The 56,717-nt window shown below is 74.5% G+C and carries 49 protein-coding genes (1 of these 49 running past the window's edge); 23 read left to right on the forward strand and 26 right to left on the reverse strand.

The genetic code is table 11. From position 1 onward, the window contains the following. The 5 genes from ACN9MS_RS17830 to ACN9MS_RS17850 all read right to left on the reverse strand — a co-directional run. Positions 1–731 carry the 5' portion of a DnaJ C-terminal domain-containing protein gene (locus ACN9MS_RS17830; protein ID WP_426309734.1) on the reverse strand. It extends 259 nt beyond the left edge of the window, so 731 of the gene's 990 nt are visible here — the first part of the coding sequence; its start codon is at positions 729–731; its stop codon lies off the left edge, out of view. Positions 732–878: 147 nt separating this feature from the next. After that, a complete protein-coding gene (gene grpE, locus ACN9MS_RS17835) occupies positions 879–1,544 on the reverse strand; it encodes a nucleotide exchange factor GrpE (protein WP_426309735.1) in 666 nt (221 codons plus the stop codon). Further along, on the reverse strand, positions 1,541–3,424 hold the full coding sequence (gene dnaK / locus ACN9MS_RS17840; RefSeq protein ID WP_378229294.1) for a molecular chaperone DnaK: 1,884 nt from the start codon (positions 3,422–3,424) through the stop codon (positions 1,541–1,543). Before dnaK ends, grpE begins: the two co-directional genes overlap by 4 nt. 160 nt (positions 3,425–3,584) lie before the next feature. Beyond that, positions 3,585–4,982: an alanine--tRNA ligase-related protein gene (locus ACN9MS_RS17845; RefSeq protein WP_426309736.1), complete on the reverse strand. Its 1,398-nt coding sequence runs from the start codon at positions 4,980–4,982 to the stop codon at positions 3,585–3,587. Positions 4,983–5,052: 70 nt separating this feature from the next. Continuing rightward, entirely contained in the window at positions 5,053–6,009 is a 957-nt protein-coding gene (locus ACN9MS_RS17850; RefSeq protein WP_426309737.1) for a cold-shock protein, read from the reverse strand. Positions 6,010–6,171: 162 nt separating this feature from the next. Between ACN9MS_RS17850 and ACN9MS_RS17855 the strand changes: the two genes are divergently transcribed. Further along, a complete protein-coding gene (locus tag ACN9MS_RS17855) occupies positions 6,172–8,091 on the forward strand; it encodes a fibronectin type III domain-containing protein (RefSeq protein WP_426309738.1) in 1,920 nt (639 codons plus the stop codon). A 135-nt stretch (positions 8,092–8,226) separates the two neighbouring features. On the opposite strand, the gene ACN9MS_RS17860 is transcribed toward ACN9MS_RS17855, so the two are convergent. Beyond that, entirely contained in the window at positions 8,227–10,461 is a 2,235-nt protein-coding gene (locus ACN9MS_RS17860) for a hypothetical protein (RefSeq protein WP_426309739.1), read from the reverse strand. 257 nt (positions 10,462–10,718) lie between these two features. Here ACN9MS_RS17860 and ACN9MS_RS17865 point away from each other — a divergent pair, with 257 nt between their 5' ends. Beyond that, positions 10,719–11,897 carry an APC family permease gene (locus ACN9MS_RS17865; protein WP_426311930.1) on the forward strand — a complete coding sequence of 393 codons (1,179 nt, stop codon included), beginning with the start codon at positions 10,719–10,721 and terminating at the stop codon, positions 11,895–11,897. 91 nt (positions 11,898–11,988) lie between these two features. Here ACN9MS_RS17865 and ACN9MS_RS17870 read toward each other — a convergent pair whose 3' ends face one another. Continuing rightward, the gene (locus ACN9MS_RS17870; protein WP_426309741.1) at positions 11,989–12,897 is read right to left on the reverse strand and encodes an alpha/beta fold hydrolase; all 909 of its coding nucleotides are present in this window, start codon (positions 12,895–12,897) and stop codon (positions 11,989–11,991) included. 62 nt (positions 12,898–12,959) lie between these two features. On the opposite strand from ACN9MS_RS17870, the gene ACN9MS_RS17875 reads away from it, so the two are divergent. Beyond that, complete coding sequence (locus tag ACN9MS_RS17875; RefSeq protein ID WP_426309742.1) at positions 12,960–13,514, forward strand: TetR/AcrR family transcriptional regulator; 555 nt, start codon at positions 12,960–12,962, stop codon at positions 13,512–13,514. 94 nt (positions 13,515–13,608) lie between these two features. Here the strand turns inward: ACN9MS_RS17875 and aspA are convergent, their stop codons facing one another. The 6 genes from aspA to ACN9MS_RS17905 form a co-directional block, all read right to left on the reverse strand. Continuing rightward, the gene (aspA, locus tag ACN9MS_RS17880) at positions 13,609–15,132 is read right to left on the reverse strand and encodes an aspartate ammonia-lyase (protein ID WP_426309743.1); all 1,524 of its coding nucleotides are present in this window, start codon (positions 15,130–15,132) and stop codon (positions 13,609–13,611) included. Between the two features lie 48 nt (positions 15,133–15,180). Next, positions 15,181–16,773 carry a family 43 glycosylhydrolase gene (locus tag ACN9MS_RS17885; protein WP_426309744.1) on the reverse strand — a complete coding sequence of 531 codons (1,593 nt, stop codon included), beginning with the start codon at positions 16,771–16,773 and terminating at the stop codon, positions 15,181–15,183. Continuing rightward, positions 16,770–19,220, reverse strand: coding sequence for a beta-glucosidase (locus ACN9MS_RS17890; RefSeq protein WP_426311931.1), 2,451 nt, complete (start codon positions 19,218–19,220; stop codon positions 16,770–16,772). The genes ACN9MS_RS17885 and ACN9MS_RS17890 overlap by 4 nt, the downstream gene beginning before the upstream one ends. Positions 19,221–19,417: 197 nt before the next feature. Continuing rightward, entirely contained in the window at positions 19,418–20,311 is an 894-nt protein-coding gene (locus ACN9MS_RS17895; protein ID WP_154797765.1) for a carbohydrate ABC transporter permease, read from the reverse strand. Continuing rightward, positions 20,311–21,336 (reverse strand): carbohydrate ABC transporter permease, encoded by a 1,026-nt coding sequence (locus ACN9MS_RS17900; RefSeq protein WP_426309745.1) that lies wholly within the window; start codon positions 21,334–21,336, stop codon positions 20,311–20,313. Before ACN9MS_RS17900 ends, ACN9MS_RS17895 begins: the two co-directional genes overlap by 1 nt. Before the next feature lie 8 nt (positions 21,337–21,344). Continuing rightward, positions 21,345–22,631: an extracellular solute-binding protein gene (locus ACN9MS_RS17905; protein WP_426309746.1), complete on the reverse strand. Its 1,287-nt coding sequence runs from the start codon at positions 22,629–22,631 to the stop codon at positions 21,345–21,347. Positions 22,632–22,808: 177 nt separating this feature from the next. Between ACN9MS_RS17905 and ACN9MS_RS17910 the strand changes: the two genes are divergently transcribed. The 3 genes from ACN9MS_RS17910 to ACN9MS_RS17920 all read left to right on the forward strand — a co-directional run bounded on the left by ACN9MS_RS17910 (position 22,809) and on the right by ACN9MS_RS17920 (position 25,843). After that, a complete protein-coding gene (locus tag ACN9MS_RS17910) occupies positions 22,809–23,810 on the forward strand; it encodes a LacI family DNA-binding transcriptional regulator (protein ID WP_426309747.1) in 1,002 nt (333 codons plus the stop codon). Positions 23,811–23,915: 105 nt separating this feature from the next. Further along, on the forward strand, positions 23,916–24,335 hold the full coding sequence (locus ACN9MS_RS17915; protein WP_426309748.1) for a transferase: 420 nt from the start codon (positions 23,916–23,918) through the stop codon (positions 24,333–24,335). A gap of 209 nt (positions 24,336–24,544) precedes the next feature. Beyond that, positions 24,545–25,843 (forward strand): PrsW family intramembrane metalloprotease, encoded by a 1,299-nt coding sequence (locus ACN9MS_RS17920; RefSeq protein WP_426309749.1) that lies wholly within the window; start codon positions 24,545–24,547, stop codon positions 25,841–25,843. Here ACN9MS_RS17920 and ACN9MS_RS17925 read toward each other — a convergent pair. Further along, entirely contained in the window at positions 25,840–26,472 is a 633-nt protein-coding gene (locus tag ACN9MS_RS17925; protein WP_426309750.1) for a helix-turn-helix domain-containing protein, read from the reverse strand. The two genes, ACN9MS_RS17920 and ACN9MS_RS17925, sit on opposite strands and share 4 nt — an antisense overlap. Positions 26,473–26,562: 90 nt before the next feature. On the opposite strand from ACN9MS_RS17925, the gene ACN9MS_RS17930 reads away from it, so the two are divergent. Further along, a complete protein-coding gene (locus ACN9MS_RS17930; RefSeq protein ID WP_426309751.1) occupies positions 26,563–27,792 on the forward strand; it encodes a benzoate/H(+) symporter BenE family transporter in 1,230 nt (409 codons plus the stop codon). A 33-nt stretch (positions 27,793–27,825) separates the two neighbouring features. Here the strand turns inward: ACN9MS_RS17930 and ACN9MS_RS17935 are convergent, their stop codons facing one another. Continuing rightward, positions 27,826–30,156: an LLM class flavin-dependent oxidoreductase gene (locus ACN9MS_RS17935; RefSeq protein WP_426309752.1), complete on the reverse strand. Its 2,331-nt coding sequence runs from the start codon at positions 30,154–30,156 to the stop codon at positions 27,826–27,828. Then, positions 30,153–31,100 (reverse strand): LLM class flavin-dependent oxidoreductase, encoded by a 948-nt coding sequence (locus tag ACN9MS_RS17940; protein ID WP_426309753.1) that lies wholly within the window; start codon positions 31,098–31,100, stop codon positions 30,153–30,155. Before ACN9MS_RS17940 ends, ACN9MS_RS17935 begins: the two co-directional genes overlap by 4 nt. 91 nt (positions 31,101–31,191) lie before the next feature. Here ACN9MS_RS17940 and ACN9MS_RS17945 point away from each other — a divergent pair, with 91 nt between their 5' ends. Further along, the gene (locus ACN9MS_RS17945) at positions 31,192–31,791 is read left to right on the forward strand and encodes a MarR family winged helix-turn-helix transcriptional regulator (protein WP_426309754.1); all 600 of its coding nucleotides are present in this window, start codon (positions 31,192–31,194) and stop codon (positions 31,789–31,791) included. Here the strand turns inward: ACN9MS_RS17945 and ACN9MS_RS17950 are convergent. Genes ACN9MS_RS17950 through ACN9MS_RS17960 form a run of 3 tightly spaced genes read right to left on the reverse strand, consistent with a single transcriptional unit; the run spans position 31,759 to position 35,359 of the window. Next, a complete protein-coding gene (locus ACN9MS_RS17950) occupies positions 31,759–33,201 on the reverse strand; it encodes an MFS transporter (protein WP_426309755.1) in 1,443 nt (480 codons plus the stop codon). The two genes, ACN9MS_RS17945 and ACN9MS_RS17950, sit on opposite strands and share 33 nt — an antisense overlap. After that, positions 33,198–34,151: a polysaccharide deacetylase family protein gene (locus ACN9MS_RS17955; protein ID WP_426309756.1), complete on the reverse strand. Its 954-nt coding sequence runs from the start codon at positions 34,149–34,151 to the stop codon at positions 33,198–33,200. The genes ACN9MS_RS17950 and ACN9MS_RS17955 overlap by 4 nt, the downstream gene beginning before the upstream one ends. Next, positions 34,148–35,359, reverse strand: a complete 1,212-nt coding sequence (locus tag ACN9MS_RS17960; protein WP_426309757.1) for an ROK family transcriptional regulator — start codon at positions 35,357–35,359, stop codon at positions 34,148–34,150. Before ACN9MS_RS17960 ends, ACN9MS_RS17955 begins: the two co-directional genes overlap by 4 nt. Positions 35,360–35,512: 153 nt before the next feature. Between ACN9MS_RS17960 and ACN9MS_RS17965 the strand changes: the two genes are divergently transcribed. From ACN9MS_RS17965 to ACN9MS_RS17975, 3 genes are all read left to right on the forward strand, one after another. Then, a complete protein-coding gene (locus ACN9MS_RS17965; RefSeq protein WP_237840580.1) occupies positions 35,513–36,094 on the forward strand; it encodes a 1-acyl-sn-glycerol-3-phosphate acyltransferase in 582 nt (193 codons plus the stop codon). Between the two features lie 276 nt (positions 36,095–36,370). After that, positions 36,371–37,117, forward strand: a complete 747-nt coding sequence (locus ACN9MS_RS17970) for a lytic polysaccharide monooxygenase (protein WP_378229360.1) — start codon at positions 36,371–36,373, stop codon at positions 37,115–37,117. A 230-nt stretch (positions 37,118–37,347) separates the two neighbouring features. Continuing rightward, on the forward strand, positions 37,348–38,076 hold the full coding sequence (locus ACN9MS_RS17975; protein WP_426309759.1) for a lytic polysaccharide monooxygenase: 729 nt from the start codon (positions 37,348–37,350) through the stop codon (positions 38,074–38,076). Between the two features lie 76 nt (positions 38,077–38,152). On the opposite strand, the gene ACN9MS_RS17980 is transcribed toward ACN9MS_RS17975, so the two are convergent. Beyond that, positions 38,153–38,533: an RNA-binding S4 domain-containing protein gene (locus ACN9MS_RS17980; protein ID WP_375825409.1), complete on the reverse strand. Its 381-nt coding sequence runs from the start codon at positions 38,531–38,533 to the stop codon at positions 38,153–38,155. Positions 38,534–38,663: 130 nt separating this feature from the next. Between ACN9MS_RS17980 and ACN9MS_RS17985 the strand changes: the two genes are divergently transcribed. The 3 genes from ACN9MS_RS17985 (at position 38,664) to ACN9MS_RS17995 (ending at position 41,417) form a co-directional block, all read left to right on the forward strand. Next, positions 38,664–38,933 (forward strand): GlsB/YeaQ/YmgE family stress response membrane protein, encoded by a 270-nt coding sequence (locus ACN9MS_RS17985; RefSeq protein WP_141388991.1) that lies wholly within the window; start codon positions 38,664–38,666, stop codon positions 38,931–38,933. Between the two features lie 115 nt (positions 38,934–39,048). After that, positions 39,049–40,233, forward strand: a complete 1,185-nt coding sequence (locus ACN9MS_RS17990; protein WP_426309760.1) for a GNAT family N-acetyltransferase — start codon at positions 39,049–39,051, stop codon at positions 40,231–40,233. Beyond that, positions 40,230–41,417, forward strand: coding sequence for a GNAT family N-acetyltransferase (locus tag ACN9MS_RS17995; protein ID WP_426309762.1), 1,188 nt, complete (start codon positions 40,230–40,232; stop codon positions 41,415–41,417). The genes ACN9MS_RS17990 and ACN9MS_RS17995 overlap by 4 nt, the downstream gene beginning before the upstream one ends. A 28-nt stretch (positions 41,418–41,445) precedes the next feature. Here the strand turns inward: ACN9MS_RS17995 and ACN9MS_RS18000 are convergent, their stop codons facing one another. Further along, complete coding sequence (locus ACN9MS_RS18000; protein ID WP_426309763.1) at positions 41,446–42,024, reverse strand: dienelactone hydrolase family protein; 579 nt, start codon at positions 42,022–42,024, stop codon at positions 41,446–41,448. A 216-nt stretch (positions 42,025–42,240) separates the two neighbouring features. On the opposite strand from ACN9MS_RS18000, the gene pgi reads away from it, so the two are divergent. The 7 genes from pgi to ACN9MS_RS18035 all read left to right on the forward strand — a co-directional run bounded on the left by pgi (position 42,241) and on the right by ACN9MS_RS18035 (position 50,140). Then, positions 42,241–43,968 (forward strand): glucose-6-phosphate isomerase, encoded by a 1,728-nt coding sequence (gene pgi / locus ACN9MS_RS18005; protein WP_426309765.1) that lies wholly within the window; start codon positions 42,241–42,243, stop codon positions 43,966–43,968. Between the two features lie 144 nt (positions 43,969–44,112). Beyond that, positions 44,113–44,952 (forward strand): STAS domain-containing protein, encoded by an 840-nt coding sequence (locus ACN9MS_RS18010; protein ID WP_426309766.1) that lies wholly within the window; start codon positions 44,113–44,115, stop codon positions 44,950–44,952. After that, a complete protein-coding gene (locus tag ACN9MS_RS18015) occupies positions 44,949–45,353 on the forward strand; it encodes an STAS domain-containing protein (protein WP_047233648.1) in 405 nt (134 codons plus the stop codon). Before ACN9MS_RS18010 ends, ACN9MS_RS18015 begins: the two co-directional genes overlap by 4 nt. Further along, positions 45,350–45,772, forward strand: a complete 423-nt coding sequence (locus ACN9MS_RS18020; RefSeq protein ID WP_426309767.1) for an ATP-binding protein — start codon at positions 45,350–45,352, stop codon at positions 45,770–45,772. The genes ACN9MS_RS18015 and ACN9MS_RS18020 overlap by 4 nt, the downstream gene beginning before the upstream one ends. Beyond that, complete coding sequence (locus ACN9MS_RS18025; protein WP_426309768.1) at positions 45,769–46,809, forward strand: ATP-binding SpoIIE family protein phosphatase; 1,041 nt, start codon at positions 45,769–45,771, stop codon at positions 46,807–46,809. Before ACN9MS_RS18020 ends, ACN9MS_RS18025 begins: the two co-directional genes overlap by 4 nt. Then, on the forward strand, positions 46,806–48,533 hold the full coding sequence (locus ACN9MS_RS18030; protein ID WP_426309769.1) for an ATP-binding protein: 1,728 nt from the start codon (positions 46,806–46,808) through the stop codon (positions 48,531–48,533). Before ACN9MS_RS18025 ends, ACN9MS_RS18030 begins: the two co-directional genes overlap by 4 nt. Next, complete coding sequence (locus tag ACN9MS_RS18035) at positions 48,530–50,140, forward strand: SpoIIE family protein phosphatase (RefSeq protein WP_426309770.1); 1,611 nt, start codon at positions 48,530–48,532, stop codon at positions 50,138–50,140. The genes ACN9MS_RS18030 and ACN9MS_RS18035 overlap by 4 nt, the downstream gene beginning before the upstream one ends. Here ACN9MS_RS18035 and ACN9MS_RS18040 read toward each other — a convergent pair. Beyond that, entirely contained in the window at positions 50,098–50,718 is a 621-nt protein-coding gene (locus tag ACN9MS_RS18040) for a dihydrofolate reductase family protein (RefSeq protein WP_047233653.1), read from the reverse strand. The two genes, ACN9MS_RS18035 and ACN9MS_RS18040, sit on opposite strands and share 43 nt — an antisense overlap. Before the next feature lie 93 nt (positions 50,719–50,811). After that, positions 50,812–51,291, reverse strand: coding sequence for a DUF6069 family protein (locus ACN9MS_RS18045; protein WP_426309771.1), 480 nt, complete (start codon positions 51,289–51,291; stop codon positions 50,812–50,814). Between the two features lie 224 nt (positions 51,292–51,515). On the opposite strand from ACN9MS_RS18045, the gene ACN9MS_RS18050 reads away from it, so the two are divergent. Continuing rightward, a complete protein-coding gene (locus tag ACN9MS_RS18050; protein ID WP_426309772.1) occupies positions 51,516–52,751 on the forward strand; it encodes a sensor histidine kinase in 1,236 nt (411 codons plus the stop codon). 134 nt (positions 52,752–52,885) lie between these two features. Further along, a complete protein-coding gene (locus ACN9MS_RS18055; protein ID WP_426311932.1) occupies positions 52,886–53,473 on the forward strand; it encodes a response regulator in 588 nt (195 codons plus the stop codon). A gap of 3 nt (positions 53,474–53,476) precedes the next feature. On the opposite strand, the gene ACN9MS_RS18060 is transcribed toward ACN9MS_RS18055, so the two are convergent. The 3 genes from ACN9MS_RS18060 to ACN9MS_RS18070 form a co-directional block, all read right to left on the reverse strand. After that, complete coding sequence (locus ACN9MS_RS18060) at positions 53,477–53,800, reverse strand: DUF4235 domain-containing protein (RefSeq protein WP_426309773.1); 324 nt, start codon at positions 53,798–53,800, stop codon at positions 53,477–53,479. Positions 53,801–53,868: 68 nt separating this feature from the next. After that, positions 53,869–54,984, reverse strand: coding sequence for an ABC transporter ATP-binding protein (locus ACN9MS_RS18065; protein WP_426309774.1), 1,116 nt, complete (start codon positions 54,982–54,984; stop codon positions 53,869–53,871). Continuing rightward, on the reverse strand, positions 54,984–56,699 hold the full coding sequence (locus ACN9MS_RS18070; RefSeq protein WP_426309775.1) for an ABC transporter permease: 1,716 nt from the start codon (positions 56,697–56,699) through the stop codon (positions 54,984–54,986). Before ACN9MS_RS18070 ends, ACN9MS_RS18065 begins: the two co-directional genes overlap by 1 nt. Positions 56,700–56,717 lie beyond the last annotated feature (18 nt).

A 56,717-nucleotide genomic window follows, 5' to 3' on the forward strand; every position in this document is an offset into this window, starting at 1 on the left:
CCGAGCGCGGCCTCGGCGAACGTCACGGGGACGGTCGCGCGGAGGTTGGTGCCGTCCAGGGAGAACACGGGGTGCGGGGTGACGTGCACGGTGACGACGAGGTCGCCGTCAGGCCCGCCGGCCATGCCGGGGCGGCCCTTGCCGCGCAGCCGGATCTTCTGGCCGTCGCGCACGCCCGGCGGGATGCGCGTCGTCACGTTGCGGCCGTCGACGGTGAACGTCACGGTCGAGCCCTCGACCGCCTGGCGGAACGGGAGGGTCGTGGCCGCGGCGACGTCCGAACCGGCCCGCGGGCGGGGGCCGCCGCCGAACTGCTGCGCGCCCGCGCCGCCGAACATCGAGCCGAGGATGTCCTCGAAGCCGCCGCCCTGGCCGCCGGTCGAGTACCGGACCCGAGTGCCACCAGGGCCGCCGCCGCCGAACATGCCGCCGAACACGTCCTCGAAACCCGCGCCCCCGGCGCCGCCGGGGCCTGCGGAGAAGCGGGCACCGCCGCCGGCCATCGCCCGGATCGCGTCGTACTGCTCGCGCTCCTTGGCGTCGGAGAGCACGGCGTACGCCTCGCCGATCTCCTTGAACTTGGCCTCGGCACCCGCGTCACCCTGGTTCTGGTCGGGGTGGTACTTGCGCGCGAGCTTGCGGTAGGCCTTCTTGATCGTGGCGTCGTCGGCGTCCTTGGGGACGCCGAGCGCGGCGTAGAAGTCCTTCTCCATCCAGTCCTGTCCGGTCACGGCGCCTCCCTCCTGTCGGTGGTCGTGGTCCTGGTCCTTCGTGTCGTGCCTGCTGCGGTCTGCTGCTGGTGATCCTCGCGTGCCCGACGGCGGAGCGCACCTCCGCGCGGGAGGTGCGCCGCGCCGTCGGGCACGGGGAGGGGAACGCTACTCGGGGCCGACGACCGAGACGCGCGCGGCGCGCACGACGCGGTCCCCGATCCGGTAGCCCGGCTCGATGACGAGGTTCACCGTGGTCGCGGTGGCCTCCGGGTCGGCCTGGTGCATGAGCGCCTCGTGGACGGTCGGGTCGAACTCCTCCCCGACCTTGCCGTAGCGCTCGATGCCGAACTTCTCCAGGCTCGCGTCGAGCTTCTCCGCGATCGCGGCGAACGGGCCCGAGAGCTCACCGTGCTGACGCGCGCGGTCGATGTCGTCGAGGACCGGGAGGAGTGCGGTGAGCACGTCCTCGATCCCCTTCGTGCGCGCGGCCTCCTGGTCGCGCAGCGACCGGTTGCGGTAGTTCGTGAAGCTCGCCCGCTCGCGCTGGAGCGCGTCGAGGTGCTCGGCGGCCTCGGCCTTCGCGGCGAGGACCGCGGCGTCGACCCCGGCCTCGTCCGACGGCTCGAAGTCGAGTCCCGCGAGCGGGTCCCTCTCCGCGTCGTCACCGGCCGAGCCACCGGCGGAGGAGCCGGCGTCCGCGCCCTCGCGCGGACCGCCGGCCTCCGGGTCGACCTTGCGCTTGTCGGTGAAGTGGAACGGCTTGTCCTCGGGGCCCTGGCCGGGCTCGCGCCCGGCCTGCTCCTCGGGGCCCCGGTCCTCGGGGGACGTCACTTCTTGTCGTCCTCGTCGTCCACGATCTCGGCGTCGACGACGTCCTCGTCCGGAGCGGACGTCGCGCCCGCGGCAGCGGTGGCGTCGTCCTGCGCGGCGCCGGGGTTGCCGGCGGCCTGCTCCTGCTCGGCCGAGGCGTAGAGCGCCTGGCCGATCTTCTGCGCGGACGCGACGAGCTTCTCGTGCGCGGTCTTCACGGCGTCGGCGTCCTCGCCCTCGAGCGCGGACTTGACCGACGCGATGTCGGCCTCGACCTCGGTGACGACGTCGGCCGGGAGCTTCTCCTTGTTCTCGGAGACGAGCTTCTCGGTCGAGTACACGAACGCCTCGGCCTGGTTGCGGGTCTCCGCCTCCTCGCGACGCTTCTTGTCCTCGGCCGCGTGCTCCTCGGCCTCCTTGACCATGCGGTCGATGTCGTCCTTGGGCAGCGCCGAGCCGCCCGTGATCGTCATCTTCTGCTCCTTGCCGGTGCCGCGGTCCTTGGCGCCGACGTGGACGATGCCGTTCGCGTCGATGTCGAAGGTGACCTCGATCTGCGGCACGCCGCGCGGGGCCGGCGCGATGCCGGTGAGCTCGAACGTGCCGAGCGGCTTGTTGTCGCGCGCGAACTCGCGCTCGCCCTGGAACACCTGGATGAGCACCGACGGCTGGTTGTCCTCGGCCGTCGAGAAGATCTCGCTGCGCTTGGTCGGGATGGCCGTGTTGCGCTCGATGAGCTTGGTCATCACGCCGCCCTTGGTCTCGATGCCGAGGGACAGCGGGGTCACGTCGATGAGCAGGACGTCCTTGCGGTCACCCGAGATGACGCCGGCCTGGAGAGCCGCGCCGACGGCGACGACCTCGTCCGGGTTGACGCCCTTGTTGGGCTCCTTGCCGCCCGTGAGCTCCTTGACGACGTCGGTCACGGCCGGCATGCGGGTGGAGCCACCCACGAGCACGACGTGGTCGATGTCGGAGACGGAGACGCCCGCGTCGGAGATGACCTTGTGGAACGGGGCCTTCGTCCGGTCGAGCAGGTCCTGCGTCATCTGCTGGAACTGGGCGCGCGTGAGCTTCTCGTCCAGGTGGATGGGGCCGTTCTCGCTCATCGAGAGGTACTGCATCGAGATGGTGGTGCTCGTCGCGGACGAGAGCTCCTTCTTCGCCTGCTCGGCGGCCTCACGCAGACGCTGGAGCGCGATCTTGTCCTTGGACAGGTCGACGCCCGAGCTGTTCTTCACCTGCTTGATGAGGTGCTCGACGATGCGCTGGTCCCAGTCGTCGCCACCCAGGCGGTTGTCGCCCGAGGTCGCGCGGACCTGGATCGTGGAGAAGTCGTCCTCGTCCTTGCCGACCTCGAGGAGCGAGACGTCGAACGTGCCGCCACCCAGGTCGAAGACGAGGATGAGCTCGTCCTCCTTGCCCTTCTCCAGGCCGTACGCGAGCGCGGCCGCGGTGGGCTCGTTGACGATGCGCGTCACGTTGAGGCCCGCGATCTGCCCCGCGTCCTTGGTCGCCTGGCGCTCGGCGTCGTTGAAGTACGCCGGGACGGTGACGACCGCGTCGGTGACGGGCTCACCCAGGTACTCCTCGGCGTCGCGCTTGAGCTTGCCCAGGATCCGCGCGGAGATCTCCTGCGCGGTGTACTTCTTGTCGTCGATCTCCACCGACCAGTCGGTGCCCATGTGGCGCTTCACCGAGCTGATGGTGCGGTCGACGTTCGTGACCGCCTGACGCTTGGCGACCTCGCCGACGAGGACCTCGCCGGTCTTGGAGAAGGCGACCACCGACGGCGTCGTGCGCGACCCCTCGGCGTTCGCGATGACGGTGGGCTCTCCGCCCTCGAGGACGGCGACCACCGAGTTGGTGGTGCCGAGGTCGATCCCGACTGCTCGTGCCATGTGTGCTGCCTCCGTTGTGGATGGGGTGCCCGACGGCGCACGCGCGCCCGGGCACACCGGGTTGAGTCTGCTTCACTCAAGGTAGGCACGCGGTGCGCTTGCGCGCAAGCCCGCTCGCCAGAACTTGAGTCCACCAGGCTCAACCTTCACTCAGGGCGAACTATTCCCTGCTCGTGGCGGCCGCCCGTGACCGTGCCCGCTGGCGCTCGCGGTGGAGCGCGTACTCCTCCCGCCAGTCCGTGGCGAGAGCCATGTCGCGGCGACGGACCTCGTCGACCGACAGCTCGACGGGGAATCCCCAGGTGTCCGCGAGCACGAACAGGTCGCCCCCCGTGACCGTCGCGCCCTGGAGCTTCTCGAGCTCCCGGAGACCGCGGTGCACCGTGCGACGGAACCGCGACTCCTCGTCACGGAGGACCGTGCCCAGCTCCTCGCGTTGCGCGACCAGGCCCGGGTAGGTGTCGCCGTACGCCTCGGCCACGACGGAGACGAGCTCGTCGGCGAAGCGGTCGTCCAGGCCGAGGTGGAGAGCGTGCACCACGGCCCGCCGGACGAGTCGCCGCAGGACGTACCCGTGCGCCTTGTTGCCCGGGCGCACCCCGTCGGCAGCGAGGAACGTCGCGGCACGGACGTGGTCCGCGATCACGCGGAACGGGCGCGGGTCGTCCTCGTACGCGCGACCGCTGAGCGCCTCGAGCCGGTCGACCAGCGGGCGGAGGAGGCTCACGTCGAACACGTCGGGGGTCGCCAGGGCGGCCGCGGCGATGCGCTCGAGCCCGCCTCCGAAGTCGATGCTCGGCTCGTCGAGGAGGACGAAGCCCTCGCTCGTGCGGCGGTAGCGCATGAACACCTGGTTGCCGATCTCGACGAACCGTCCGCCCTCGCTCGCGGGATGGGGCGCACCGGTCGACGGGTCGTGGTGCTCGGGGCCGAGGTCGTAGAAGACCTCCGAGTCCGGCCCGCAGGGGTCGCCCACGGGCGTGCCCTCCAGCCCGCCTCCGCGGCTCCACCAGTTCTCCTCGGAGTCGTAGAGGAGGACGCGACCGCCGCGCATCCCGTCACGGTCGCCGTCGGCACGGGACCCCACGTCCACGAGCGATGCCGCGATCCCGTGCTCCGCGAGCACCGTGACCCAGGCGCGTGCGGCCTCGTCGTCACGAGGGATCCCGTGCTCGGGCGACCCGCGGAAGCACGTGACGTACAGGCGCTCGAGGTCGACGCCGACGTGCGCGAGGAACTCGACGAACCAGCGGACCTGCTGCTCCACGTCGGCGGACCCCAGGCTCCAGTTGCCCAGCATCTCGAAGAAGGTCGTGTGCCGCCGGTCCCCGACCTCGTCGATGTCCTGCGCGCGCACGCACGGCTGCGAGTCGACCAGGAGGGGTCCGGCGTCGTGCTCCCGGACACCCAGCAGGTAGGGCATCAGCGGCTGCATCCCGGCACCCGTGAACAGCGTCGTCGGATCCTCGCGCAGCACCAGGGGCGCTCGCTCGATCACGGCGTGCCCTCGGGAGGCGAAGAACTCGAGGTAGGCCGAGCGGATCTCCTGGGCGTTCATCCCATCGACCCTAGGGACCGCGTCCGTCGCCTTCCAGGGCAATACACCGCCGCGGAGGTCCTCCCCGGCCTTACAGCAGCTCGACGTCGTCGGCCTGCGGCCCGCGGTCGCTCTGGCGGATCCCGAACCGGACCCGGTCGCCCTCCTCCAGGAACGTCTCGTCCCGCAGGACGGAGACGTGCACGAACAGGTCCTCGCCCCCGGCGTCGGGCGTGATGAAGCCGAAGCCGCGGTCCGCGTCGTAGCGCGCGACGGTGCCTTCGCCCCCGCGCGCCGGCCTCCCGGATCCGCCCGGGCGACCCGGGCGGTCCGAGCGGCCCTGGCGGTCGGGGCGACCACGGTCCGCCGACGAGCGGCCGCCTCCCGAACCGCGCACGAGCTGCACGTTGCGTGCGTTCGGTCCCTTGTCGCCCGCGACGACGTCGTACGTCACGCGCGCGCCCTCGGCGAGCTCGGTCAGCCCCCGGCCCAGGGCGCTGACGTGCACGAAGACGTCGTCGCCGCCCCCGTCGGGGACGACGAAGCCGAAGCCCTTGACGTCGTCGTACCAGGAGACGGTGCCGTCAGCGCCGTCGGTCGCGGGCTGCGCGGCCTGCGCCCCGAGCGGGAGCAGGTGGTCCGCCTGCGGGCCCTTCTCGCCCTCGACGACGATGAACGCGACCCGCTGCCCCTCGGAGACCACGCCGCCCCCGACGATGGCAGAGCTGTGCAAGAAGATCTGGGTGCTGTCACCGTCCGGCGTGACGAAGCCGTAGCCCTTGGTCGGCTCGTACCAGGCGACGGTGCCGAGCACGCCCAGGACCGCGTCGGCGGCCCGGTCGCCCGTGACGCGGACGCGGCGCGCCTGCGGGCCACGGTCACCCTCGCCCACCTCGAACTCGACGACCTGCCCCTCGCGGAGCTGCTTCGGCCCGTCGTCGCCGACGATCTCGGACGCGTGGACGAACAGGTCCTCCGCCTCGTTCCCGAGGTCGATGAAGCCGAACCCTCGGTCGGCGTCGAACCATCGGACAGTTCCCTGGGGCACGGAGTACTCCTCGTCTTGGCAGGCAGATGCTGGCACCCATTGTCCCCCAGGTCTCGGTGCCCCACCGCGCGCCGCCCTTGACGAACCGCTGCCGGTGCGGGTTCATAAGGAGTGCATCGTTAAGTTCCCTGAGAGTTTGATTCGACCTGCAACGGAGCAGACATGAACAGACTTCGCACCGCCGCCGCGGCACTGGCCGTGGCCCTCGTCTCCAGCCTCGCCCTGACCGCCGCCCCCGCCTCCGCCGAGGAGGTGCTGGCCAACGGGGGCTTCGAGTCGGGCACGCTCAGCCCCTGGACCTGCTCGGGATCGTCCGGCGCCGTCGTCTCCACCCCCGTGCGGACGGGGACCAAGGCGCTGCGAGGGACCCCCGCGGGTCTCGACAACGCGCGTTGCACGCAGTCCGTCCCGACTGTCGCCGGCACGCAGTACACCCTCTCCGCCTGGGTGCGCGGCAGCTACGTCTACCTGGGGGTCGACGGCGGCACCTCGACCTGGACCCCGAGCGCGACGGACTGGACCCGCCTCACGGTGACGTTCACCGCCGCGAGCAGCACGACCCGGGTCTACCTCCACGGCTGGTACGGCACCGGCGCCTACCAGGCGGACGACGTCTCGCTCCAGGGCGCGGGCGGCCCGCCGCCCGTCGTCCCGGGCACGCCGGGCACACCCGTCGCCGGGACGGTGACCTCGACGTCGGCGGCCCTCTCGTGGGGCGCGTCGTCCGGCACGGTGACGGGCTACCGCGTCTACGAGGGCAGCACGGTCGTGGCGACGTCCACGGGCACGTCGACCACCGTCTCCGGGCTCGCCGCGTGCACCCCGCACACCTACTCCGTGGCGGCGTACAACACCGCGGGCGAGTCACCTCGCTCCGGGAGCGTCTCGCTCACGACGGCCGGGTGCGGGACGGGCGTCCCCGGCGCGCCGACCGCCCTGCGCGTCGCGACGACCGCCGACACCTCGCTCGGCCTCGCCTGGACGGCCTCGACCGGGACCGTCACGGGATACCGCGTCTACGAGGGCACGACCCTGCGGACGACCGTCACCGGGACGAGCGCGACGCTGACCGGGCTCGCGGCCTGCTCGAGCCACACCTACTCGGTGCGCGCCTACAACGCGACGGGCGAGTCGCCGGCCGCCACCGTGACGGGCTCGACGAGCGGCTGCCAGACCGGGGCCCTGCCGAAGCACCTGCTCACGGGGTACTGGCAGAACTTCGTCAACGGGGCCACGCCGCTGCGGCTGTCGGCCGTCCCGACGTCGTACGACCTCGTCGCGGTCGCGTTCGCGGACGCCGTCCCGAGCACCCCCGGCGCCGTCACGTTCGGCGTCGACCCCGGCCTGTCCGCCGCCCTGGGCGGCTACACGAACGACCAGCTCCGGGCCGACGTCGCGACGCTGCACTCGCGAGGCCAGCACGTGATCCTGTCCGTGGGCGGCGAGAAGGGCACGGTGTCGGTGGGCAGCCCCGCCGCGGCGTCGGCCTTCGCGACCAGCGTGATCGGGCTCATCGACACGTACGGGTTCGACGGCGTCGACATCGACCTCGAGAACGGGGTCAACCCGACGTACATGGCGCAGGCGCTGCGCCAGGTCCGGGCGGCCGTCGGGCCGGACCTCATCATCACGATGGCGCCGCAGACCATCGACATGCAGTCGACGGGCAGCTCCTACTTCCGGCTCGCGCTGGACATCAAGGACATCCTCACGATCGTCCACACGCAGTACTACAACTCCGGCACGATGCTCGGCTGCGACCAGATGCAGGCGTACGGGCAGGGCACGGTGAACTTCCTCACCGCGCTGTCGTGCATCCAGCTCCAGAGCGAGCTGCGGCCGGACCAGGTCGCGCTCGGCCTGCCGGCGACCACCCAGGCGGCGGGCGGCGGGTACGTGAACCCGTCGGTCGTGAACGACGCGCTGAGCTGCCTCGCCGCGGGCACCCGCTGCGGGAGCTTCGTGCCGCCCGCGCGCTGGCCCGACATCCGCGGGGCGATGACCTGGTCCATCAACTGGGACGCGAGCAACGGGTACGCGTTCGCGAGCTCGGTGGGCGCCCACCTCGCGAGCATGCCGTAGCCTCACCGCCCTCGGGCGAGACGGGAGAAGTGGCCCCTCGGAGCGTGTCCCGGGGGGCCACTTCTCACGTCTCGCCGCCCCGGGGTCGCGCGGCCCCGCTCGTGGTGGCCTGCCTGTCGCGGCCCCGCCGAGGGACTACGCCTTCACCGGCTCCGGCTCCTCGTCGACGGACGGCTCCTCGCCGGGGCTCGGCTCGTCCTCCGTGTCCGGCTCCTCGCCCGGCGTCGGCTCGTCGCTCGACGTCGGCTCGTCGCTCGACGTCGGCTCGTCGCCCGCGGGCGGCTCGTCGCCCGCGGGCGGCTCGTCGCCAGCGTGCGGCTCGCCCACAGTGGGCGTCGCGTCGGCGGCGGGCGTCGCGTCGGCGGCGGGCGTCGCGCCCTCCAGCCGGTCGCCGCCGGCGGCGGGCTCGCCCTCGGGCCGCGCGCGACGTCGTGCGCGGCGTCGGACGAGCAGGAGGACCACGCCGGCGAGCGCCACGACGACGAGGAGGACGCTGCCGACCCCGAGCCAGGGCGCGGCGGCCGCCCGGGCCGACGCGTCGCCGGCCGCGGCCGCGGCGTCGTCCAGCCGACCGTCGTCGAGCGCGGCGCGGGCGTCCGCCGCGGAGCCGTCGACGTCCAGGAGCAGCTGCCCGAGGTTCGCGAGCGGGCCACCGGCCGAGGCGGCGGCGACCGCGTCGCCGACGGACCCGACGACCTCGACCGCGCGCGGCAGCGCGGTCGCGAGCGCCGCGTACTCCTCGGCGCTCCGAGCGCCCTCGTACTGCTCGCGCACGGCGGCCGGGTCGGGCAGCCCCGCGGCGCGGGCGGCCTCCTGCACCTGCCCGGCGGCCGCGGCGGCGTCGGGACCGATCGCGGTGCGGGCCGTCTCGGCGTCCTCGAACGCCCAGTCCGTCATCGCGGCGCGCAGGCCGGCGGGCGGCGACCACGCGCCGTCCGCCGCGTCGAGCGCGACGTACGCCTCGCGGGCCGGGGCCCGCGCGTCGAGCAGGGCGGTCTCGTCCGCGTCGGCGACCCACGTCCGGTACGTCGCCTCGGCTCCGGCCACGCCGCCTCGCACCTCGACGAGGTCGAGGAGACGACGGCCGTCCGTCAGGCCCGGGTGGTCGAGGGTGCCGGGCACGTCGTAGGCGCTCTCGCCCGCGTACGCCGCCGCGACCAACGGTCCGAGGGCGTCGTCGTCCAGGCCACCGACGAGCTCCGACATCGCGGTCCACGCCGCGGCGTAGGCGTACTCCTCGGCGGCGCCGGCGCCGCCGTCGAGGTCGACCTCCTGCCAGGCTGCGAGGGGAACGGCGTCAGCCGCGTCGCGCACGGGCGCGGGCCACTGCTCCGCCGGGCCCCCGGTCTCGGCGGCCACGCGCTGCCCGACCACCTCGGCCAGCCCCTCGTACACCCACCGGTCCGCGAACCGGTCCCCGGCGAGCCACGCGTGCGAGAGCTCGTGGAACAGGAGCCCGGCGTCGAGGTCCTCGGGGATGACGATCTCCCAGGAGGCCGAGTCGAACCACGCGTACCCCAGCACCCCGGGCGACACGTCCTCGCGGATCCGCTCCAGGCTGCCCGGCCACGGCATCCCCACCGCGCGCTCCAGCACGGGCAGGCCGGCCACCACCTGCTCCTCGACGAAGCCGCTCCACTCGGCGTCGCCCGGGAAGCTCTCCAGCACGAGCTCGTTCCCGCCGACGTCGACGCTCGTCTCGTCGGCCTGCGCGGGGTCGCGCAGCGACACGAACGCCCAGGTCCCGTAGTCGTCCGTGCTCTCGGTCGCGCGGTGGGTGCGGGTCTCCCCGTCGAGGATCGGCTCGAAGCCGTCCCACGTGCTGTCGAAGTCCATCGACGTCGGGGTGGCGATCTCGACGGTGACCTGCCCCGGGTCGCCCGCCGCGTTCACGGCGAACGTCGCGTAGCCGGGACCGACGCGCGTGTACCCCTCGGAGCGGATCGGCTCGCCCGGGATCGTGTAGGACCACTCGACGGTCCGCTCGCGCCCGTAGTTGAGCGGGGAGAACGACACCCCGGCGATGCGGGTCGACGGGTCCTCGGTCGGCTCGAGCGTGACCGGGAGCGATGCCCCGCCGCTCGTCGCGGTGACGTCGGTCGCGCCCGCCGGCACCGGGATCCCGTACGCGTCCCAGTAGTAGACGTACTGGGCGCTGGCCGGCTGCTCGTTGCGGATCGTCGTCGTGACCGTCACGCGGACGGGCCCCGAGCCGTCGACCTCGTACCGCGTCCGCGAGGTCTCCGACAGCCCGTCGCTCGTGTCCGCGAACGCGGCCGTCGGTGCGCCGAGGAGGACGGCGCACACCAGCGCGGCCCCCGACCCGGCACGCAGCGTCCGTCCCGCGCGACGCACCCGTCCTGCGACCACCCCTGCACCGCCGTCCTCGCCGTAGCGGACAGCCCGTCTCCCCGTGCGACGGGGCCGGTCGACGACGACCGGGAACGGGACACCGGCGGGAACTGTACCCGCTCGCGGACGGCGCGCGGACCACTCCCCGGGACGGGCGTCGACACCTTCCGGACACCTCGCCCTGGCACGCTGTCCGGGTGACCACCGCCCCGGGCCAGCCCTCGCTCGTGCGACGCCTCGGCACGACGGACGCCGTCGTCGTCGGGCTCGCGTCGATGATCGGCGCGGGCGTGTTCTCCGCGTTCGCCCCGGCGGCCGCCGCTGCGGGCACGGGGCTGCTCGTCGGGCTGTGCCTGGCGGCGGTCGTCGCGTACGCGAACGCGACGTCGTCGGCCCAGCTCGCGGCGCAGCACCCCACGTCGGGCGGCACGTACGTGTACGGGCGCGAGCACCTCGGCCCCTGGTGGGGGTACGTCGCCGGGTGGGGGTTCGTCGCCGGCAAGACGGCGAGCTGCGCGGCCATGGCGCTCGTGCTCGCGGCCTACGCCGCCCCGCCCGGGTGGGAGCGCCCCGTCGCCGCCGCGGCGGTCGTGCTGCTCACGGCCGTGGGCTACCGGGGCCTGACGCGCACGGCGCGGCTCGCGCGCGCGATCGTCGCGGTGGCGCTCCTCGCGATCGCGACGGCCGTCGCCGCGAGCCTGGCGGGCACGGCGCCCGCGTGGTCCGGGGTGCTCGACCCCGACGGCGCGCACGGCGGCTGGTACGGCGTCCTCCAGTCCGCGGGGCTGCTGTTCTTCGCGTTCGCGGGGTACGCGCGCGTCGCGACGCTGGGCGAGGAGGTGCGCGACCCGCGCCGCACGATCCCGCGCGCCGTCCTGGTGTCGCTGGGGGCCGTCGTCGTGCTCTACGCGGTCGTCGCGGTGGTCCTGCTCGCGGTGCTGGGGTCGGACGGGCTCGCGGCGTCCGCGGCGCCGCTCGCCGACGCGGTCGCGGCCGGCTCGTGGGCGTGGGCCGGCCCGGTCGTGACCGTCGGTGCGGTCGCCGCGAGCGCCGGCGCCCTCCTCGCCCTGCTCGCGGGTGTGAGCAGGACCGGACTCGCGATGGCACGCACGGGCGACCTGCCCGGGTGGTTCGCGGCCGTGCACCCCGTGCACCGGGTTCCGCACCGGGCCGAGCTCGCGGTCGGGGCGGTCGTCGTGGCGCTCGTGCTCACGACGGACCTGCGGGGGGCGATCGGGTTCTCGTCGTTCGGCGTGCTCGTGTACTACCTCGTGGCGAACCTGTCCGCGCTGCGTCAGACCGCCCCGCACCGCCTGTACCCGCGCGCGCTCCAGGCGCTGGGCGCGCTCGGCTGCGTCGTGCTCGTCGCCACGCTCCCGCTCGCGAGCGTCGCGGCGGGGACGGCGGTGCTGGCGGCAGGCGTCGCCCTCCGGGCGGTACGCGTGCGGTCCTGACCGCGAGATCGGCCCGCCCGTCACCAGATCGACCTCCCGAGGGTCGACCTCGGACGGACGGGTCGACCTGGCGGCGCGGAGGATCGGTCCGTCACGCGGCCCGGTCGAACCAGTCGAGCGCGAGCTCCGCGACCGGCCCCGGGGCGTCGTCGGTGATGAAGTGCGCGGCGCCCTCCACCCAGGCGAACTCGATGCGGTCCGCGTAGCGCTCCGGACGGCGGCAGATGCGGCCCATGAGCTCCTCGGTGGTGGGGTGGTCGAGCCGGCCGTAGACGACCAGGGTCGGCACCGTGAGCCGACGACGGCGGTAGGCACCCCGCATGATGCGCAGCGCCTCGGGCAGGATCATCCGGCGGGTGAGCGGACGAACGGCGGCGTCGATCTCGGGCCGGCGCAACGGGGCCAGGTGCGCGTCGACCGTCGCCGCGGACATCGGCCGGGCGGCGTACCGCGCCGAGAACGTCCCGCGCAGCGAGGTTCCCGGCCGGTGCCAGATGAACGGCGGCAGGTGCTGGAAGGCCGGCAGCAGCCGCGGGCTGAAGGTGAAGAAGCCCGGCGGGACGGAGAGCTGCACGGCGGTGCGGACGCGCTCGGGGTGGTCGTAGCAGAGCTGCATCGCCGTGATGACGCCCATGTCGTGCGAGACGAGGTCGGCGCGCTCGACGTCGAGGACGCCGAGCAGGGCGACCAGGTCGTGGAGCCGGGTATCGCGCTGGATCCGCGGGTCGTCCGCGGCGGTCCACCCGGCGCCACGCAGGTCCGGGCACAGGACGCGGTGGCCGGCGGCGGCGAGGACGGGTGCGACGTCGTGCCACTGCCACCAGTGCTCGGGGAAGCCGTGCAGCAGCACGACCGGGTCGCCGGTCCCGATGGTCGCGACGTGGGTGCGCAGGCCGGGCGTCTCGACCACGAGGTGGTCGAAGCCCGGTGCGTCCGGGAGCGGGGGCGACCAGCCCCGGGCGTCGACGGGGCGGATGGTGCGGGGCGGGAGCGTAGCCATGGCGACTCCTTCGTGCGGCCGGACTACTATGTTCATAGTAGACCTGCCGAGAGAGGGCGTCCATGGCCGCAGCCACCCGAGAACGTGCGCTGGACGCGGCCGTGGAGGTGCTCGGAGCGGACGGCGTGCGCGCGCTGAGCCACGCACGGGTCGACCAGCGGGCAGGCCTCCCCCCGGGGTCGACGTCGAACTGGTTCCGCACGCGCCGCGCCCTCCTCGCGGGCGTCGTCGACTGGATCGCCGAGCGCGAGCGCGCCGACTTCGACCCGGGATCGATGCCGGAGATCACCGGCGTCGACGCGCTGGTCGACGGCCTGTGCGCCATGACGGACGTGCAGGCGGGGCCGTTCGCGACGCGCACCCGGGCGCGCTACGCGCTCTTCCTCGAGCTCGCGGGCGACGCGGAGCTCGGCGAGCCCCTGCGGCAGCAGCGCCGCGCGTTCGAGCGGTGGACCGAGCGGATCGTGACCGCCGTCGGCATCGCCGACCCGGTGCCCGCGACCCGGGCGCTCATGGGGCTCTGCGACGGGCTGCTCCTGCACCGACTGACGGTCGATCCCGGTCTCGACCTGCGCCCCGCGATCGAGCGTGCGGTCCGCGCCCTCGCGGGGGCGTGACCCGGCGTCGTTGCGCCCCGCCGCGAGATCGACCCGAGCGGCCGAGATCGACCCTCGGGAGGTCGATCTGGCGACGGACGGGTCGACCTCGGCGTCAGTTTTCGGGTTCCGGGGGTGCGCCCGTGGCGTCGTCGGACTCGACGACGCGCGACGACTCGCCCTCCTCGCCCGCGGCCGGCAGGCCGCGCTCGTCCGGGGCGTAGTAGCGGCCGGTGTAGCGCGGGCGCAGGAAGTTCTCGGTCGTCAGCACCGCGTCCACCTCCTCGGGCGTGAGCAGGCCGCGGGCGACGACGACGTCGCGGACCGACGCCCCGGTGCGCGCGGCCTCCGCGCCCACGAGGTCGCCGTTGCGGTGCCCGATGATCTCGTTGAGGTACGTGACGATGCCGATCGAGTCGAGCACGTGGCGGCGGCACACCTCGACGTTCGCGGTGATGCCCGAGACGCACTTGGTGCGGAGCGCGACGCACGCGTTGGTGAGCAGGCGCAGCGACTCGAACATGGCCTGCGCGAGCCCCGGCTCCATGACGTTGAGCTGGAGCTGGCCGGCCTCGGCCGCGTGGGTGATGGTCACGTCGTTGCCCATGACCTTGAAGCACACCTGGTTGACGACCTCGGGGATCACCGGGTTCACCTTGGCGGGCATGATCGACGACCCGGCCTGGAGCTCGGGCAGGTTGATCTCCCCGAGCCCCGCGCGGGGCCCGGACGAGAGCAGGCGCAGGTCGTTGCAGATCTTCGAGAGCTTCGCCGCGAGCCGCTTGAGGGCGGAGTGCACGGCGAGGTAGGCGCCGTTGTCGTACGTCGCCTCGACGAGGTTCTCGGCCGGGACGGTCGGGAGGCCGCTCACCTCCGCGAGGCGTCGCGCCGCGACCTTCGGGTACCCGGGCGGCGTGTTGAGGCCGGTGCCGATCGCCGTCGCGCCGAGGTTGACCTCGAGCAGCAGCTCGCCCGCGACCTCGAGGCGCCGGATCTCCTCGCCGACGTTCACCGCGAACCCCGCGAACTCCTGGCCGAGGCTCATGGGGACCGCGTCCTGGAGCTGCGTGCGGCCCATCTTCAGGACGTCGGCGAACTCCGACGCCTTCTCGTCGAACGCGCGCTCGAGCCGCCGGACCTCGCCCTGGAGCGCGTCGACGAGCTCGTGCACCGCGAGCCGGAAGCCCGTGGGGTACGCGTCGTTGGTCGACTGCGAGCGGTTGACGTGGTCGTTGGGATTGATGACGTCGTAGCGGCCCTTCTCGAACCCGGCGAGCTCGAGCGCGAGGTTGGCCACGACCTCGTTCGTGTTCATGTTGACGCTCGTGCCCGCACCGCCCTGGAACACGTCCACGGGGAACTGGTCCAGGCACCTGCCGTGGTCGAGGATCTGGTCGCACGCGGCGACGATCGCGTCGGCGACGTCGCGCTGGATCGTCCGCAGCTCGCGGTTCGCGAGCGCGGACGCCTTCTTGACCATGACCATGCCCCGGACCATCTCGGGGACGTCGCTCACCGTCGTCCCCGAGATCCGGAAGTTCTCCGTCGCCCGCACCGTGTGGACGCCGTAGTACGCGTCCACCGGGACCTCCTTCGGCCCCAGCAGGTCCACCTCGGTGCGCGTCCGTTCGCTCGACATGCCCCGACCGTAGCCCCGCCGGACCGTCCCGCACGCGGGACGGCCGCGTCAGCCCACGGGCTCGTAGGCGAACCGCTCCACGCGCACGACGGACGTCGTCGGCCGGCCCTCGCTCGTCGCGTGCACCCCGAGCCAGAGCCCGAGGAAGCCGCCCGCCGCGGCACTGTCGAGCGTGCGCCCGTCCACCGTCGCGACGCGCTCGAGCGAGCCACCGGACTCGTCCCCCGCCGGACCGGCGACGAGCCCGTAGTCCTGCCCGCGCACGCGCAGCCCGACGACGACCGGCTCGCCGGGCGCGGCGACCACCGTGGTCTCGCCCACGGTCTCGTCCGTGCCGCCGCGACGGTGCACGGCGACGACGCGGCGCGAGTCCCCCGGCCCGCCCTCGACGAGCAGCCGCACGTGGTCCCGCTCGGACTGGCGCACGACGACGCCCGCCCGCTCCCCCGCGACCTCCGGCACGCGCAGCGTGACGGTCACGTCCACGTCGCGGTGCTGCTGGCGCACCCCGAGGAACGCGGGCACGGCTTGCTCGGCGAGCGTCGCCGGACGCACGGGCAGGTCCCAGCCCTCGCCCGCCGGGGTCGCGACGTCCCGCGGCACGGCCCGCACCGCGCACCAGCGCGGGTCGTCCGGGCCGACGACGCCGCTCGCCCCGCCCTGGACCGCCGGCCGGGGCGCCGCGCCCGCGAACGGGACCTCCACGACGTCGGGCACGCGGCCCTCGCCGGGCGCGAGGACGGGCCAGCCGTCCTCCCACACGACGGGGACGAGGAACGTCTCGCGCCCGAGCGGGTAGTGGTAGCCGCCGTAGACGCGCATGGCGAGCAGCACGGCCCACCACGAGCCGTCGGGCGCCTCGACGAGGTCGGCGTGACCCACGCCGACGACGTCCGAGCCCCGCCCGAGGTGCCGGTGCGTGAGGACGGGGTTGGCCCTGTTCCCCTCGTACGGCCCCGTGACCGACGACGCGCGCGCGACGGACACCGCGTGGTGGAAGTCCGTGCCACCCTCGGCCGCGAGCAGGTAGTACGTGCCGTCGACCTTGTACAGGTGCGGGCCCTCGGCCCACACCGCGCCCCGCACGGCGCCCGTCCACACGACGTGCTCCGGGCCGACCAGCGTGAGCGTCGCGAGGTCGAGCTCGCGCACCCACACCTCGGTCTGGTGGAACCACTCCGGCTCGGCCGCGAGCCGGGTGCCGTGCAGCCACGCGCGGCCGTCGTCGTCGAAGAAGATCGAGGGGTCGATCCCCGCGACCCGCTCACCGTCCTCGTCGCGCAGCCACACCGGGTCGGACCACGGCCCGGCCGGGTCGGTCGCGGTCATGACGAAGTTGCCGCCGCGGGAGTCGTCGTCCGGGTCGACGAGCGTGCACACGACCCAGAACGTCCCGTCGTGGTGGCGCAGCGTCGGCGCGTACAGGCCGCCCGACGAGCGGATGCCGTCGTAGTCGAGCTGACCCGACCGGTCGACGACGTCCCCGACGTGCTCCCACGTCGCGAGGTCGCGGCTGCGCAGCACGGGCAGGCCGGGCAGGTACTCGAACGTCGACGTGACGAGGTAGAAGTCGTCGCCGACGCGGCAGACCGACGGGTCGGGGAAGCAGCCGGGCAGGATCGGGTTCGGGACGAGGGTCACGCGCGCTCCCCCGCCTCGACCCGCTCGGAGACCTCGACCGCGACGAGCCGCTCGTCCGCGGCCGTGACCTCGTGCACCGGCCCGGTGACGGCGAGCGTCGCGCGCGCGGTCGCCGCACCGGGCACGACCCGGCGCTCGGCGGGCGCCGACTCGTTGACGATCGCGCCGCCGGTCGTCGACCCGAGGTCGTCGGTGCCGGGCGCGGCGTCGACCGCGCCGGCGTGCGCGCCGACCCACACCTCGACGTCGCCCGGCTCGACCACGCGCACGAGGCGACGGTCGGAGAACGCGAGGCGCGTCGTCGGGACGCGGAAGGCCACGCGGCGCGACTCGCCCGCCGCGAGGTCGACGCGCGCGTACCCGAGGAGCTGCGCGACGGGGCGCGGCACGGAGCCCACGACGTCGCGCGCGTAGAGCTGCACGACGTCCGTCCCCGCCACCGCGCCCGTGTTGGTCACGGTGACCGCCGCGCGGAACGTCCCGCCCGCCGCGACGGCCGCGTCGACCTCGAGGTCCGCGTACGCGAACTGCGTGTACGACAGCCCGAACCCGAACGGCCGCACGGGCGTCGGGTCCGCGGACGTCACGTCCGACGGCCCGCCGAGCACGGGGTGCAGGTAGGAGAAGGGCTCCGCCCCGCCCGCGCGCGGGAGCGACACGGGCAGGCGGCCAGAGGGGTTGACGGCACCGACGAGCACGTCGGCCACCGCGCGCCCGCCCTCCTCGCCGGGGAAGAAGCCCTGCACGACGGCGGCCGGGCGGCCGAGGGTCGCGCCGGCCGCGCCCGCGTCGTCCCCGAACGCCCAGCCGATCGCGTACGGACGGCCCGTGAGCAGCACGAGCACGACGGGCGTCCCCGTGGCGACGATCTCCTCGACGAGCCGGCGCTGCACGCCCGGGAGCTCGAGCGACTCGACGTCGTTGCCCTCGCCGACCGTGCCGCGCCCGAACAGTCCCGCCTCGTCGCCGACGACGACCACGGCGACGTCCGCGGCGCGCGCGACGTCTACCGCCCCGGGGATCCCCGAGACGTCGTCGCCGTCGACCGCGCAGCCGACGGCGTGCGTCACCTCGGCGCCGGTCGGGGCGAGCGCGTCGCGCAGCGACTCGAGGACCGTGGGCAGCGCGATGCCGGCCGGCGTGCCGGGGTGGTGCGCGAGCACGTGGTTGACGAACGAGTAGCAGCCCATGAGCGCCTCGGACGAGTCCGCGTTGGGCCCGACGACGGCGACGCGCAACGGGGCGGACGGCGCGCCGTCAGCGCTGTCGCGGCGCCCGCGCACGAGCGGCAGCACGCCGTCGTTCGCGAGGAGCACGAGCGACTCCTGCGCGAGGCGGCGCGCGGTCGCGCGCTGCCTCGGCGTGTCGAGGTCGACCGCCGTCGGCGGCTCGTCGGCGTAGGCGGCCGGGTCGAGCAGGCCGAGCTCCTCCTTCTGGTTGAGGAGGCGCAGGACGGCGCGGTCGACCCACGCCTCGTCGAGCGCGCCGGAACGCACACGCTCCGCGAGCGGCGCGAGGTAGGCGTCCCCCGTGGGCAGCTCCACGTCGAGGCCGGCCTCGAGCGCCTGCGCCGCGGCCTCCCCGCGATCGGCCGCGACGCGGTGCATGACCTCGAGGAACGCGACGCCGAAGTAGTCGGCGACCACGACGCCGTCGAACCCCCAGCGCTCGCGCAGGATCTCGGTGAGGTGCTCCGTGCTGCCGTGCAGCGGCACGCCGTCGACGTCGACGTACGACGCCATGACCGACCGGGCGCCGCCGTCGCGCACGGCCATCTCGAACGGCGGGAGGTAGACGTCCGCGAGCTCGCGCGGCCCCGCGCTCACGGGTGCGTGGTTGCGGCCGGCGCGCGATCCCGAGTACCCGACGAAGTGCTTGAGGGTCGCGTGCACGCCCGCGTCCTGGAGGCCGCGCACGTACGCCGTGCCGACCGTCCCCACGAGGTACGGGTCCTCGCCCACGCACTCGTCGACGCGGCCCCAGCGGGGGTCGCGCACGACGTCGAGCACGGGCGCGAGGCCCTGGTGCACCCCGAGCGCGCGCATCGACTCCCCGACCTCGTGCGCCATCTCCTCGACCAGAGCCGGGTCGAACGACGCCCCCCACGCGAGCGGCGTCGGGTAGGTCGCGGCCTGCCACGCGGCGAGGCCCGTGAGGCACTCCTCGTGCACGATCGCGGGGATCCCCAGCCGGGTCTCCGCCTTCAGCCGGCGCTGCTCCGCCCACAGCCACGCGGCACGCTCCGCGGGCTCGACGGGCCGCGTGCCGTAGACGCGCGTGTAGTGGCCCATTCCGTGCCGCGTGATCTCGGCGAGCCGGCCGCCGTCCTGCTGGCCCGCCGTCATCTCCGACTGCATCGGGGCGACGGTGCCGTTCTGGTCGAGCCAGTAGCCCACGAGCTGCGCGAGCTTCTCGTCGAGCGTCATGCGGGCGTGCAGCGCGCGCACGCGCTCCGAGACCGTGGGCGGCTGCGGGGGTGCCGGGCGCGGGCTGCGGGGTGCCTGGACGGCCGGCTCCGGGGAGCCGGTGGGGGCCGTCGGGACGGCAGGGACGACGTCGGTCACGGGACCGTTCTCCTTCGATGGGTGGCCCTGCCCCGCGCGCGGCGCGGGGCAGGGACGGGGTGCGCGGACGGGGCGGGCGGTCAGCCCTTCACGGCTCCGGAGAGCCCGCCGACGATGCGCCGCTCGAACAGCGAGAAGAAGACGAGCGCGGGGATCATCGACAGGGAGGTGAAGGCGAGCACGCGGGCGGTGTCCACGGAGTACTGCGACGCGAACGCCTGCACGCCCAGCGGGAGCGTGTACGACGTCTCGTCGTTGAGGATGAAGAGCGGGAGCATGTAGCTGTTCCAGCTCGCGACGAACGCGAGGATCCCCACGGTGATGACGCCCGGCAGGGACAGCGGCACGACCATGCGGAAGAAGAACCCGAGCCGGCTCGCCCCGTCGATCGACGCCGCCTCCTCGATCTCGCGCGGGATGGCGCGCAGGAACGGGACGAGGATGATGACGGTTGTCGGGAGGGCGAACGCGATCTGCGGCAGCACGAGGCCGCCCACCGAGTTCATCAGCCCGAGCGAGCGGATCATGATGTACAGCGGGGTGATCGCGACGGTCATGGGGAACATGAGCCCGGCCGCGAACAGCGCGTACAGCGCCCCGCGCCCCGCGAACGAGTAGCGCGCGATGACGTAGCTCGCCATGAGGCCGAGGACGACGACGCCGAGGGTCGTGAGCAGCGCGGCGACGAGCGAGTTCCCGAGCTGCTGCCAGAACAGCGAGCTCGTCAGGACCCCGACGTAGTTGTCGAGCTGCCACGGGTCGGGCAGGCCCGACGGGTCGGCCGTGATCTGCGCGTTCGTGCGGAACCCGCCGACCACGATGTACGCGATCGGGGCCAGGCACACGCCGACGAGCAACCACGCGACGACGTAGGTCAGGGGGCCGCCCCGTCCGATGCCGGAGCCGCGCGGCTCCTTCGGGAGCTTGGCGCCGGGGGCACGCTCGGGCGCGGGCGCCGCGGTGACGGTGGCCATCACTTCTTCCCTTCCGTGATCGCGCCCTCGGTGTCACGGCGCAGGACGTACCGCTGGTAGACGAGCGCCACCGCGAGCGAGATGAGGAACAGCACCACGGCGACCGCGCTGCCGTACCCGTAGTTCCCCGCGTTGCGGCCGTTCGCCACCATGTAGGTCGCCATGGTCGACGTCCCCGCCGTCGAGGCCACGTACTGGCCCCAGATGATGTAGACGAGGTCGAAGAGCTGGAGCGAGCCGATGATCGACAGGAACGCCCAGATGCGGACGGTCGGGCCGAGCAGCGGGAGCGTCACGTAGCGCTGGGTCTTCCAGTACGACGCGCCGTCGATCGCGGCGGCCTCGCCCAGCTCGTCGGGGATGCCCTGCAGGCCCGCGAGGAAGAGGATCACGGCGAAGCCGATGTACTTCCACGTGATGATGAGCAGCAGGGTCCAGATCGCGACGTCGGGGTCGGCGAGCCAGTCGACCGTGAGGAACCCGAGGCCGATGCGCTCCAGCAGGTCGTTCACGGCGCCCGTGGTCGCGAGCATGAGGCTGAAGCCCGTCCCGACGATCACCTCGGACACCACGTACGGCACGAACACGAGCACCCGGATCACCGAGCGGCCGCGGATGCGCCGGTTGAGCATGAGCGCCACCACCACGGCGACCGGGCCCTGGAGCACGAGCGACATGATGACGATGAACGCGTTGTGCCCCAGCGCCGCGAGGAACTCGGGGTCGCGGAAGATGATGAGGTAGTTCTCGAACCCGACGAACTCCGTCGGCGGCCCGAAGCCCTTCCACTTGAAGAACCCGTAGTACGCCGCCATCACCACGGGGACGATGACGAAGGTCAGGAAGACGACGAGCGCGGGCCCGGCGAGCACCGCGATCTCGGCCCGCTGCCCCCAGCGCCCGCGGCGCGGGCGGCGGGCCCGCGCCGCGGCGGCCGGGGGCGGCTGCACGGCGCCGGCGCCGCCCCCGGCCCGGTCCTCGGGCGTCGTCGTGCTCGGCGAGGTCTCGCCCTGGGACACGCTCATGGCTGGTGCTACTCCTTGGCCGCTGCGTCGTTGACGGCCTGGACGATGTCGGCGGGCGTGCCCTGGCCGGCGAGCAGGTTGACGACGGCGGTGTTCAGCGCGTTGCCGATGTTCTGGCCGTACAGGGTGTCCAGCCAGACGGAGACGTACGGCGCCTCGTTGTAGGCCTCGAGGATCGAGACGAGAGCCGGGTCGGTGACGACGCCCTGCGCCTCGGAGCTCGCGGGGAGCGTCTGGAACGCGTCGGCGTAGGCCTCCTGCGACTCCTTCGACAGCGCGAAGTTGAGGAAGTCGGCGCACTCGTCCGGGGCGTCCGCGGAGCAGGAGTAGCCGTCGACGCCGCCCATCATCGCGCCGGGCTCGCCCTCACCACCCTCGACCTCGGGGAACGGGAACCACTGGAGGTCGGCCAGCGGCTGGCCGTCGGGCGTGAGCGAGGCGATGACGCCCGGGTCCCACGCGCCCATGAGCTCCATGGCGGCCTGGTGGTTCGCGAGCAGGCCGGCCGACGAGCCGGCGCCCTGCTGCGCGGAGGTCGTGAGGAAGCCCTCGTTGAACGGCTCCGTCGCGGCGAAGTCCGCGAGCGCCTCCCCGGCCTCGGTCCAGCACGGGGCGTCGAACGTCCGCGTGGAGGCGGCCTCGTTCATGGTGTCCTGCGAGCAGTAGCGCAGGGCGAAGAAGTAGTACCAGTGCGCGGCCGGCCACGCGTCCTTGGCGCCCAGGGCGATGGGCGCGACGCCGCTCGCGCGCAGCTTCTCGTTCGCGGCCTCCAGGTCGGGGATCGTCGCCGGGTTCTCGGTGACGCCCGCCGCCTCGAACAGGTCCGCGCTGTAGAACAGGCCGCCCGGCAGGATCGACACGGGCACGCCGTAGACCTTGTCGTCGACCGTCATGGCGCTCAGCGAGCCGCCGACCGCCTCCTTCACCGCCGGGTCGATCAGGTCGGTGAGGTCCTTGGCCTGGCCGGCCTCGACGACGTCGGCGAGCTTGCCGCCGCCGCGAGCCATGAAGATGTCGGGCGCGTCGCCCGAGTTGAGGGCCGTCTGGAGCTTGCCGTCCATGTCCTCGTTCTGGATCGCCTGGATCTCGATCGTGACGCCGGGGTTCGCCTCCTCGAACGCCGCGACCGTGTCCTCCCAGTACGCCTTGCCGTCACCGGTCGTGGAGTTGTGCCAGAAGGTCATCGAGACCGAGCCGTCCTCCGAGCCGGAGTCGCCCCCGCCTCCGCAGGCCGAGAGCACGAGCGTGCCCGCCATCGCGACGGCGGTCGCCGCCAGGAGCTTCCGAGACTTCATCGTTCCGTCCTCTTCGTCGAGTCGCACAGGGCGCACGCTGCCTCGAGCGCGCCGGGCTGCCGCCGCGTCGGGGCCGCCACGAGCGACTCTCGCAGCCCGAACGTCCTCGTGTCAATCGTTATCGATAACGTTTTACACACGACGCCGCGCGTGCCGCTCACGGGCTACTGTCTCCCCATGCGCTCCACGGGAAGAGTCACGATCGGCGACGTCGCGCGCACCGCCGGCGTCTCGGTCGCGACGGTCTCCAAGGTGATCAACGGCCGCTACGGCGTCGCCATGGAGACCTCCCGGCACGTCCAGGAGGTCATCGACCAGCTCGGGTACGAGTCGTCGATCGTCGCGCGCAGCCTGCGCAGCAGCCGCACCAACGTCATCGGCATCCTCGTCGCCGAGTTCGAGCCGTTCTCGACCGAGCTGCTCAAGGGCATCTCCGAGGCCGTCGACGGCACCGGCTACGAGCTGCTCGCCTACTCCGGCGGGCTGCGTCGCGACGACCGCGTCGGGTGGGAGCAGCGCTACCTCTCCCGGCTGGGCGGCACGCTGATCGACGGCGCCATCCTCGTCACCCCGACCGTCGTCGCGCCCGGCAACTCCATCCCCGTCGTCGCCGTCGACCCGCACCGCGGCCCCTCCGGCCCCCCGACCGTCGACTCCGACAACCTCGCCGGCGCCCGCGCCGCGACCGAGCACCTGCTCTCCCTCGGGCACCGCCGCATCGGGTTCCTCGCCGGGCGACCCGACCTCGAGTCCGCGCGCCTGCGCGAGCAGGGCTACCGCGAGGCCCTCGCCGACGCCGGTGTCCCGTTCGACCCCGACCTCGTGCGCGTCGGCGGCTACCGCCCCGACCTCGCCGACTCCCCCGCGCACGAGCTGCTCTCGCTCCCCGAGCGCCCCACCGCGATCTTCGCCGCGAACGACCTGTCGGCGATCCGCACCATGGAGGTCGCCGCGGAGCTCGGCCTGCGCGTGCCCGACGACGTCTCCGTCGTCGGGTTCGACAACGTCCCCGAGTCCGCGCTCACCACCCCGCCGCTGACTACCGTCGACCAGCCGATCCACCGCATGGGCGCCGAGGCCCTGCGCCTCATCGTCGACCTCGTCGAGGGCAACGCCCGCGAGCCCCACGTCCGTCTCCCCACGACCCTCGTCGTCCGCGGCACCACCCGCGCCGTCTGACCAGGGCGAGACGACGCCGGGCGGGGCGCGGCGAGGCTGGAATCCTGGGCACCTCCCCGACGTTATGTCAGCAGTACCACTGCCGACAGACCTTGAGGAGGTCGCATGGCCCGCCTCGCACGCCGCGTCCAGGTCGAGAACGACTACGGCGAGATCCTGCACTACGAGCGCCACACCGGCGGCGGCCTCGTGTCGCCGCACGCCCGTGTCCCCGAGTCGGTCCCCGTCGGGTCGGGCACGTACGTCGAGAAGGGGGCCGTCGTCGGGCACGGGTCGCAGCTCGGCGAGGGGAGCTGGATCGACCGCGACGTCACCCTCGGCCGGGACGTCCGCATCGGCGACAACGTACGCATCTCCCCCGAGACCCGGGTCGGCGACCGCGCCCGCGTCGGCAGCGGCGCGCGCGTCGGACGCCGCGTGCTCGTGGAGCCGGGCGCCGTCGTCCCGCCGGACGAGATCGTGCCCGACGACGCCACCGTGCGCCGCCGGGGAGGCGTCCGGTCGGGGTACGACGTCGCCGCCTAACGACCGGCACGCTCCCAGCGTTCCATGAGCGCCCCGCCGCGCCGACCCCTTCGTCCCGCACGCCGACCCCGGGGGCGTCGGCGCGTCTCGTGCCGAACTCGGGTGACATCCCCGGTTTCGACGACCGCGGTCCCCATAACCGCGGGTTCGGCGCCACCACCGGCGGACGCCTTTCCCCCGCGGCGCCCGGGTGCGTAGCCTTGGCGCCCGTGACGTACCCGCCGCACGGCCCTGCCGTCCCTCCGCCGCACCCGCAGCCGACGCCGGTGCCCCCGCACCCGCAGGGTCCTGCGGGCACCGCGGTGCCGCTCGACCCGCGCGCGGTCCTGGAGGGTCGCCCACCGGGCCGGGCGCGCGTCGGCGTCATCGTGACGATCGCGATCGCGAGCCTGTGCCTGCTCGTCGGCCTCGTGCTCGCGGCACTGTCCGGGGTCGGGACGTTCACGGTCGGCCTCCTGCTGGCTCTCGTGCCGCTCGGCATCTGGGTGCCGGTCGTGCTCGCGCTCGACCGCCTCGAGCCGGAGCCGCCGAGCGCGCTCGTCGTGGCGTTCCTGTGGGGTGCGGGCATCGCGACGCTCGTCGCGGGGATCCTCAACACGCTCGGGCTCGAGCTGCTCACCGCGCCGCTGTTCGGCGAGGAGGTCGGCTGGTACGTGGTCGCGTCGTTCGGGGCGCCGTTCGTCGAGGAGATCCTCAAGGGCGCGGCGCTGTTCGGGATGCTGTGGTTCCGCCGGCACGAGATCGACGGCTGGACCGACGGCGTCATCTACGCGGCGATGGTCGCGCTCGGCTTCGCGGCGGTCGAGAACGTCACGTACTTCATCATGGCGGCGCAGGACGGCACGCTCGGCCCGACGTTCGTGCTCCGCGCGCTCGTCACGCCCCTGCTGCACCCGCTGTGCACGGCGCTCACGGGCCTCGGTGTCGCGAGCGCGGCCACGAGCCCGCCCGGACCGCGCCGGGTCCTCGCGCCGATCGGCGGCCTCGCGGCCGCGATCGCCCTCCACATGCTGTGGAACGCCTCGACCGGCTTCGGGACGCTCGCGCTGGGGGTCGCCTACCTCGCGGGGCTCGGTGTCCTGATCACGCTGATCGTGCTGCTCGTGCGGGACCGGCGTCGCACGGTCGCGACGATCCAGCGACAGCTCGTCCCCTACATCCCGACGGGCCTGGTCACGCCCGCGGACCTCACGATGCTCTCCACGCTCGCGACGCGCCGCCAGGCACGCGACTGGGCACGCCGCACGGGCGGCGCCAGCGCCGCGCACGCGATGCGCGACTACCAGCAGGCGGCGACGGAGCTCGCGCTGCTCCACGACCGGGTCGCACGCGGCGCGGTCGAGGCGTGGCGGGTCGAGGGGCAGCGCCGCGCGCTGCTCCAGCTCATGCTCACGGCGCGCCAGGCGTTCCTCGTCCGGACGCCGCAGCCGCCGCCCGCGCCGTGGTCGCCCGGCGCGCCGTCCGGCTTCACGACCGACGCGTGGGTGCCCGGCCAGGGCGTGTACTAGCCGGGTCCCGACCCGCCGACGGCCCGCGGCGGCGTCCGGATCACGAGCACCGCGTCGACCGGGGCGCCGCCGAGCGCCCGGTAGGAGTGGTCGGCGTCGGAGACCCAGCGCAGCTCGTCTCCCTCCTCGACGACGGCCTCCGCGCCGTGGCGCCCGGCCCGCAGGCGGCCGCGCGTGATGAGCAGGTGCTCGACGACGCCCGGGCCGTGCGGCGGCGACGTCCGGTCCGCGTGGGGTTCGAGATGCAGGTGGTAGACCTCGACGGCGGTCCCGCCGGGCAGGTGGTGGGCGTCGAGCAGCCGCGCGGTGACGCCCTCGGACGACACCTCGGTGCCCGCCCGCTCGGCGAGCAGCGTCGCGAGCGGGACGCCGAGCGCCCCGGCCAGGGCGTAGAGGGTCGCGAGCGTGGGATTCCGCGCGCCGTGCTCGATCTCGGAGAGCGAGCCCTTGCCGATGCCGGCCGCGGCGGCGAGGGCCGACAGCGAGAGCCCACGCTCGGCGCGCAGCGCCCGGAGCTGTGCGGCGACGGCCGCGAGCGTCCCGTCCTCCGCTCGTCCCGACGGGCGTCCGGGCGCTCCCCCGGCCTCGCCGTCCGGCCGTCTTCCCGCGCGCCCCGCCCCGTCGCTCACGGGCCGCAGCCTACCGGGGCGGGTATCACGGGGCCTCTGGTAGCGTTCCATGAACAGAACGCTCTTCTCCCGCAGCCCGCCAGGAGCAGCATGGACCCCGCCTCGGACCGCCTGCGCCCCGTCCTCGCCGGGCTCGTGACCGCCCTCGTCGGCTTCACGAGCTCGTTCGCCGTCGTGCTCGCCGGGCTGCGTGCCGTCGGCGCGACCCCCGACCAGGCCGCATCCGGCCTCCTGGCGCTCTGCGTCACGCAGGCCGTCGGCATCCTCTGGCTCACGACCCGGCACCGCACCCCGCTCACGCTCGCGTGGTCCACGCCCGGCGCGGCCCTCCTCGTGAGCACGGGCGCCGTCGCGGGCGGGTGGCCCGCCGCGGTCGGGGCGTTCTGCGTCGTCGGCGGGCTCGTCCTGCTCACCGCCCTCTGGCCCCGTCTCGGCGACCTCGTCGCCGCCATCCCGACCCCGATCGCGCAGGCGATGCTCGCGGGAGTGCTCCTCACGCTGTGCCTCGCGCCCGTGCGCGCGGTCGTCGCGACACCGTTGCTCGTCGCGCCGGTGATCCTCACGTGGCTCGTGCTGCTGCGGGTCGCGCCGCGCTGGGCGGCCCCCGCCGCGCTCGCGGTGACGCTCGCGATCGTCGGGTACGAGGCCGTGCACGGTGGCACGCTCGCCTGGTCCGACGCCGTCCCGCGCCTCGACCTCACGGCGCCCACGCTCTCGTGGCAGGCCGTCGTCGGGCTCGCCGTCCCGCTCTACGTCGTGACGATGGCGTCGCAGAACGTCCCCGGCGTCGCCGTCATGGCGTCGTTCGGCTATCGCGTGCCGTGGCGCGAGGCGATGACCGTCACCGGGCTCGCGACCCTCGCAGGAGCGACCGCGGGCGGCCACACGATCAACCTCGCGGCGATCTCCGCCGCGCTCGCCGCGGGCCCCGAGGCCCACCCCGACGCCCGACGACGCTGGGTCGCCGCCCACACGGCGGGGTGGGCGTACCTCGTGCTCGCCGTGGGGTCCGCGGGCCTCGCCGCGCTCGTCGCCGCCGCGCCAGCGGGGCTCGTCGAGGCAGCGGCGGGGCTCGCGCTCGTCGGCACGCTCGGTGCCGCCGTCGCGGGCGCGGTCGCCGAGCCGCGCGGGCGCGAGGCCGCGGTCGTGACGTTCCTCGTCGCCGCGAGCGGCGTCGTCGTGGCGGGCATCGCCGCCGCGTTCTGGGCGATCCTCGCCGGGCTGGCCGTCCACGCGGTCCTCACCGTGCGCCGTCGGGCGCCGGAACAACCCACGGAGGGACCCGGCCCCCGCGAGGTAGAACAACCCGTCGCGAGATAGAACCCCGCGTCTTCTATCCCGCGACGGGAGGCTCTACCTCGCGGGGAGCGGCGCCGGCTCGACCGGGTCCGGCCCGAGGACCGGCAGGTTGTCGCGGAAGACGTTCGTCGGGTCGACCTGGCGCTTGATCTCGCGCAGCCGTGACAACGTCGCGGGCGGGAACGCGTCGGCCACACGCTCGGCACGACGGTCGGTGTCGAAGCTCAGGTACATGCCCTCGAACACGTCGGCGAGCGCGTCCCACCGGGCGTCGAGCCGCGAGCGGCTCGCCCCCATCGCCACGACGGAGAAGTTCGCCGACCGGTGCGCGTACGCCGTCGCGTCCGCGGGGACGTCCGACGCCGCACCGCCCGTCGAGCGGATCTGGAAGAAGTACGTGTCACCGCTCGCGACGAGCCCCGCCAGCCGGGCGGACGCCTCGGGCGTGAGGTGCTCCAGCAGGCCGGACCGCGAGACGGGCTCGCCCTGGCCGCCGTGCGGCCCGGGTGCGGGCGCGGAGACGACGGCGTCGTACGGCACGATCTGCGCCGTCGCCTGCGCGAGCAGCGGGGAGATCGCCGCGAACGGCTGGAGCCGGGCGAGGACGGTGTCGGGGTCGTCGGAGTCGACCATCGTCATGGACTGCGCGACGACCGGCTGGCCCGGCCTCGGGCGCCCGACGATCAGAAAGCTCGTCGTGTCGCGCGGGGACGCCTCGACCGTCGCGCCCCAGCGCTCGAGGAACCCGGCGAGGTCGGAGGCGTCGTGCACCATCTGCGCGAACCCGACCGCCGACACCTCGTCCGCGACGAGCTCGAACGACGTCACGATGCCGACCTGCGACCCCGCGCCGCGCACGGCCCAGAACAGGTCCGGGTTCTCGTCCGCGCTCGCACGCACGACCGGCCCGTCCGCGAGCACGACCTCGACGGCGCGCACGTGGTCGATCGTCAGGCCGTGGGCCCGGCCGAGGAAGCCGATGCCGCCCGCGGTCGCGAGCCCGCCCACGCCCACGCCGCCGTAGTCGCCCGAGGTGATCGCCCACCCGCGCGGCGCGAGCGCCGCCGCGACCTCGCCCCAGCGCGCGCCGGGCCCGACGCGGACGAGGCGCGCGGCGTCGTCGAGCACCTCGATCGCGTCGAGCGCGCCCAGGTCGAGGACGATCCCGCCGTCGTTCGTCGAGCGCCCGCTGATCCCGTGGCCGCCGGAGCGGACGGACAGCGGCACGGTGCGCGTCACCTGCTGGGCGCGCGCGAACGCGAGCGCCTCGACGACCTCGGCGGTGTCGCGCGGGCGGAGCACGAGCCCCGGCGAGCCGCCGCGCAGGTAGTTCGAGCGCACGCCCGTGTACGCGGCGTCGCCGGGCTCGACCGCGCGCTCCGCGAGGGAGGCAGGGACGTCGTCGTACGCGATACCCGGACGGCGCGCCGCGCGGACCGCGAGGGGCACGACACGGGACGTGTCCGTCCCGCTCGCCGCACGCCCCGCGGCGACGGCGTCCCGCAGCGCGGGCGCGACGTCCTCCGCGAACCTGCGGGTCGTGCGCTCGTCGTCGGTCGCGAGGATCAGCGTCGAGACGCCCTCCTCCAGGACGAGCGGCAGGAGCCGCGCGACCCACGCCTCGGGCGGACCGGAGAGATCGGGGGCACCCCCGAGACCGGACGCCGTGGGAGCGGCGTCGAACGTGCCCGACACGTTGAGCAGCCGTGTGACCTCGCGCGGGTCGCGCCCGACGGCGGTCGCAGCGCCGTCGATGCGCGCGTTGCCCGCGCGCAGCCCGTCCAGCCCGATGCGGCCCAGCGACGGGAGCCAGCCGTCGGCCTTCTCCCCGACAAGGCGCAGCATGCGGGGGCCGAGCGCGCCCAGCCACACGGGGACGCGACGCGTGGTGCCCGGCCCGGGCGTCGCGCCGTCGAGCCGGTGGTGCCGCCCGGGGACGAACAGCTCGCCCTCGCCGTCCTCGCCCCAGATCGCCCGGATCACCTCGATCGCCTCGGCGAGCGCGTCGACCGACTCGCCCGGCGTCAGCCGCTCGACGCCCATCGAGACCATGGCGTCCCAGAACGCGCCGGCGCCGAGCGCGAGGTCGACGCGCCCGTCGGACAGCAGGTCGAGGCTCGCCGCCGCGCGCGCGAGCACGGCGGGCCGGCGCATCGGGACGTTGACGACGTCGGGCGCGACGTGGATGCGCTCGGTCGCCGACGCGACGTACGAGAGCAGCGTCCACGTGTCGAGGAAGCGCGGCTGGTACGGGTGGTCCTGGAACGTCACGAGGTCGTAGCCGAGGTCCTCCGCGAGACGCGCGAGCCCGACCGTCGCCTCCGGGTCCTCCGCCGAGGGCGTGACGAACGTGCCGAACCGGAGCGGGTGGCCGTAGTCGGTCATGCGCGGGCCTCGCCGTCCGTGACAGCGCCGGGCGCCTGGACGACGGCCGTACCGCGCTCCGCCGCGACGAGCTCGCGCGCCGCGGGGGCGACCTCCTGGCCGACGACGGCCAGGGTCGTCGGGTCGTCGCCCGCGACGATCCACGTCGAGACGCCGTGCTCGAGCGTCACCTCCGCGACCTGCTCGGCCCACTGCCGCGGCGAGCCCTGGAGGAACCCCGCACCGCCGTCGGCGGTGAAGCGGCCGCCGACGTTGAGCAGACGACGCACCGCTCGCGGGTCGCGACCCGCGTCCTCGGCGGCGGCGTCGATGGTCGCGTTGCCCTTCGCCAGCGCCTCGAAGCTCTGGAGGTACGCGAGCGACGGGAGCCAGCCGTCGGCCTTCGCCCCGACGAGGCGAAGCATCCGGGGCTTGAGCGCGCCGACCCAGATCTCCACGTCGTGCGCCGGTGCCGGCCCCCGCTTGGGCCCGTCGACGTGGTGGTGCGCCCCGCCCGCGACGAGGCGGTCGCGCGTGGACGTGTCCCACAGCCCGCGGACGACGTCGATGCCCTCGGAGAGCGCGTCGACCGACTCCCCCGGCGTCAGGCGCTCGCCGCCCATCGCGACGATCGGGTCCCAGAACCCGCCCGCGCCGAGCCCCAGCTCGACGCGCCCGCCCGAGAGCCGGTCGAGGCTCGCCACGGCGCGCGCGAGCACGGCCGGCGGGCGCAGCGGCAGGTTGAGCACGTTGCCCGCGATCCGGATGCGCTCGGTGCGCGCAGCGACCCAGGACATCAGCGTCCACGTGTCGAGGAACGCCGCCTGGTACGGGTGGTCCTGGAACGTCACGAGGTCGAGGCCCACCTCCTCGGAGAGCTGCGCGAGCGCGACCGCCTGCTGCGGTGCCGCGGCGGTGGGCGTGACGAAGGACCCGAAGCGCAGGTCGTGGCCGTAGTCGGGCATGGCTCCTCGCGATCTGAAGATACGTTGCTGTGCAGAACATATCCGTAACAGATAGGTGGTGCAACCGCATTCCCAGCGGTAGGCTGGGCGGATGAGCACGACCACGACGACCGCCGCACCCACCGGCCCGGCCGAGCTCCCCGGTCGTCTCGAGGACCTCGGCTGGCACCTCGGCGTGCTCCTGCGCGCCTACCGCGCGACGGTCGAGCAGGCGCTCGACGACGTCCCTCACGGCACGCGCGGCTACCAGGTCCTCGTCACCGTGGCGCAGGGCGACCACCCCACCCAGCTCGCGCTCGCCGAGCACCACGGCATCGACCGGACCGTCATGACCTACCTGGTCGACGACCTCGTCGCCGCGGGCCTCGTCGAGCGGCAGCAGAACCCCGCCGACCGTCGCGCCCGCCGCGTCGTCGCGACGCCCGAGGGCCGCCGTCGGCTCGCCGGGTGGGCCACCGCCGTGCACGACGCCGAGGAGCAGCTCCTGGGCATGCTCTCGCCCGACGAGCGCAGCGCCTTCCGCACGCTCATGCGCCGCGTCGCGTGCGACCTCCGCGACGTCGACGCCACGACCGACCCCTGCACCGTCGCCGAGCACACCCTCGAAGTCACCACCCCGCCCGGGAAGAACCCCGTTCGACCGGAGGAGAACCCCGGTCTACCTCGGCAGGGGGTCCGCCGCGGTGGGTGAGGCGTCGGCCTCGGCGAGGGCGTCGTCGGTGTCGTCGGGGTCGCGGCCGCGAAGGGGGTAGAGCCAGAAGCACACGAACGCGAGCGCGGCGAGCACCACGGGCACCCCGCCGAGGAGGAGGCGCACGCCGGTCGCGACGCTGTCCGGCTGCACGACGTCGCCCGCACCTTCGACGTACCCGCTGGCCGAGAGCACACCGGCGACGAGCACGGCCTGGACGATGACCGACCCGCGCACGACGAACCCGTTGGCACCGAAGTACATGCCCTCACGGCGCAGCCCGGTGCGGCGCTCGTCGTCGTCGATGACCTGGGCGAGGGCGACCTCGAGCACCTGCATGAGACCCGCGACGCCGATGCCCACGGCGAGGCCCGCGAGCGCGGCGCCGAGGACGGTGGACGGGACGAGGTAGAGGCACGTCGCGAGGCCGTACACCGCGACGACCCACAGCATGGCCGAGCGCGGCCCGATCTTCCGCACGACCCACGACCACCCCACGATCGACGGGATCGCGGCGACGAAGATCGGGGCGAGCAGCAGCGTGGCGTCGGCCTCGGCGCCGCCGAGCGTGTAGCGCACGTAGAACGGGATCGCGGCGAGCACGATGGCGGTCGTGCTCTGGAGCAGGAGCGAGCCGAGCACGTAGGTGACGAACGCCCGGTTCGCGAACGTGTAGCGGAGCTGGTCGCCCAGCCCGACGGCGGCCTCGCGCTCGCGCACCGTCGCGACGTCGACGGGGCGCTCGACCATGCCGGCGAGGGACCACACGAAGAACGCGAGGCTCACGACGGCGAGCAGGAGCGCCATCCAGGTCCACCCGAGCGTGCCGTACAGCAGCGGCGCGCCCGCGGTGCCGAGGATCATCCCGACGAGGCCGAAGATCTGGCGCGGCGTGTTGCCGCGGGCCCGCTCCGCCGTCGTGCGGAAGATCTCGGGGAAGAGCGCCGAGATGTTGAGCGCGACGACGACGTACGCGACGTCGAACAGGGCCACGACGACGAGGAACCACACGACGAGACCGGTCGGCCCCACGGCGGGTGGCGTCCACACGAGCGCGAACGCGACGACGAGCGGGACGATCCCCAGCACGATCCACGGGACGCGCCGACCCCACCGCGTCCGGCGACGGTCGGAGACCGCGCCGACGAGCGGGTTGAGCAGGGCGTTGAGGACGCCGTGCGCGACCATCGCGCCCGCGACCCAGCCGGCGCGCACGCCGAGGTGGTCGACGTAGAAGTAGACGACGAACGCGGAGAACGTCTGCATGAGCAGGTTCGACGGGAACGCCGACGCGCCGTAGGCGACCGTCTGCGCGCGCGAGGGCGTGCCGACGAGCCGGCGGTCCCGGACACGACCGAGCAGCCCCCCGCCCGCGGCCGTCGCGCCGGGCGTCCCCGGCGGGGCGCTCACCGCTCGCCCCGCTGCACCGCGCGCAGGTCCCGCCAGCCGACGCGGACGATCCCCTCCTCGGCGATCACGGCCGCCACGGCCGGGTCGGCGAGCAGGCGGCGCTCGAAGCCCCGCTTCGCGACGCCGTAGTCGGCGACGTCGCCGAGCTCGTCGTCGTCGAACATCGGGTGGAGGAAGATCTCCGTCACCCCGGACGGGACGCGGCGCAGCAGGTCGAGGAAGTCGGCCCGGACGTCCTCGTAGTCCTCCTCCTCGACCGTCCCGGCGCCGTCGAGCTCGAACGGGTGGGTCCACAGCCGGTCGACCACGACGACGCCCAGCGCGTCCGCGGCCGCCGTCGCCTCGTCGAGCAGGGGCTGGAAGTCGCCGGGGGGCAGCACCATCCCGTCGGTCGTCCGGGGCAGCCGGAACGGCAGTCGGTACCGGGCGGCGAGCTCGAAGACCTGCGGCAGGAACGACCGCCCCGTCTCGAGCCCGTAGACCGAACCCATGTGGTTGTCGAGGTGCGAGACGTCGACCCCGGCCGCGAGCGCCGTGTCGAGCTGGGCCGTGAGCTCGGCGACGACGTCCTCGACGCGCGCCTGGCGCTCGACGGACAGGACGTCGCGCGGGAAGTAGCCCGCGTCGTCGACCAGGGACGTGCCCGTCCCCGTGAGCGGCCGCCACCGGTACCGCGTCCACTCGCTCGTCAGCACGAGGTGCACGCCGACGTCGACGGGGTGCGCGGCCGCGAAGGCGAGCGCGTCCGGCGCCCACCCGCACGGGACCATGACGGTCGCGGAGTCGATGTGCCCCGCGAGGAGGAGCTCGGAGACCGCGCGGTTGGCGGCCCGGCACATGCCGTAGTCGTCGGCGTTGAGGATGATCGCGCGCGCGTCGGCGGCGAGGCCCAGCCGGGAGACGAGGTCCGACGGCGGTGCGCCCGCCCCGTCCGGTGCGGCTGCGGTCACGACGCCGCCTCCTCGCGCTCGTCGGCGGCGTCGCCCTCGCCCGGCGCGGGGTGGGCCGCCGCGGAGCGGAACACCTCGTCGCGCAGCGCGTCGCTGGCCGAGCGCGCGGCACCCACCACGACGGCGTCGCACGTGAGCTCCGACGGCACGACCTGGATGGGGAGCACGGCGATCTTCTCCGCGAGGAAGCGCGTCACCCGGTCCGCGATCGGCGCGCGGGCCGCCTGGTTCGTGAGGACGAACAGCTCCGGCTCGACGACGAGCGCGACCGACGCCGCGACGACGCCGATGCGCTCGGCGACCTCGTCGAGCGCGTCGTTCGAGGCGCCGTCGCCGTGCTCGGCGCGGTCCACGAGCTGCTTGACCGTCACGTCGTCGGGCAGCCCGTGCTCCTTCGCGAGCACGGCGAGCGACGACGCACCCAGCGCCTCCGAGCCCAGCGCCCGGGCGGGGTGCGGCAGGAACGAGACCTCGCCGGCGCCGCCCGCGAACCCGCGGTGGAGCTTGCCGTCGAGCACCAGCCCCGCGCCGAACCCGTCGCCGAGACCGAGCACGGCGAACGAGCGCACGCCCACGGCGACCCCGTCGCGCTGCTCGGCGAGCGCCGCGAGGTTGAGGTCGTTCTCGAGCGACACCGGGCAGCCCAGCGAGTCCTCGAGGGCCTCGACCAGGTCCGTCCCACCCTTCTCGTAGCCGGGGACGCGGCGGATGGTCCGCTGGTCCGACCCGACGATCAGCGGGACCGCCGCGACGGCGCGCGTCACCTCGACCGCGGTGCCCTCGGGGAGCCGGGCCGCGACGTCACTCACGCACGCGCGGGCGAGCTCCGCGGCCGCACGCGCGCGGGCCGTCGTCGTCGGCTTGACGTCCCGACGCTCCGCGCGGGCGCGGATCGCACCCGTGACGTCGACGAGCGCGACCCGCACCCGGTCGCGCGCGACGTCGATCCCCAGCCCGAACGCGTAGTCGGGGTCCACGCGGTACAGCGTCGCGGCCGGCCCCCGCCGGTCGTGGTCGAGCCCGGCCTCCGTGACGACGCCCGTCGCCTCGAGCGCGCGCAGCGTCTGCGCGACGGTCGTCTTGGACAGCCCGGTCGCCGAGACGACGTCGGGCCGCGCGACCTGCGCGCCCGTGCCGAGCACGTCGAGCACGGCGCGCGCGTTGAGGGTGCGCAGGAGGGCGGGTGTACCGGCGGGAGTGGTGTCCATCTGGTCTCCGTCGAGCAGTGGGTGGGTCGAGCCGACATGTCCGAGCCGTGCAGGTAGGGCGGGAAGTTCCCTACCCGCCCGGAGACTAGCCGGGCTCCCTGTGGTTGTCGACGGCAACCGGTCTCCCGGTGGACGGCCCTGTACCGTGGCGTCGTGATCCGCCGAGCCCTCGCCCGCGCCTACTGGGCGACCAGCCGGTGGTCCCTGCGTTCCGAGCCGTACGACACCGGCCGCCCGACGCTCCTCGTCGGCGCCCCGCACACGTCGAACTGGGACTTCGTCCTCATGCTCGCGATTGCCTGGAGCACGGGCATCCACGTGCGCTGGCTCGGGAAGCACACGCTGTTCGCCGGCCCCGCGGGCCCGCTCATGCGCGCGCTCGGCGGCATCCCGGTCGACCGGCGCGACCCGAGCCGGGTCGTGGCCGACGTCGTCGCGCGCCTCCAGGCCGGCGAGGTGTTCTCGCTCGTCGTCACGCCCGAGGGCACGCGCGGCGCGGGGTCGTACTGGAAGTCGGGCTTCTACCGCATCGCGCGCGAGGCGCACCTGCCCGTGACCCTCGGGTACGTGGACCGCACCACCATGACCACCGGCCTCGGCCCGACGATCGAGCTCACGGGCGACGTGCGCGCCGACATGGACGTCGTGCGCGCGTTCTACGCCGACAAGTCCGGCCTCCGCCCGGCCCTGCGCACCGAGCCGCGCCTGCGCGAGGAGGACGCGGCCGCCGCCTGACCCACCGAACGCTGCCTCTCTCGGGGATACGTGGTCCCCACATGGTTTTCGCCCGCCGAACGGCTCGACGGGGCACGGCGACGGAGCAGGCTCGACCGCTCAGGCGCACGATCCCGGCGAATCGACCCGCCGGGTACGGGACTTCCCGTACCCGACGCCGGTCGTGCGTAGTCGTTGAGCGCACGTCGCGCGGCTGCCTACGGTCCACCACGTCACGGCCGACGGTGCGGGCTCCGCACGGCGTCGGCCCTCCCCGACACAGGAAGCGAGTCCCCCATGAAGCGACTCCGCGCGGCGCTCCTCGCCGCCGTCGTGGGCGCGACCGCGATCATCGCCCCGATCGCGATCGCCCCCAGCGCCTCGGCGCACGGCTGGATCACCTCTCCGGCCTCCCGGCAGGACCACTGCGCGAAGGGCACCACGTCCTTCGACTGCGGGTCCATCAAGTACGAGCCGCAGTCCGTCGAGGCCCCCAAGGGCTCGATGAAGTGCTCCGGCGGCAGCGGCTACGCGATCCTCGACGACGCGAGCAAGCCCTGGCCCCGCACGACGACCGGCCGCGACGTGACGTTCCAGTGGAACCTCACCGCGAACCACGCCACGAGCGTGTGGGAGTACTTCGTGGACGGCCAGCTCTTCGCGACGTTCGACGGCGGCGGCGTCCAGCCGCCCAAGGACATCTCGCACACCCTCAAGGGCCTGCCGCTGGGCAACCACACGATCCTCGCGCGCTGGAACGTGTCGAACACGGTGAACGCGTTCTACAACTGCGTCGACCTGACCGTCACGGCCGACGGCACCAACCCCGGCGGCGGGGAGAACCCCGGCGGCGGCGAGGGCGAGAACCCCGGCGGCGGCGAGCCGGGCACCTGCACCGACGCGGCCTGGTCCTCGGCCTCCGTCTACACGGGCGGCGCGAAGGTCTCGCACGACGGCAACGTCTACGAGGCGAAGTGGTGGACGCAGAACAACGTCCCCGGCTCCGAGGCCTGGGGTCCGTGGAAGCTGATCGGCGCCTGCTGACCCGCTGAGCCCCGCGACGGCGGGTGTCCTCGTCCGTACGGGCGAGGGCACCCGCCGTCGTGCGTGCCGGGCGTGGACGGCGCGCCGGGTACGCGGAAGCACGTACGGGCTTTGCCCAATTGTCCGCACTCCTCACGTTTCGTAGCGTCGAAAGTGCCCGATCCGAGAGCGGCCCGCGACGAAGCGCGCCGCAGGACCCCTGCACCACCGGATGGAGAGCGAGACAACTCATGCGAAGACTGAGAGCGGTACTCCTGGCGGCCGTCGTCGGCGCGGTCGCGATCATCGCCCCCGTGGCCATCGCCCCCAGCGCGAGCGCGCACGGCTGGATCACGTCCCCGCCGAGCCGGCAGGACCACTGCGCGAAGGGCACCACGTCGTTCGACTGCGGCGGCATCAAGTACGAGCCGCAGTCCGTCGAGGCCCCCAAGGGCTCGATGAAGTGTTCCGGCGGCAGCGGGTTCAGCATCCTCGACGACACGAGCAAGCCGTGGCCGCGCACGCAGACCGGCACGTCGGTGACCTTCCAGTGGAACCTCACCGCAGCGCACAACACGAGCACGTGGGAGTACTTCGTCGACGGCGTGCTGTTCAAGACGTTCAACCAGGGCGGCGCGCAGCCTCCGAGCAACATCTCCCACACGCTGACCGGCCTGCCCGAGGGCAACCACACGATCCTCGCGCGCTGGAACGTGTCGAACACGGTGAACGCGTTCTACAACTGCGTCGACCTGAAGGTCGGCGCCGGCGGCACGGACCCGGGCGACCCGGACCCCGAGCCCACGGACCCCGAGCCCGGCAACTGCACGGCGCCGGCGTGGACCGCGGGCGGGGTGTACCTCGGCGGCGCGAACGTCTCGCACGACGGCCGCAACTACCAGGCCAAGTGGTGGACGACGGGCGAGAACCCCGCCCAGAGCGGCCAGTGGGGCGTCTGGAAGGACCTCGGCGCCTGCTGACCTGACACCTCTCACCGAGCGCTGCACCCGCGGCCGGGAGACGCACCTCCACGTGCGTCTCCCGGCCGCACGTGCGTCAGCCGCGGCCCCGGAGGCGGTCGAGGTCGCGGCGCTCGCGCTTCGTCGGGCGGCCGGCGCCGCGCTCGCGGACGGCGACGCGGACGGTGAGCTCCTTGGGCGGCGGGGGCGGGCTCTGGTCGATCACGGCCTGGGCGGCCAACGGCGCGGAGACGCGCTTCACCAGCACCTTCTCCACGACGAGGATCCGTTCCGCCGGGCCACCGCGCACGACGACGCGGTCCCCGACCTTGACGCTCGTCGCGGGCTTCGCGCGCTCGCCGTTGACCCGCACGTGACCGGCCTTGACCGCCGCGGTCGCCTGCGAGCGGCTCTTGAACACCCGGACGGCCCACAGCCAGCTGTCGACGCGCGCGCTCGTCGCCTCGGTCGTCGCCATCCCCTGAGCCTAACGACCGCCGACAGGACGCCCGGCGTGCGAGCCGCCTCGCGCCGTGCCACCGTGAGGTCAGGCATACGGGGAAGTTGCCCTCTATGACTGCTTCGTCCCCCAGAGAGCGGAGACAGGGATGAGCTTCATCGGATGGATCCTCATCGGCCTCATCATGGGCGCGATCGCACGCGCCATCCTGCCGGGCAAGGCAGCAGGGGGCTGGATCGTCACGCTGATCGTGGGTGTGCTGGGTGCCCTCCTCGGCGGATGGATCGGCGGCGCGCTGTTCGGCGCGGACGCCAACGACGAGTTCTTCTCGCTCACCACGTGGTTCTGGGCCTTCGTCGGCTCGCTGCTCGTGCTGCTCATCTGGGGCGCGATCTCGCGACGCTCGGCGCGCAAGTAGGGCACCGACGCCCGCCGTACCAGCGGCGCACCCGGCCCGGGCTCCTGCGGGAGCCCGGGCCGTCGTCGTAACAAAAGGCGTGGACATCGTCCGCCGGCGCGGGAACGCTGGACGCATGAGCAGCGTCGCCCGCACCGCCCCCGAGGTGTCCCTCCCGCACGGGTACACGCTCGTCGAGGCCCCGCACCCCGCGTCGCTCGACGACCCCGACGCGTGGGCGTACCACGCCGTCGCGGACCTCGAGCGCGAGCACGAGCTCGAGGTCCACGGCTACGAGGACCTCGCGCTCCGGCCCCGGGACGTGCTCTCGGGCATGGACCACCAGGAGTACGCGGCCAAGCGCCGCTTCGTCGTCGTGCGCTCCGCGGCCGCCCGCGCCCTGATCGCCGACGGCGTCCCGCCCACCGTGCCCGACGTCGTCGCGCACCTGTTCGTGCTCCACCCCACCACGAGCAACGAGCGGCTGAGCGAGGCCTTCGTGCTCGTCCGGCCGTCCGAGCGCCGGCGCGGCATCGGGACTCCCCTGCTCGCGCTCGCCGAGCGTCTCGGCGCGGACGCCGGGCGCACCGTGCTCCTCTCGAACACCTCGCACGGCGAGGAGCCTCCGCCGGGCCCGGGCGCGCTCGCCGCCACGACCGGCGCCGGCCGCGTCCCCGCCGACGCCCCCGGCCCGCGCTTCCTCAGCCCGCGCGGGTACGCCCTGGAGCAGGTCGAACGTCACTCGGTGCTGGACCTTCCGGTGCCCCCCGAGGCCCTCGACGCGCACCGCGACGACGCCCGGGAGCACGCCGGCTCCGACTACCGGGTGCACACCTGGACCGACGAGGTCCCCGACGTCTGGCTCGAGCAGGTGGCCGTGCTCTTCACCCGCATGAGCACCGACCCGCCGACAGGCGGTGTCGAGTACGGCGAGGACCCGTGGGACGCGCGCCGCGTGCGCACGTGGGTCGGCGAGCAGGCCGAGAAGCGGAACGGCTTCCTCCTGAGCGCCGCGGAGCACGTGCCGACCGGCACGCTCGCCGCGTTCACGGTCTTCCTGTACCCGCGCGACCACGACGACTTCGCGTTCCAGGAGGACACCCTCGTGCTCCGGGAGCACCGCGGGCGCCGCCTCGGGATGCTCGTCAAGGTGGCCAACCTCGACGCGCTCGCCCGCGAGCGCCCCGCGACCGTGCGCGTCCACACCTGGAACGCGCAGGAGAACGACCACATGCTCGCGATCAACGTCGCTCTCGGGTTCCGGCCCGCGGGCGTGTGGGCCGCATGGCAGCGCAGGACGACCCCCAAGGACGGCGAGTGACCGCACCGCAGGCAGGACCCACCACCACGGGCGACGTGCGCGTGCGCATCGAGCCCGTCCCGGGGAGCCTCGACGCGCCGGACGCCTGGGCCGTCCACGGCACGGTCCGGGTGGGCGACGCGATCGACCGTGCGATCTACGGCCACACGGACCTCGCCCTGGACGCGGCGACCGTCGCGGGCACGGTGGCGAGCCCCGGCTACCGCCGCGTGCTGCGCTGGGTCGCGGTGCTCGACGACGCCCCGCACGGCACCGCTCCCCGGCCCGAGGACGTCGTCGGGCGGTCCATGGTGGGGCTCCCGCAGCAGGGCAACACGCACGTGGCGGTCGTCTACGTGGGCGTGGACCCCGCGCACCGGCGCCGCGGCGTCGGCTCCGCGCTGTGGGAGGCGGCGCTGGAGGTCGCGCGCGCGGAAGGGCGGCGCGTCGTCCAGTCCGACTCGTCGTTCGCGCCGGAGCCGCCGCCGGGGCCGGGCGCGCTGGAGGCCCCGACGGGCAGCGGCCGCGTCCCGGCGCACGACGACGGGACGACGTTCGCGCAGCGCCGTGGGTTCACGCTCGAGCAGGTGATGCGCCACTCGGTGCTCGACCTCCCGGTCGCGCCCGAGGTGCTCGGCCCGCTGCGCACGGCGGCGACGGCGCGTTCCGACGGCTACCGCGTGCACGTGTGGACGGACGAGGTCCCCGAGGAGTGGATCGACCAGTTCGCGGTGCTCGAGACGCGCATGAGCACCGACGCCCCCAACGGTGGCCTCGACCTCGAGGAGGACCCGTGGGACGCCGAGCGCGTCCGGACGACGTCCCGGGAGATCCTCGACCGCGGTCAGGGGTACGTCATCGCCGCGGCGGAGGACACGTCGTCGGGCACGCTCGCGGCGTTCTCGATGGTCTCGTACCCGCTGGACCGGCCCGAGGTCGTCTTCCAGTACGACACGCTCGTGCTCCGCGAGCACCGCGGCCGCAGCCTCGGGATGCTCGTCAAGGTCGCCGTGCTCGACGAGCTCGCACGGGCGCGGCCGTCGTCGCGCCGGGTGCACACGTGGAACGCGCAGGAGAACGCGCACATGCTCGCGATCAACGTCGCACTGGGCTTCGCGCCCGCGAGCGTCGACGCCGAGTGGCAGCTCGTGCTCGACGCGGCACCCGGCGGAGAGCCCGGGCCGCAGCCCGGCGCCGCCTCCTGATCCCGGAGGTCGCCGCGACGACGGCCGCTCAGCGGATGCCGTCGAGGAAGCGGATCACCCGCTCGGTCACGAGCGCGGCGGCCTCCGGCTCGTACGACGGCAGGCTCGGGTCGGTGAACAGGTGCCGGTCGCCGGGGTAGACGAACAGCTCGGCGTCGGGCGTGGAGTCCACGAGCTCGCGCGCGGCGTCGAGGTCGCCCTCCCCCGCGAACGACGGGTCGGCGTCCATGCCGTGCACCTGCACGGGGACGGCGTCTGGCCAGGCCTCGCCGAACTCCGAGACGGGCACGCACGCCTCGAGCAGCACCGCGCCCTTGGCTCCGGCGCGCGTCTGGGCGAGCATCTGCGCGGGCAGCACGCCGAGCGAGATCCCTGCGTAGACGACCCCCGCGTCGAACCCGTCGGCGACGGCCCGCCCGCGCTCCAGGACGGTGCCGAAGCCCAGCTCCTCCACGTGCGCCATGCCCTCGTCGAGGGTCGCGAACGTGCGCCCCTCGAACAGGTCCGGCGTGTGCACGACGTTCCCCGCGCCCCGCAGCGACTCCGCGATCGTCCGCACGCCCTCGGTCAGTCCCTGCACGTGGTGGAACAGCACGACCTCGGCCATGGTCCCCTCCTCCGGTGTCCGCTCGTGTCCGGGCGGCGTCGTTCCCGTCCGGTGCGCGCCTTCGGCGCACGCCGACCATCGTCGCGCGGGCCGCCCACGCTCGCCCCGTGGCCGAGGTCCAGGGACCGACGGAGGCCGTTCGTGAGGCCACCGGACCATCGACCGCGGGACGGTCGGGGTGGGCGGGCGGCGACGTCGGTCAGTAGTTTGGTGGTCATGACCTCGCAGCCCGTGCCGCCGCCGATCGACCCCACCACCACGCCGTCCTGGACCGCGCTGACCGTGCACCGCGACACCGTGGAGCCGGACCTGCGCACCTGGTTCGCGGCCGACCCGGACCGCGCCCGCCGCCTCACCCACCAGGCCGCCGACCTCACGGTCGACCTGTCGAAGAACCTCGTCACGGACGAGACGCTCGAGCTGCTCGTGCGCCTGGCCGAGGAGGTGCACCTCGACGACCGGCTCGAGGCGATGTTCACGGGCGAGCACATCAACGTCACCGAGGACCGCGCCGTCCTGCACACCGCCCTGCGCCGGCCGACCCCGCTGGGCGACGACGAGCACCTCGTCGTCGACGGCCAGGACGTCGACGCGGACGTGCACGCCGAGCTCGCGAAGGTCTACGCGTTCGCGGACAAGGTCCGCTCGGGCGAGTGGACGGGCGTCACGGGCGAGCGCGTGCGCACGGTCGTGAACATCGGCATCGGCGGCTCCGACCTCGGCCCGGTCATGGCGTACGAGGCGCTGCTGCCCTACAAGCACCAGGACATCGAGGTCCGGTTCGTCTCCAACATCGACCCGACGGACGTCGCGGAGAAGACGGCGGGCCTCGACCCGCGCACGACGCTGTTCATCGTCGCGTCCAAGACGTTCGGCACGCTCGAGACCCTGACGAACGCGCGCCTCGCGCGCGACTGGCTGTGGACGGAGCTCGCCGCGGTGGGCGCTCTCGACGACACGGACGAGGCGCGCCAGGCCGCCGTCGCGCAGCACTTCGTCGCCGTCTCGACCGCGCTCGACAAGGTCGCGGCCTTCGGCATCGACCCGGCGAACGCGTTCGGGTTCTGGGACTGGGTCGGCGGGCGCTACTCCGTGGACTCGGCGATCGGGACGTCGCTCGCCGTCGCGATCGGCCCCGACCGCTTCGCCGAGCTGCTCGCCGGGTTCCACGCGATCGACGAGCACGTGCGCCGCACGCCGTTCGAGCGCAACGTGCCGGTCCTCATGGGTCTGCTCAACGTCTGGTACGTCAACTTCCTCGACGCGCACACGCACGCCGTGCTCCCGTACGCGCAGTACCTGCACCGCTTCCCGGCGTACCTCCAGCAGCTCACCATGGAGTCCAACGGCAAGCGCGTGCGCTGGGACGGCTCGCCCGTGACGACGGAGACGGGCGAGATCTTCTGGGGCGAGCCCGGCACCAACGGCCAGCACGCGTTCTACCAGCTCATCCACCAGGGCACGCGGCTCATCCCGGCGGACTTCATCGCCGTCGCGAACCCCGCGCACCCGCTGACGGACGACGTCGGCGACGGCGGCGCGGTCCAGCCCGGCGCGGACGTGCACGGGCTGTTCCTCGCGAACTTCTTCGCCCAGACCAAGGCGCTCGCGTTCGGCAAGACCGCCGACGAGGTCCGCGCCGAGGGCACGGCCGAGGCGCTGGTGTCCGCGCGGACGTTCCCGGGCAACCGCCCGACGACGTCGGTCCTCGCGCCCGCGCTCACGCCGTCGGTCCTGGGCCAGCTCATCGCGCTCTACGAGCACATCACGTTCGTGCAGGGCGTCGTGTGGGGCATCGACAGCTTCGACCAGTGGGGCGTCGAGCTCGGCAAGAAGCTCGCGCTCGAGATCGCGCCCGCCGTCGCGGGCGACGAGGACGCGCTCGCCGCGCAGGACCCGTCCACCGCGGCCCTCATCGACCGCTACCTCGACCTGCGCAGCTGACCCCGCCTCCCCGAGCACGACCTGCGGTCCTTCGTCCACGGGACGACTGACCTCAGGTCGTGCTGCGTGTTCGCGCGCCCTGCGTACACTGGCGGCGCGACAGCCGCGAGCCCGTTCGGCGTCGTTCAACCCGGAAGGACACCGATGGCCGACGCCGCCACACCCGACACCCTTGCCCACCTCCTGACGGAGCACGCCGACGACGTGCGCAGCGCCTGGCTCGAGGCCGCCGCGCACGAGCTCCACGGCCGCACCTCGCGCGGCGAGCTCGAGCGGGAGCAGAGCGAGATCCTCGACGCGCTCCTCGACGGGCTGCGGTCGGGCGGCGTCTCGCTGTCCGACGCCGGGTTCGACCAGCTCCGCGGCATCCTCGCCGACGTCTCCTCCGCGCGCGCCCGCCTCGGGTTCACCCCGCGCGAGACGGCGATCGGCGTGTTCGCGCTCAAGGAGGGCCTGTACCGGCTCGCCGCGGTGACGGACGCCGACACCGACGTCACCCCGCTCCTGCGCCTGGTCGACCAGCTCGGCCTCTTCACGTTCGAGACCTTCGCCGCGGCGCGCGAGGCGATCATCTCCGAGCAGGCCGAGCAGCTCCTCGAGCTCTCGACCCCCGTCGTGAAGCTCTGGGAGGGCATCGTCGCGGTGCCGCTCGTCGGCACGCTCGACTCGGCGCGCACGCAGGTCGTCATGGAGAAGCTGCTCAACACGCTCGTCGACACGGGCAGCGAGCACGCGATCATCGACATCACGGGCGTCCCCGCGGTGGACACCCAGGTCGCGCAGCACCTGCTCAAGACGGTCGTCGCGGCGCGCCTCATGGGCGCCGAGTGCACGATCAGCGGCATCCGTCCGCAGATCGCCCAGACGATCGTCGCGCTCGGCATCGAGTTCGGCGACATCCGCACGCGCGCGACCCTCGCGGACGCGCTCGTGGACGCGCTGCGCGCGAGCCGCGACACCCGGCGGACCGGGCTCCCGGCATGACCGACGCCGTCCCCATCCTCAAGATCGGCTCGACGCTCCTCGTCTCGATCCAGGTCGACCTCCAGGACGACACCGCCCTGCGGCTCCAGGAGGACCTCGCCCAGCGGATCACGGACACGGGAGCGCGCGGCGTGATCATCGACATCTCCGGGCTGGAGATCGTCGACTCCTTCATCGGGCGCATGCTCGCGTCCGTCGCGGGCATCTCCCACGTGCTCGACGCGACGACCGTCGTCGTCGGGATGCGGCCCGCCGTCGCGATCACCATGGTCGAGCTCGGGCTGTCTCTCGGCGACGTCCGTACGGCTCTCGACGTCGAGCGTGGCCTCGCGCTCCTCGCGCCCGAGGAGCGGTCCGCCGAGGACGTGCTCCTCGCCGCCGCCGAGCGCGAGGAGAGATGACGACGACGACCCCGCCGTCGACGACGGCCGAGCGCGTGCCCGTGCGCACGGACTCCGACGTCGTCCGGGTGCGCCAGCTCGTCCGGACGCTCGCGCAGCAGGCACGCCTGTCGCTCGTCGACCAGACCAAGCTCGTCACCGCGGCCAGCGAGCTCGCGCGCAACACGCTCGTCTACGGCGGTGGCGGCGAGGCCGAGGTCGCGCTCGTCACCACGGGTCCGCGGACCGGCGTGCGCGCCGTCTTCTCGGACGAGGGGCCGGGCATCCCGGACCTCGACCTCGCGCTCACGGACGGCTGGACCAGCGGGAGCGGCCTCGGCCTGGGGCTCTCGGGCTCGCGCCGCCTGGTCCAGCACTTCGCGATCGACACGGCACCGGGCGCGGGCACCCGCGTCGAGATCGCGACCTGGTCCCGATGAGCTCGGCCCCCGACCGTCCCGACGAGCGCCGCAGCATCGTCGAGGACGGTACCTGGTACACCGTGGACCACCCGTCGGCGGTCGGGAGCGTGCGCCGCGGCGCGAGCACCGTCGCCCGGAGCCTGGGCCTCGACGACGACCGGGCGGCCGAGGTCGGGCTCGTGGTCTCGGAGCTCGCGACCAACCAGTGCCGGCACGCGGGGTCGGGCTCGGTGCTCGTCCGCGTGCGACGCACCGGCGACGACACCGCGCTCGAGGTGCTCGCGGTGGACTCCGGCCCGGGCATGCGGGACATCGGCGCCGCCATGCGAGACGGCGTCTCGAGCCGCGGCACGCTCGGCATCGGCCTCGGCACGCTGCCGCGGCTCGCGTCGTCGTGGGACGCATGGACCTCCCCGGGTCGCGGGACGGTCATCGCGGCGACGTTCGCCGCGCAGGGGACGGTGGCCGGGCTCCGGGAGCCGACGGGCATCACCCGGCCGATGACCGGCCAGGCGGTGTGCGGCGACGCGCTCGCGGTGCGCCACGACGACGGCGTCGCGAGCCTCCTCGTCGCCGACGGCCTGGGGCACGGCCCGCTCGCCGCCGCCGCGTCGGGCGCCGCCGTGCGCGCGTTCCTCGACGCGCCGGCCGGGTCCCCGGTCGCGCTCCTCGAGCGCGTGCACGCGGCGCTCGGCGGCACGCGCGGCGCGGCCGTCGCCGTCGCCCAGGCGGCCGGCGACGGGGTGCTGCGGTACGCGGGCCTGGGCAACATCGCCGGGACCGTGCACGGCGGGCGGACGCGCGGGCTCGTCAGCTATCCCGGCATCGCCGGCACCCGGGGACGGCCGCTGCGCGAGACGACGTACCCGGTCGAGGCCGGGGACGTCGTCGTGCTGCACAGCGACGGGCTCACCGACCGGTGGTCGCTCGCCGACTACCCGGGACTCGCGGCCCGCTCGCCGCTCGTCGTCGCGGGCGTCGTCCTGCGCGACCACGCGGTGCGGCGGGACGACTCGTGCGTGGCGGTGCTCCCGATCGGCCGGGAGGCGGCATGAGCACGACGCTGCTCGTCACCCAGCTCCGCTCCGACTCCGACGTCATCGCGCTGCGGCGGGCGGGCCGGGAGATCTGCCGACAGCTCGGCCTGGACACGCAGGACCAGGTGCGCGTCGCGACCGCGCTGTCCGAGATCGGCCGGTCCGCCGTCGCCTCCGGCACCGCCGACGTCGTCGTCGGGGTCCTGCCCGGGCTCCCCCAGGCGACCCTGCGTGCCGAGATCGTCGCGGGCACGCCGTTCCTCGTCGAGGGCGACTCGAGCGACGGCGGCGTCCCCGCTGCCCGCCGGCTCGTGCGCGGCCTCGAGGTCGACCCGACCGGGACGCGCGTCCTGCTCACCAAGGCGCTCCCCGCGACCGCACGCACCGACGAGGCGACGCTCGCGGCCGTGCGGAGGTCCACCGCGGCCGCGCACGTGGCCGACGCGGTCGACGAGCTGCGCGTCCAGAACGCGGAGCTGGTCCGCACCCTCGACGAGCTCACCCGCCAGCAGGAGGAGCAGCGGCGCCTCAACGTGGAGCTGGAGGAGACGAACCGCGGCGTCCTCGCGATGTACGACCAGCTCTCCTCCGAGCTCGAGGAGACCAACACCGGCGTCGTCGCGCTCTACGCCGAGCTCGACGAGCGGGGGCGCGAGCTCGCCGCGGCGAACGAGGCGAAGACGCGCTTCCTGCGCAACGTGAGCCACGAGCTCCGCTCGCCCGTGAACTCGATCCTGGGGCTGACCTCCCTGCTCTCCGACTCCCACCTCGACGGCGAGCAGACCCAGCAGGTGGGCTTCCTCCGGGAGAGCGCCGCGACGCTCCTCACCCTCGTCGACGAGCTGCTCGACCTCGCGCGCGCCGAGGCCGGGCACGAGGACGTCGCGCCGGGCCGGGTGGACGTCGCGGAGCTGCTCGACGAGCTGCGCGGCACGACCCTCCCCGTGGTGCGGCCCGGCGTCGCGCTGCGCACGGTCGCCGAGCCCGGCCTCACGCTCGTGACCGACCGCCGGCTCCTGTCCCGCGTGCTGCGCAACCTGCTCACGAACGCCGTGAAGTTCACGGACCACGGCGAGGTCGTGCTCCGGGCGGAGGCCGACGGGGAGGTCGTGCGGTTCGACGTCCACGACACCGGCCTCGGCATCCCGGCGGACCAGCTCGACGCCGTGTTCGAGGAGTTCGTCCAGGTCCCCAACCGTCTCCAGCCGACCGTGCGGGGCACCGGCCTCGGCCTGCCCTACGCGCGCCGGACCTCCGAGGCGCTCGGCGGGGCGCTCGTCGCGACGTCACGCCCCGGGGAGGGGAGCGTGTTCACGCTCCGGCTCCCGTCGCTGTCCGTCGACGAGGCGGTCCCGTCGGACCAGCGGCCCGAGCCCGAGGAGGCGGACCACGACCTCGGGCACGTGCTCGTCGTCGACGACGACCGGGCCTACGCCTCGGTCGTCTCCTCGATGCTCCGCGACGACGCGGCGCGGGTCAGCGTCGCGCACGACGCGTCGCACGCCCTGGCGCTCCTGCACGACGGCGCGGCCGACGTGGCGCTCCTCGACGTGTGCCTCCCGGGGACGGACGGGGTGACCCTCCGGTCGACGATCCAGGGCCTCTACCCCGCGACGGCGACGGTGCTCATGTCGAGCGCGCCTGCCCCCGCGGGGATCGGCGACGCCCCGTTCCTCGCGAAGTCGGGCATCGACCGCGACCGCCTCGTCGCGACCCTGCGCCGGGAGGTGAGCGCGCGATGAGCGCCGAACGCACCGTGCTCGTGGTCGACGACACGCACGCGCACCGCTACGTCATGGCGAGCTGGCTCCGCCGCGCCGGGTTCGACGTCGTCGAGGCCGCGACGGGGAGCGAGGCGCTGGCCCAGGCGGCGGCGCACGTCGACGCGGTCGTCCTCGACGTCAACCTCCCGGACATCCCGGGCCGCGAGGTGTGCAGCCGGCTCAAGGCGGACCCGGCGACGGCCCACGTGCCGGTCCTGCACGTGTCCGCGACGGACGTCGACGCGGCGGCGCGTACCGCCGGCCTCGAGGGCGGGGCGGACGCCTACCTGCCGGAGCCGCTCGACCGCGACGAGTTCCTGGCGACCATCAGCGCCCTGTGCCGGCGCGTCGACGCCCAGCGGGGCGCGGGCCGGACGGCCCGGCGGCTCGAGGCGCTCACCGACGCGCTCGTCCCGCTCCACGAGGCCCGGTCGCCGGAGGCCGTGGCCGACCACGCGGCGCGCGGTGCGTGCGCGGTCCTCGGCCGGGCGGTCGTCTCGATGGTGGTCGCCGAGGCCGGCGTGGTGCTGCGCTCGGTGTGCTCCACGGAGGGTGCCGCGCTCGTGCGCGGCCGCGGCCCGACGGCGGTCCTGCCGCCGACCGGGGCGACGTCCGCCGTGTTCGGTCCCGACGAGGTGCCCGCCCCGTGGCGGCCGCTCCTCGCCGAGGCCGGGGTCGGCCCGTCGGCGTGGTTCACCTTCTGGCTCGTCGACGCCACGGGCGCGCTCGTCGGCGGGCTCGGCATCGAGGTCGGCGACGAGCCGCTGTCCGACGAGGAGCGCGAGGCCGCCGCGCGCTTCGCGGAGGCGGCGACGGTCGCCCTGGCGAACCTCCGCACGTTCACCGAGGAGCACCGCATCGCGCTCGCGCTCCAGCGCGCGCTCCTCCCGGCCGACCTGCACGTGCGGGGCGGCGTCGAGGTCGCCGCGCGGTACGAGGCGTCGGACGCACGCCTGGACGTCGGCGGCGACTTCTACGACGCGTTCGACCTCCCGGACGGGCGGGTGGCCGTCGTCATCGGCGACGTGCAGGGCCACTCCCTGCGCGCCGCGACCGTGATGGCGGAGGTGCGCATGACGCTGCGTGCCTACCTGCGCGAGGGCCACGACGCGGCCTCCGCGCTGGACCTCCTCAACGCGGCGCTGCGCGACGACCACACGGAGTTCGCGACGGTCTGCGTGTGCGTGCTCGACCCGGCGACGGGCGCCCTGGAGCTCACGGACGCCGGCCACCTGCCCGCGCTCGTCGTGCGCGCCGACGGGACGGTCGTCCGCGCGAAGTCGGGCTCTCGCATCCTCGGCGTGCCGAGCCCCGACGAGCGCCTCGCCCACCACGAGGTCCTGGAGGACGGCGACCTCCTCGTGCTCGTGACCGACGGGCTCGTCGAGCGCCGGGGCGGGTCGCTGGTCGACGCGCTCGACCGCCTGGTGCGGGTGGCCGGCCAGAACGCGGGACTCGACCCCGCGGCCATGTGCGAGCGCCTCGTCGCGGCGTTCGACGACCCCGGTCGCGAGGACGACGTCGCCGTGGTGGCGGTCGCGCGTCAGGCGTCGCCGGACGGCACCTTGTCCGCGACGTCGTCGTAGGTGACCTCCGCCGGCGGCTCGGCCGGCGCGTAGACCAGGCGCACGACCCCGGTCGGGTAGGTCTCGGACCGCAGGAGCGTGAGCGGGTAGTACGGCTCGCCCTCGTCGAAGAGCCGCTCGCCCGTGCGCGCCGCGACGGGGTGGACGAGCAGGCGCAGCTCGTCGAGCAGCCCGGCGGCGAGGAGCTGGCGCACCACCGAGATCGAGCCGGCGACGAGCACCTTGCCCAGGCCGGGCTCCTCCTTGAGCGCGCGCACGGCCTCGACGAGGTCGCCGTCGACCCGCTCGACGTGCCGCCACCCGAGCTCCTGGTCGCCGCGCGTCGCGACGATCTTGCGCATGTCGCCGAGCCGCGCCGCGAACGACGCGTCCTCGCCCCCGGCGGTCTCCCGCTCGGGCCACGCGCCGGCGAAGCTGTCGTAGGTGACCCGCCCGAGGAGCAGCGCGTCGACGTCCTGGTAGTCCTCGTCGACGGCGGCCGCCATGTTGTCGTCGAAGTAGGGGAAGTGCCACGCCGGGTCGATCTCGGCGATGCCGTCGAGCGAGAGGAACAGGGTGGACACGAGCGTCGCGGTCATGGGTGTGGCCTTCCGGTCGGGGTGCGAGACGACGGGACAGACCGTCGCTCCCGCACGAACTCATCGTCCCGCCGAGCACGACCTCGCGCGCGGTCAGCGGCGGAGACCCAGCGCGAGGGTCAGGCCGACCGTGAGGTGCTCGACGGCGAGGAGCGCCACCGCTCCGGGCGTCACCGCACCGAGGGGGCCGAGGAGCGAGACGAGCAGCACGACGCCGCACGTCACGAGCCACGCGAGCTCGCCCCGGCGGGGCCGACGGGCCGACATCTGGCCGAGCAGGGCGCGCACGCCCCACGCCGCGTACCCGACGACGAGCGCCGTGGCGACCGCCGCGGCGACGCCGACGGTCTGGGTGCCGGTCGCCGTGCGCACCTCCGGGTCGACGCCGAGCGCCGTCCCGACGAGCAGCACGACGGCGGCGACCGCCGCGGCGACGAGCGGGACGGACCAGCGGGGGACGCGGCGTCGGGCCGGCGCGGCTCCCGGAACCCGCCGCCCGACGGCCGCGGCGGCCGGGCCGGGGTGGCGGGGGACGTCCGAGGTGCGGTCCGGGGTGGTCGGCGTCGTGGACATGACACTCCTCCTTCGTCACGCGACGGTGCCGCGTGCTCTCGCGACCGGGGTCGCGGCCGGCGAGGTGCCGACGTCCCCAACGTTCGCCGCGGCACGTCGTCGGCCGCACCGGCCGGAGGGCGACGGCCGTCCCGACCCCCGTCGGTCCCCGACCCTCCCGGCGGACCGCGACCCCCGACCTTGGTCGGTGGTCCCCCACGACGCGGCCCCCTAGCGTCCGGAGCATGACCGCACCGACCGACTGCCCTCCGCTCGCCGGACGCCCCGTCCTCGCGACGGCCGCCGCCCGCCGTGACGGGAACCGCCCGCTCGTCCCCTGGTGGACGTTCGCCGTCGCGTGGCTCGCCGTCGCCGCGCTCACCGTCCTCGCGACCGCCGGGATCGTCGGCCAGGACGACCCGGGGGCGCAGCCCGCGATCGACGTCACCGTCGCGGTGCTGGCCCTCGCGGCCCTCCCCCTCCTGTGGTCGCGGACCCCGCGCAACGCCCCCGTGCTCGGCGCTCTGGTCCTCGCGTCGCTCTCCGCGTACTCCGGCGCGGCGACCCCCGCCTCGACCGTCGCGACCCTCCAGATCGCGCGCTGGTACCCGGCGCGCACGGCAGTCCCCGTCGCGGTCGCCGGTCTTCTGGGCCACGCCGTGCAGGCGCTGTGGCGGCCGCAGGCGCTGCCGCTCGGCTGGTGGCTCCTGTGCGACCTCGCGGTGCACGCGGCCCTGCTCGGCTGGGGCATGTACTGGCAGGCGCGGGCCCAGCTGATGTGGTCGCTGCGCGACCGCGCCCGGCGCGCCGAGCGCGAGCAGGAGCGTCGCGTCGCCGAGGCACGGGTCGCGGAGCGCACGCGGATCGCCCGCGAGATGCACGACACCCTCGCCCACCGGCTCTCGCTTCTCGCCGCGACGGCCGGCGCGCTCGAGTACCGCCCCGACGCCGACCCGGCGCAGCTCGCCCGCGCCGCGGGCCTGGTCCGGGCCGGGGTGAGCTCGGCGCTCGGTGACCTGCGCGACGTCGTGCGGGTGCTGCGCGCCGACCCCGAGGACGTCGAGGGCGCCCCCGCACCCCAGCCGACGCTCGACGACCTCGACCGCCTCGTCGCCGAGGCGCGCGAGGCGGGCGGCGACGTCACCTACGAGCGGTCGGGCTCGGCGGACGTGCCACGGACCGTCGAGGTCGCGGCCTTCCGCGTCGCGCAGGAGGGGCTGACGAACGCCCGCCGGCACGCACCCGGCAGCCCCGTCGTCCTGCGGGTCGCCGCCCGGACCGGCGAGGTGCGCGTCACGGTGTCCGACGGCGGTCCGCGCCTCGTCGCGGTCGGCGGCACCGTGGCCGAGGCCGCCGGCGAGGGGACGGGCACCGGTCTCGTCGGGCTGCGCGAGCGCGTCGACCTGCTCGGCGGCACCCTCGACGCCGGGGAGCAGGGCGAGGGATACGTGCTCGACGTCCGGCTACCGTGGGACGCGTGAGCGAGCAGGGTGGACGCGGGGGCGGCACGCGCGTGAACGAGCAGCACGACGACGGTGCGGCATCGCGCGACGCGCCGCGGACCCGGCTCGTGATCGTCGACGACGACGCGCTCGTCCGCGCGGGCCTGCGGCTCATGCTCGACGGCGCGCACGGCATCGAGGTGGTCGGCGAGGCCGCGGACGGGGCCGAGGTCTCGGCCGTGCTCGACGCGCACCCGACCGACGTCGTGCTCATGGACCTGCGCATGCCACGGGTCGACGGGATCGAGGCCACGCGGCGCGTGCGCTCGCGGTCGGGAGCGCCGGCCGTCGTCGTGCTCACGACGTTCGACAGCGACGAGGAGGTCGTCGGGGCCCTGCACGCCGGGGCGTCCGGCTACCTGCTGAAGGACATGCCGCCCGAGCGGATCGTGGCGGCCGTGCTCGCGGCGGCCGCGGGCGAGCCGGTGCTGTCACCGGGGATCGCGCGGCGTCTCATGACGTCGGTCGCGGACGCGGGCGGCGCGCGCGACCGCGCGCGGGCGGCGCTCGGCGCGCTCACCGGACGCGAGCGGGACGTCGCCGTCGAGCTCGGCCGGGGCGCGGCGAACGCCGAGATCGCGGCAGCCCTGTTCCTCAGCGTCCCGACGGTCAAGGCCCACGTGTCGAACGTGCTGCTCAAGCTCGGCCTGGAGAACCGGACGCAGGTCGCGCTGCTCGTCCACGCCGCCGGCCTGGACTGACCGTCAGTCGCCCGGCCACTCCCCGGTCCAGCGCTCGAACGCGCGGGCCCCGCCGCGGTCGATGAGCGCCTTCACCGCGGCGAAGATCGCGCCCTGGATCAGCGCCGCGACGAGGATCTCACGCAGCGAGTACTCGGACTCGAGCGGCTTGGGCGCGTCGGAGCGGTGCCCCGGGGTCACGCGCTTGTAGACCTGCTTGAACACCTGGCCCGCGACGAGCCCGCCCACGATCGAGCTGGCGAGCCCCACGGGGCGGTAGAGGATCTTCGCGGCCTTGCCGCCGGTCTTCTCCGGGGGATGCGTCCCCGCCGTCACGTCGTCGGTCATCCTTCGACGCTAGGTCGAGTGCGCGTCTCTCGCCCGTCGCACGACCGCGAGCGCCGTCCTGGGGGGCGTCAGCCCGGGACGACGGCGCACCCCGCAGGGTCGACCACGACCCGCACGCGGTCGCCCGGCCCCGGACCCGCCGCGTCGTCTCCGACCGCTCCACCCGCGAGCGCCACGAGCCGGGTGGGCGCGCCGTCGTCGGCCCCGGGGAGGTCGACGTCGACCGTGACCTCGACCGCGCCGCGGCGGAAGACGCTGCCGACGACCGTCGCGTCCCACGCGGCGTCCGCCGGGACGTCCCCAGCCGTGGCGAGGCGCAGCCCGCGCGGGCCGACCGCGAGCACGCTCCCGGCGGCGCGCGGGACGAACGCCTGGTAGCCGAGGAACTCGGCGACCCGGCGCGAGGTCGGCGCACGCCACAGGTCCTCCGGCGGCGCGAACTGCAGGAGCCGGCCGGCGTCCATGACGGCCACACGGTCGGCGACGGTGAACGCCTCGTCGTGGTCGTGGGTGACGAAGACGGCCGTCGTCCCGGTGGCGCGCAGCGCCTCGCGCAGGTCGAGCGCGAGGCGCTCGCGCAGCCCGCGGTCGAGCGCGGACAGCGGCTCGTCGAGCAGGAGCAGCCGGGGCCGCGGCGCGAGCGACCGCGCGAGCGCGACCCGCTGGCGCTCTCCCCCGCTGAGCGTCGCGACCGCACGGCGCTCGTACCCGGCGAGCCCGACGACGTCGAGCAGCTCGGCCACGCGCGCGTCGCGCTCGGCGCGGGGCAGGCCCGCGATCCCGTAGGCGACGTTCCCCGCGACGTCGCGGTGCGGGAAGAGCTGCCCCTCCTGGAACATCAGACCGAACCCGCGCCGGTGCACGGGGACGCCCGCGAGGTCGCGGCCGTCCCACGCCACGGAGCCTGCCGCGACGGGCTCGAGCCCCGCGACCGCGCGCAGCAGGCTCGACTTGCCGCACCCGCTCGGCCCGAGCAGGGCGAGCACCTCGCCGGGCGCGACGTCGAGCGTGACGCCCGCGACCGCCGTCGTCCCGGGGTCCGTGCGCGTACCCCCGCCGTAGCGCACGACGACGTCGCGCACCGCGAGCACGGCGCCGTCCCTGGGCACCTGGTCGGGCGCGGCGTCGGGGCGCGACGGCTCCGGCGAGCCCGCGCGCGCCGGGGCGGGGTCGGTCTGCACCATCAGAACTCTCCTCCGGGTCGGTCGCCGCGCAACCGCTCGGCGAGCAGCATGACGGTCGCGGTGAGCAGCGCGAGCACGACGCTCGCCGCGAGCGCCATGCCGTAGTTCTCGGCCCCGGGACGCCCGATGAGCCGGAAGATCACGACCGGCAGGGTCGCGCTGTCCGGACGCGCGAGGAACGACGTCGCGCCGAACTCCCCGAGCGAGACGGCGAACGCGAACCCGACCGCGAGGCCGAGCGAGCGGGCGGCGATCGGGCCGTCGACCGTGCGGAACACGCGCCCGGGCGCGGCGCCGAGGGTCGCGGCGGCCTCGCGCAGGCGCGGGTCGATCGCGCGCAGCGTCGGCAGGACCGTCCGCACGACGAGCGGGATCGCGACGACCGCCTGCGCGATCGGCACGAGCAGGCCGGACGTGCGCAGGTCGACGTCGAGGCCGAGCGGCCGGTCGAGCGTGATCAGGAAGCCGAACCCGACCGTCACGGCGGAGACCCCGAGCGGCAGCATGAAGACCGAGTCCAGCACGGAGATCGCCCGCCGACCGCCGCGCGACCGCGGGCGGCGGGACACGACGAGCGCGACGAGCCCGCCGATCACGACGGCGAGCACGGTCGCGAGCGCGGCGGTGCGCAGCGAGTTGCCCATCGCCTCCCAGACGGTGACGGACAGCGCGTTGCGCCCGCCCGTCGTGCCGAGGTTCGCGTAGTTGTCGAGGCCCCACCCGCCGCCGGGGACGCGGAACGAGCGCACGACGAGCGTCCCGAGCGGGAGCCCGACGAGCACGACGACCACGGCCGCGGTGAGCGCCGCGGGCGCGAGGTCGCCGGTCGGGCGGCCGTCGCGCCACAGGCGCAGCGGGTGCGCGGACGACGCCGAGGACGACAGGTTCAGGGCTCGCTCGCGCCGCGCCCGCGTGCGGTTCGCGACCGTGAGCGCCGCCGCGACGACCACGAGCTGCGCGACCGACAGCACGGCCGCGGTGCGCAGGTCGAGGAACTGCGTGGTCTGGATCCAGATCTCCGTCTCGATCGTCCCGTAGCGGATGCCGCCGAGCACGAGCACGACGCCGAACGCCGTCGCGCAGAAGAGGAAGACGATCGACGCGGCGCTCGCGATCGCGGGCGTCAGCGCCGGGAGCGTCACCGTGCGGAACGCGCGCCAGGGCGTCGCGCCGAGCGCCCGCGCCGCCTGCTCGGCGCGCGGGTCGAGGTGCTCCCACAGCCCGCCGACCGTGCGCACCACGACGGAGTAGTTGAAGAACACGAGCGCGACGACGATCGCCGCGAACGTCTCGTCGAGCCCCAGGAACCCGAGCGGGCCGCCCTGCACGAGCAGCGACCGGAAGGCGACGCCGACGACGACGGTCGGGAGCACGAACGGCACCGTGACGAGCGCGCGCACGACCCGCCGCCCGGGGAACCGGCACCGGTACAGGACGTACGCGCCCGGCACGCCGAGGAGCACCGAGAACGCCGTGCCGAGCACGGCCTGCCACAGCGTCAGCCCGAGGATGCGCCACGTCCGCGGCTGCGAGAACACCTCCGCGAACCCGGACAGGTCCAGGCCGCCGTCGTCCCCGACGAACCCGCGCGCCACGAGCGTGACGACCGGCCACGCGAAGAACACCCCGAGGAACGCGAGCGGCACCGCCGCCGCCAGACCCCACAGCACCGCGCGTCCGACGCCGCCCCGCCAGACCGCCCGGTCCCTCACCACGGCTCTCCCTCGCGCGAC

Source organism: Cellulosimicrobium sp. E-16 (genome assembly GCF_049913115.1).
In the GTDB taxonomy this organism is placed as follows: Bacteria; Actinomycetota; Actinomycetes; order Actinomycetales; family Cellulomonadaceae; genus Cellulosimicrobium.

Coding starts and splice junctions, on each gene's coding strand:
- dnaK (WP_378229294.1), bottom strand. CDS start 3,424: ATGGCACGAGCAGTCGGGATCGACCTCGGCACCACCAACTCGGTGGTC.
- ACN9MS_RS17910 (WP_426309747.1), top strand. CDS start 22,809: ATGCGCTCCACGGGAAGAGTCACGATCGGCGACGTCGCGCGCACCGCC.
- ACN9MS_RS18050 (WP_426309772.1), top strand. CDS start 51,516: ATGACCGCACCGACCGACTGCCCTCCGCTCGCCGGACGCCCCGTCCTC.
- ACN9MS_RS17875 (WP_426309742.1), top strand. CDS start 12,960: ATGGCCGCAGCCACCCGAGAACGTGCGCTGGACGCGGCCGTGGAGGTG.
- ACN9MS_RS18025 (WP_426309768.1), top strand. CDS start 45,769: ATGAGCTCGGCCCCCGACCGTCCCGACGAGCGCCGCAGCATCGTCGAG.
- ACN9MS_RS17905 (WP_426309746.1), bottom strand. CDS start 22,631: ATGAAGTCTCGGAAGCTCCTGGCGGCGACCGCCGTCGCGATGGCGGGC.
- ACN9MS_RS17930 (WP_426309751.1), top strand. CDS start 26,563: ATGGACCCCGCCTCGGACCGCCTGCGCCCCGTCCTCGCCGGGCTCGTG.
- ACN9MS_RS18035 (WP_426309770.1), top strand. CDS start 48,530: ATGAGCGCCGAACGCACCGTGCTCGTGGTCGACGACACGCACGCGCAC.
- ACN9MS_RS17915 (WP_426309748.1), top strand. CDS start 23,916: ATGGCCCGCCTCGCACGCCGCGTCCAGGTCGAGAACGACTACGGCGAG.
- ACN9MS_RS17940 (WP_426309753.1), bottom strand. CDS start 31,100: ATGCCCGACTACGGCCACGACCTGCGCTTCGGGTCCTTCGTCACGCCC.
- ACN9MS_RS17990 (WP_426309760.1), top strand. CDS start 39,049: ATGAGCAGCGTCGCCCGCACCGCCCCCGAGGTGTCCCTCCCGCACGGG.
- ACN9MS_RS18015 (WP_047233648.1), top strand. CDS start 44,949: ATGACCGACGCCGTCCCCATCCTCAAGATCGGCTCGACGCTCCTCGTC.
- ACN9MS_RS17985 (WP_141388991.1), top strand. CDS start 38,664: ATGAGCTTCATCGGATGGATCCTCATCGGCCTCATCATGGGCGCGATC.
- ACN9MS_RS17845 (WP_426309736.1), bottom strand. CDS start 4,982: ATGAACGCCCAGGAGATCCGCTCGGCCTACCTCGAGTTCTTCGCCTCC.
- ACN9MS_RS17855 (WP_426309738.1), top strand. CDS start 6,172: ATGAACAGACTTCGCACCGCCGCCGCGGCACTGGCCGTGGCCCTCGTC.
- ACN9MS_RS17945 (WP_426309754.1), top strand. CDS start 31,192: ATGAGCACGACCACGACGACCGCCGCACCCACCGGCCCGGCCGAGCTC.
- aspA (WP_426309743.1), bottom strand. CDS start 15,132: ATGTCGAGCGAACGGACGCGCACCGAGGTGGACCTGCTGGGGCCGAAG.
- ACN9MS_RS17865 (WP_426311930.1), top strand. CDS start 10,719: ATGATCGGCGCGGGCGTGTTCTCCGCGTTCGCCCCGGCGGCCGCCGCT.
- ACN9MS_RS18055 (WP_426311932.1), top strand. CDS start 52,886: ATGCTCGACGGCGCGCACGGCATCGAGGTGGTCGGCGAGGCCGCGGAC.
- ACN9MS_RS18000 (WP_426309763.1), bottom strand. CDS start 42,024: ATGGCCGAGGTCGTGCTGTTCCACCACGTGCAGGGACTGACCGAGGGC.
- ACN9MS_RS18030 (WP_426309769.1), top strand. CDS start 46,806: ATGAGCACGACGCTGCTCGTCACCCAGCTCCGCTCCGACTCCGACGTC.
- ACN9MS_RS17935 (WP_426309752.1), bottom strand. CDS start 30,156: ATGACCGACTACGGCCACCCGCTCCGGTTCGGCACGTTCGTCACGCCC.
- ACN9MS_RS18020 (WP_426309767.1), top strand. CDS start 45,350: ATGACGACGACGACCCCGCCGTCGACGACGGCCGAGCGCGTGCCCGTG.
- ACN9MS_RS17895 (WP_154797765.1), bottom strand. CDS start 20,311: ATGGCCACCGTCACCGCGGCGCCCGCGCCCGAGCGTGCCCCCGGCGCC.
- ACN9MS_RS18060 (WP_426309773.1), bottom strand. CDS start 53,800: ATGACCGACGACGTGACGGCGGGGACGCATCCCCCGGAGAAGACCGGC.
- ACN9MS_RS18045 (WP_426309771.1), bottom strand. CDS start 51,291: ATGTCCACGACGCCGACCACCCCGGACCGCACCTCGGACGTCCCCCGC.
- ACN9MS_RS18065 (WP_426309774.1), bottom strand. CDS start 54,984: ATGGTGCAGACCGACCCCGCCCCGGCGCGCGCGGGCTCGCCGGAGCCG.
- ACN9MS_RS17975 (WP_426309759.1), top strand. CDS start 37,348: ATGCGAAGACTGAGAGCGGTACTCCTGGCGGCCGTCGTCGGCGCGGTC.
- ACN9MS_RS17980 (WP_375825409.1), bottom strand. CDS start 38,533: ATGGCGACGACCGAGGCGACGAGCGCGCGCGTCGACAGCTGGCTGTGG.
- ACN9MS_RS17970 (WP_378229360.1), top strand. CDS start 36,371: ATGAAGCGACTCCGCGCGGCGCTCCTCGCCGCCGTCGTGGGCGCGACC.
- pgi (WP_426309765.1), top strand. CDS start 42,241: ATGACCTCGCAGCCCGTGCCGCCGCCGATCGACCCCACCACCACGCCG.
- ACN9MS_RS18010 (WP_426309766.1), top strand. CDS start 44,113: ATGGCCGACGCCGCCACACCCGACACCCTTGCCCACCTCCTGACGGAG.
- ACN9MS_RS17900 (WP_426309745.1), bottom strand. CDS start 21,336: ATGAGCGTGTCCCAGGGCGAGACCTCGCCGAGCACGACGACGCCCGAG.
- ACN9MS_RS17960 (WP_426309757.1), bottom strand. CDS start 35,359: ATGGACACCACTCCCGCCGGTACACCCGCCCTCCTGCGCACCCTCAAC.
- ACN9MS_RS18040 (WP_047233653.1), bottom strand. CDS start 50,718: ATGACCGCGACGCTCGTGTCCACCCTGTTCCTCTCGCTCGACGGCATC.
- ACN9MS_RS17870 (WP_426309741.1), bottom strand. CDS start 12,897: ATGGCTACGCTCCCGCCCCGCACCATCCGCCCCGTCGACGCCCGGGGC.